4 protein-coding genes (1 of these 4 running past the window's edge) are annotated in these 57,671 nt (G+C 74.1%); all 4 read left to right on the top strand.

From position 1 onward, the window contains the following. Positions 1–6,534, top strand: a 6,534-nt coding sequence (locus tag ABZ479_RS22160) for a type I polyketide synthase (protein ID WP_500463187.1), incomplete at its 5' end; no start/stop codon positions are given. Between the two features lie 190 nt (positions 6,535–6,724). Beyond that, complete coding sequence (locus tag ABZ479_RS22165) at positions 6,725–27,919, top strand: SDR family NAD(P)-dependent oxidoreductase (RefSeq protein WP_500463241.1); 21,195 nt, start codon at positions 6,725–6,727, stop codon at positions 27,917–27,919. A 102-nt stretch (positions 27,920–28,021) separates the two neighbouring features. After that, positions 28,022–37,681: a type I polyketide synthase gene (locus tag ABZ479_RS22170; RefSeq protein ID WP_500463242.1), complete on the top strand. Its 9,660-nt coding sequence runs from the start codon at positions 28,022–28,024 to the stop codon at positions 37,679–37,681. A gap of 75 nt (positions 37,682–37,756) precedes the next feature. Further along, a protein-coding gene (locus ABZ479_RS22175; RefSeq protein ID WP_500463243.1) for an SDR family NAD(P)-dependent oxidoreductase crosses the window boundary here: on the top strand, positions 37,757–57,671 show its 5' portion. Its footprint extends 7,610 nt past the window's final position; the window shows 19,915 of its 27,525 coding nt (coding positions 1–19,915); it begins with the start codon at positions 37,757–37,759; the stop codon falls past the right edge of the window.

Consider the following 57,671-nt stretch of genomic DNA (forward strand, 5'->3'; position numbering starts at 1 on the left):
GGCAGGCGCGGCGCCGAGGCGCCCGGCGCCGCCGCGCTCGTCGCGGACCTCGCCGCCTCCGGCGCCGAGGCGACCTGGGCCGCGTGCGACGTCGCCGACCGGGACGCCCTCGCTGCCGTCCTGGCCGCCATTCCCGCCGAACACCCACTGACCGGCGTCGTGCACACCGCCGGCGTCCTGGACGACGGCGTCGTCTCCTCGCTGACCCCGCAGCGGCTCTCCGCCGTCCTGCACCCCAAGGTCGACGCCGCCCTCCACCTGCACGAGCTCACCCAGGACGCGGACCTCACCGCGTTCGTGCTGTTCTCGTCCACCTCCGGGCTGTTCGGCGGCCCGGGACAGGCCAACTACGCCGCCGCCAACGCCTTCCTCGACGCCCTCGCCGAGCACCGCCGGGCCCGCGGGCTGCCCGCGACCGCGACGGCCTGGGGCCTGTGGGACGTCGCCGACGGCATGGCCGGGGCCCTCGACGCCACCGACGTCAACCGCATGCGCCGCGCCGGGCTGCCGCCGCTGACGGCCGCCGACGGCCTGGAGCTCTTCGACACCGCGCTCACCCTGCCCGAGGCGTCCCTCGCCCTCATGCGCGTCGACGCCGGGGCGCTGCGCTCCCTGGCGACGGCCGGAACCCTCGCCCCGCTGCTGCGCGGCCTCGTGCGCGGCGTGGCCCGGCGTACCGTCGACGCCTCCGCCGCCACCGGGGCGGCCCAGACCGAACTGCGGGCCCGGCTCGCCGCGCTCCCCGCGGCCGAGCGGGACCGCGCCGTGCTCGACCTGGTCCGTACCGAGGTCGCCGCGACGCTCGGGCACACGGGAGCGGCGTCCGTCGAGCCCGGCCGCGCCTTCAAGGAACTCGGCTTCGACTCGCTGACCGCCGTCGAGCTGCGCAACCGGCTGGCCGCCGCGACCGCGCTGCGCCTGCCCGCGACGCTGATCTTCGACTACCCCGACCCCACCGTCCTCGCCCGCCACCTGCGCGCCGAACTGACCGGCGACACCGCCGCGGCGTCCGGCGGAACCACCCCGGCACCCGTGGCCGCCGACGACGAGCCGATCGCCGTCGTGGCGATGAGCTGCCGCTACCCCGGAGGCGTCCGCAGCCCCGAGGACCTGTGGGAGCTGCTGACGGCCGGCGCGGACGGCATCACACCCCTGCCGCGCAACCGCGGCTGGGACACCGAGGCCCTGTACGACCCCGACCCCGAGAGCCGGGGCACCAGCTACGCCCGCGCGGGCGGCTTCCTCCACGACGCCGCCGACTTCGACGCCCACTTCTTCGGCATCTCGCCGCGCGAGGCGCTGGCCATGGACCCGCAGCAGCGCCTGCTCCTGGAGACCACCTGGGAGGCCTTCGAGCGGGCCGGCATCGCGCCGTCCTCCGTACGGGGCAGCAGCACCGGCGTCTTCGCCGGCGTGATGTACCACGACTACGGCGCGCGCCTGCACGCCGTGCCCGACGTGGTCGAGGGCTACCTCGGCACCGGCAGCTCCAGCAGCGTCGTCTCCGGGCGCGTCGCCTACACCTTCGGCCTGGAGGGTCCCGCGGTCACCGTCGACACCGCGTGCTCCTCCTCGCTGGTCGCCCTCCACCTGGCCGCGCAGGCCCTGCGGCGCGGCGAGTGCTCGCTGGCCCTGGCCGGCGGCGTGACGGTGATGTTCACCCCGGGCACCTTCATCGAGTTCAGCCGCCAGCGCGGTCTTGCCGCAGACGGCCGCTGCAAGTCGTTCGCGGCCGCCGCCGACGGCACCGGCTGGAGCGAGGGCGCCGGCATGCTGCTGCTGGAACGCCTCTCCGACGCCCGCCGCAACGGCCACCCGGTCCTCGCGGTCGTGCGCGGCTCCGCCGTCAACCAGGACGGCGCCAGCAACGGCCTCACCGCGCCCAACGGCCCCTCCCAGCAGCGCGTCATCCGCGCCGCCCTCGCCGGCGCCGGAGTCGCCGCGAAGGACGTCGACGTCGTCGAGGCCCACGGGACCGGCACCACGCTCGGCGACCCCATCGAGGCGCAGGCCCTGCTCGCCACCTACGGGCAGGAGCACACCGGCGACCGCCCGCTGCTGCTCGGGTCCGTGAAGTCCAACCTCGGCCACACCCAGGCCGCCGCCGGCGTCGCGGGCGTCATCAAGATGGTCATGGCGATGCGGCACGGCGTCGTGCCGAAGACCCTCCACGTCGACGAGCCCACCCCGCACGTCGACTGGTCGTCGGGCGCGGTGTCCCTGCTCACCGAGCAGGTGGCCTGGCCCGAGACCGGCCGCCCGCGCCGGGCCGGGGTCTCCTCCTTCGGCATCAGCGGCACCAACGCCCACGCCATCATCGAGCAGGCCCCCGAACCCGCCCCCGCCGCCGCATCCGCGCCCGAGACGGAGGCCGCGCCGAGCCTCGTCCCGGTGGTCGTGTCGGCACGCGGCGAGGAGGCGCTGCGCGCCCAGGCCCGCCGCCTGCACACGCAGCTGAGCGACGACACCGCCCCGGGCACCACCGACATCGCCCTCTCCCTGGCCACGACCCGCTCCGCGCTCGAACAGCGCGCCGCGCTCGTCGCCGCTGACCGCGACGGCATCCTGCGCGGCCTGGACGCCCTCGCCCGTGGCGAGGACACCGCCGGACTGCTGCGCGGCACCGCCCGCACCGGCGGCACGGCCTTCCTCTTCACCGGCCAGGGCAGCCAGCGACCCGGCATGGGCCGCGAACTGTACGCCTCGCACCCGGTGTTCGCCGCCGCGCTCGACGAGGTCTGCGCCGAACTCGACCGGCACCTCGACGTACCGCTGAAGGACGTGCTGTTCGGACAGGACGCGCAGCTCCTCGACCGGACGCAGTTCACGCAGCCCGCGCTCTTCGCCGTCGAGGTGGCCCTGTTTCGGCTCGTCGCAGCGCTCGGCCTGACCCCCGACTTCGTCAGCGGACACTCCGTCGGCGAGATCGTCGCCGCCCACGTCGCGGGCGTCCTGTCGCTCCAGGACGCCGCCGAACTGGTCGCCGCACGCGCCCGGTTGATGCAGGCGCTCCCCGCCGGCGGCGTGATGATCGCGGTGCAGGCCCCGGAGGAGGAGGTCCTGCCGCTGCTGGACGACCGGGTGAGCATCGCCGCGGTCAACGGCCCCCGCTCGGTGGTCGTCGCCGGCGACGAGGACGCGGCCACGGCGGTCGTCGAGCGCTTCCCGGACCGCAAGTCCACCCGCCTGACCGTCAGCCACGCCTTCCACTCCCCGCACATGGACGGCATGCTGGCCGAGTTCCGCAAGGTCGCCGAGGGCCTGGTCTACGAGGCCCCGCGCATCCCCGTGGTCTCCCACCTGACCGGGGCCGTCGTCACCGACGAGATGGGCTCCGCGGACTTCTGGGTCCGGCACGTCCGCGAGGCCGTCCGCTTCCTTGACGGAATCCGCGCCCTGGAAGCGGCCGGCGTCACCACGTACCTCGAACTGGGCCCCGACGGCGTGCTGTCCGCGATGGCCCAGGAATGCGTCACCGGCGACGAGGACGACGCGAGCGGCGAGGCGGTCTTCGCCCCCGTCCTGCGCCGCGACCGGTCCGAGGCCGAGACCCTCATCACGGCCCTCGCCAGCGCCCACGTCCACGGAGCCGCCGTCGACTGGGCGGCGTACTTCGCGGGAACCGGCGCCCGGCGCGTCGACCTGCCCACCTACGCCTTCCAGCGCAAGCGCTACTGGCTCGACGTGGGCCTCGGCGTCGAGGACGTCCTGGCCGCGGGACTCGACACCGCCGACCACCCGCTGCTGGGTGCCGCCGTCGCGCTCCCGGCGTCCGACGGGCTCGTCCTGACCGGACGTCTGGCCCTGTCCACGCACCCCTGGCTGGCCGAGCACACGGTCATGGACACCGTGCTGCTGCCCGGCTCGGCCTTCGTGGAACTCGCCCTGCGCGCCGGTACCGAGTGCGGCTGCGACACGCTGGAGGAACTCACCGTCGAGGCCCCGCTGATCCTCCCCGAGCAGGGCGCCGTCCAGCTCCAGGTGGCGGTGGAGGCTCCCGACGAGGCGGGCCGCCGGAGCCTGACGCTGCACGCACGGCGCGCCGACGCCCCCGCCGACACGCCGTGGACCCGGCACGCCGCAGGAATCCTCGCGCCCACCACTGCTGCCACGGCCTCGTCCGACCTGGCCGCGTGGCCGCCGCCCGGCGCGGAACCCGTCCCCACCGAGGAGTTCTACCCGGCCGCCGCGGCCGCCGGACTCGGCTACGGACCGGCGTTCCAGGGCCTGCGCTCCGCGTGGCGGCGCGGCGACGAGACGTTCGCCGAGATCGCCCTCGCCGAGGAGCACACCACCGACGCCCCCGCCTACGGCATCCACCCCGCCCTGCTCGACGCCGCCCTGCACGCCATCGGCCTGCGCGAGCCCGCCGACGGCGCCGCCGAGGGCGCCCGGCTGCCGTTCGCCTGGACCGGCGTCCGGCTGCACGCCGTCGGCGCCGCCACGATCCGCGTCCGGCTGACCCCCGCCGGGTCCGGGGGAGTGGCCCTGGAACTGGCGGACGCCGCGGGCGCACCCGTCGCCTCGGTGGAGTCCCTCGTCCTGCGGCCCGTCACCGCCGGGCAGATCGGCGACGACCGGGCCGCCCACCACGAGTCCCTGTTCGCCGTCGAATGGACCAGGCTGCCCCTGCCGGCCGCCGCGGTCCCCGCGGGCGAGCGCTGGACCGTACTCGGCGAGGACGCCACTGCCCTGCGCGTCGGCGGCGAGTCCCTGGAGACCCACCCCGGACTCCCCGCGCTGCGCGCCGCGCTCGCGGCGGGCGCCCCGGCACCGGACGTCGTCCTCGTACCGCTGCCGTCCGCGGACGACCGCGGGCCCGCGACGGACGCACGGACCGCCGCCCACCACGCCCTCGCCCTGGTCAAGGACTGGCTCGCCGAGGAGCGGCTGGACGACGCACGGCTCGTCCTCGTCACCCGTGGAGCCGTCGCGGCCGCCGAGGGCGAGCACGTCACCGACCTCGCCCACACCCCGGTCTGGGGGCTGGTGCGCTCGGCGCAGTCCGAGAACCCCGGGCGTTTCGTGCTCGTCGACACCGACGGCACCGACGCGTCCCTGGCGGCCCTGCCCGCGGCGCTCGCCACCGACGAACCCCAGTTCGCCCTGCGGGCGGGCGAGGCCCACGCCTTCCGGCTGCGGCGCGTCGCGCGAGACGGCGCCGAGACCGGCGTCCCCGCCTTCGACACCGACGGGACGGTGCTGGTCACCGGCGCCACCGGCACCCTGGGCGGCCTGCTGGCCCGTCACCTGGTGGCGGAGCGCGGCGTACGGCACCTGCTGCTGCTCAGCCGGCGCGGCGCCGACGCGCCCGGTGCCGCCGAACTGACCGCCGACATCGTCGCGTCGGGCGCTTCGGTGACGTGGGCGGCGTGCGACGCCGCCGACCGTGAGGCGCTGGCGGCGGTCCTGGCGGCCGTCCCCGCCGGGCGTCCGCTGACCGCCGTCGTCCACACCGCCGGTGTCCTCGACGACGGCATCATCGACTCCCTCACCCCGCAGCGCCTCGACACCGTCCTGCGCCCCAAGGCCGACGCCGCCTGGAACCTCCACGAACTCACCGAAGGCGGCGCGGTCACCGCCTTCGTCCTGTTCTCCTCCGTCGCCGGCTCCTTCGGCGCGCCCGGCCAGGGCAACTACGCCGCCGCCAACGCCTTCCTCGACGCCCTCGCCCAGCACCGCCGCGCCCGCGGACTGCCCGCCACTTCCCTCGCCTGGGGCCTGTGGGCCACCGAGGGCGGCATGGCCGGTGCCCTCGACGAGACGGACCTCGGCAGGATGGCCCGCTCCGGAGTCCTCGGCCTCGCACCCGACGAGGGACTGGCCCTCTTCGACACCGCCACCACCCTCGACGACGCCGTCCTCGTCCCCATGCGCGTCGACCCGGCCGCGCTGCGCGCCCAGGCCGCCGACGGCACGCTGCCGCCGCTGCTGCGCTCCCTGGTCCGCGTCCCGGCCCGCCGCGCCGCCGACACCGGCGCCCACGGCGTGACGCGCCCCGGCGCCGACGCCACGGGCTCGCTGGAGGCACGCCTGGCCGGACTCCCGGCCGGCGACCGCGACCGCCTGCTCACGGACCTGGTCCGCACCCAGGTCGCCGCGGTCCTCGGCCACGGCGGGGCGGACGACGTGGACGCCTCCCGCGGCTTCCTCGACCTGGGCTTCGACTCCCTCACGGCGGTCGACCTGCGCAACCGGCTCACCGCGCACTCGGGACTGCGGCTCCCGGTCACCCTCATCTTCGACTACCCGTCGCCCACCGCCCTCGCCCGCTACCTCGGAGACCGGCTCGGCCAGGGCGACCAGGCACGCCCGACCGTCCACGCGGAACTCGACCGGCTCGAGGCGGTCCTCGCGGCGGTCGGCCCCGACGACGTCGAACGCGCCGGCATCACGTCCCGGCTGCGGGACCTGCTCGCGCAGTGGAACGGAACGCACGGTGCGCAGGACAGCGCCGCCGAGGAGCGGCAGATCCAGTCCGCGACCGCCGAGGAGATCTTCGACCTCCTCGACGACGAACTGGGGCTGTCCTGAACGGCCCCGGGCCGGCCGGCTCCCCGACCCGACCCGGCCCGGCCCGCGGCTTGGCCCAAGTCCCGGCCAACGGCTCGGCCCGAGGCCCGGCCCTCGACCCGGCCCGCGGTCAGTCCCGCGGCCCGGCCCGCGGCCTCCGATCCACCGGCTCCGCGCGAGCCTTCCGACTTCGATCCCGGGGATGGCGTACATGGTGAACGAGGAGAAGTACCTCGATTACCTCAAGCGGGCGACGACCGACCTCCGCGAGGCCCGACGGCGGCTGCGCGAGATGGAGGAGAAGGACCAGGAGCCCATCGCCATCGTGGCGATGGGCTGCCGCTACCCCGGCGGTGTCGCCACCCCCGAGCAGTTGTGGGAGCTCGTCGCCCGGGGCGGCGACGCGGTCTCCCCGTACCCCACCGACCGCGGCTGGGACACCGACGTCCTCTTCGACCCCGACCCCGACAGCGGGATCGACGCCTACGAGAAGGTCGGCGGCTTCCTCCACGACGCCGCCGACTTCGACCCCGGCTTCTTCGGCATCTCGCCGCGCGAGGCCCTGGCCATGGACCCGCAGCAGCGGCTGCTGCTGGAGATCTCGTGGGAGGCCCTCGAACGGGCCGGGATCGACCCCGCCGCGCTGCGCGGCAGCCGCACCGGCGTCTTCGCCGGGCTCATGTACCACGACTACGCCGCCCGGCTGTTCAGCGTCCCCGAGGAGATCGAGGGCTTCCTCGGCAACGGCAGCTCCGGCAGCATCGCCTCCGGCCGCGTCGCCTACACCCTCGGCCTGGAGGGCCCGGCCGTCACCGTCGACACCGCGTGCTCCTCCTCGCTGGTCGCCCTCCACCTCGCGGCCCAGGCGCTGCGCGGCGGCGAGTGCACGCTCGCGCTGGCGGGAGGCGTCACGGTGATGTCGACGCCCGGCACCTTCACCGAGTTCAGCCGCCAGCGCGGACTGGCCGGCGACGGCCGCTGCAAGTCCTTCGCGGCCGCCGCCGACGGCACCGGCTGGGGCGAGGGCGCCGGCATGCTCCTGCTGGAGCGGCTGTCGGACGCCCGCCGCAACGGCCACCCGGTCCTCGCGGTCGTGCGGGGCTCGGCCGTCAACCAGGACGGCGCCAGCAGCGGCCTGACCGCGCCCAACGGCCCCTCCCAGCAGCGCGTGATCCGCGCCGCCCTCGCCGGCGCCCGCCTGTCCGCCGGCCAGATCGACGTCGTCGAGGCCCACGGCACCGGTACCACCCTCGGCGACCCCATCGAGGCGCAGGCCCTGCTGGCCACCTACGGGCAGGAGCACACGCCCGAACAGCCCCTGCTGCTCGGGTCGGTGAAGTCCAACCTCGGTCACACGCAGGCCGCCGCGGGTGTCGCGGGCATCATCAAGATGGTCATGGCGATGCGGCACGGCGTCGTGCCGAAGACCCTCCACGTCGACGCGCCGACGCCCAACGTCGACTGGACCGAGGGCGCGGTCTCGCTGCTCACGGAGTCCGTCGCCTGGCCTGACACCGGCCACCCGCGCCGGGCCGGCGTCTCCTCGTTCGGCATCAGCGGCACCAACGCCCACACCATCATCGAGCAGGCCCCCGAGGCTGAGGCCGCGGAGACCGTCGAGGCCCCGGCACCCGTGCCCGCCCTGTGGAACCTCTCCGCCAAGACACCGGCGGCCCTGCGCGCCCAGGCGGCCACCCTGCACGGCCACCTGACCGCCCACCCCCACCTGCGCGCCGACGACGTGGCCTTCTCCCTGGCCACCGGACGCACCGACTTCGAGCACCGCGCCGTCCTCACGGCGGCCGACCCGGCCGGACTCCGCGACGCCCTGGCGTCCCTCGCGGACGCGGGCGCCGACGAGGCGACCGCGACCGTGCCGGGCGTCACGCGCGGCCGTCCGGTCGCCGGCAAGACGGCGTTCCTGTTCACGGGGCAGGGCAGCCAGCGCTCCGGCATGGGGCGGGAGTTGTACCGGGCGTATCCGGTCTTCGCGCGGGCCCTGGACGAGGTCTGCTCGCACCTCGGCACACCGCTGCGGGATGTGCTGTTCGGCGAGGACGCCGAGGCGCTGGACCGCACGGAGCACGCGCAGCCGGCGCTGTTCGCCGTCGAGGTGGCGCTGTTCCGGCTGCTGGAGAGCTGGGGCGTGGAGCCCGACTTCGTGTCGGGGCACTCGGTGGGCGAGATCGCCGCGGCGCACGTGGCCGGCGTGCTCTCGCTGGAGGACGCCTGCACGCTGGTCGAGGCGCGCGGACGGCTGATGCAGGCGCTGCCGGGCGACGGCGCGATGATCGCGGTGCAGGCGTCGGAGGACGAGGTCCTGCCGATGCTCACCGACCGGGTGAGCATCGCCGCCGTCAACGGCCCCCAGTCCGTCGTCATCGCCGGTGACGAGGACGCGGCACAGGAGATCGCCGCCTGGTTCGTGGGCCGCAAGTCCAAGCGTCTGACGGTCAGTCACGCATTCCACTCCCCGCACATGGACGGGATGCTCGACGCGTTCCGTGCCGTCGTTGCCGGGCTGTCGTTCGAGGCTCCCCGCATCCCCGTCGTCTCCAACCTGACCGGCGCCGTCGTCACCGACGAGATGGCCTCGGCGGACTTCTGGGTGCGGCACGTCCGCGAGCCCGTCCGCTTCCTCGACGGCGTCCGCACCCTCGCCGAGCGCAACGTCACGCACTTCGTGGAACTCGGCCCCGACGCGGTGCTGTCCGCCATGGCCCAGGAGGGCACGGTCGGCGAGACGGCCGCGTTCGTCCCCTTGCTCCGCACCGGTCGGCCCGAGGCCGAGACCGTCACCGCTGCCCTCGCCCGGCTCCACGTCCGAGGCGTGCCCCTCGCCTGGGACGCCTACTACGCGGGCAGCGGTGCCCGGCGCGTCGACCTGCCCACCTACGCCTTCCAGCGCGAGGCGTACTGGCTCGACGCCGGCCGCCCCGCCGGGGACGTCTCGGCCGCCGGACTCGGTGCCGCCGACCACCCGCTGCTCGGCGCCGCCGTCGCGCTCGCCGGCCTCGACGGCTTCCTCTGCACCGGCCGCCTCTCCCTCGACACCCACCCGTGGCTGGCCGACCACACCGTCCACGGCACCGTCCTGCTGCCCGGCACCGCCTTCGTGGAACTCGCGATCCGCGCCGGCGACCAGGTGGGCTGCGACCTGCTGGAAGAGCTCACCCTGCACGCGCCGCTGGTGCTGCCGCACGACGGCGCCGTCCAGGTCCAGGTGTGGGTCGGGGCACCGGACGCCACGGGCCGCCGCACCCTCGGCGTCCACTCCCGGCCCGAACCGGCCGGGGACGCCCCGCAGGACACGGCGCACGACGCACCGTGGACGCTGAACGCCGACGGCGTCCTCACCACCGGCGCCCCCGCCTCCGGCGTCGCCCCGGAGGTGTGGCCGCCGGCCGGCACCACCACCGTGCCCGTCACCGACCTGTACGCCGGACTCGCCGAAGCGGGCCTGGAGTACGGACCCGCCTTCCAGGGCGTGCGCGCCGCCTGGCGCGCCCCCGACGGGACGACGTACGCCGAACTCGCCCTCGCCGACGAACAGCGCGCCGACGCGGCGCGCTTCGGCCTGCACCCTGCCCTGCTCGACGCCGCCCTGCACACCATCGGCCTCACCGGACTCGTCGAGGACACCGGCCGAGGCCGGCTGCCGTTCTCCTGGAACGGGGTCGCCCTGCACGCCGTGGGCGGCTCGGTGCTGCGCGCACGGCTGACGGCGTCCGGTCCCGAGGCCGTGTCACTGGCGCTCGCCGACGAGGACGGCCGTCCGGTCGCCGACGTCGCCTCGCTCACCCTCCGCCCGATCTCCGCCGGACAGCTCGCCACCGGGCACGGCGGCCACCGCGACGCCCTGTTCGCCGTGGACTGGACGCGCCTCGACACCCCCGCGACGACGGTCGAGGACTGGGCCGTGCTCGCCGACCCGGCCTCCGGCGATCTCCCGGGCCTGCCCGGCGCCCGGTACGCCTCCACGGCCGCGCTGATCGAGGCCTGCGAAGCAGGCGCCCCCGTACCCGCGACCGTCGTCGTCCCCTACGCGGCCCCGGCCGCGCTCACCGCCGAGGCCGTCCACGAGGCCGCGCACCGCACGCTCGCCCTGCTCCACTCCTGGACGGCGGAGGACCGCTTCGCCGACACCCGGCTCGTCCTGCTCACCGAAGGCGCCCTCGCCGCCCGCGACGACGACCGCGTCCCCGACCCGGTCCACGCAGCCGTCTGGGGTCTGGTGCGCTCGGCGCAGTCCGAGAACCCCGGGCGCTTCGTGCTGGTCGACACCGACGGCACCGACGCCTCGATGGCGGCCCTGCCCGGCGCACTCGCCACGGGTGAACCCCAACTCGCCCTGCGCGACGGCATCGTCCACGCCGCCCGCCTCAGCCGAGTCGCCGTGCCTGCCGAGGCCCCGGCTCCCGCGTTCGACGCCGAGGGGACGGTGCTGGTCACCGGAGCGACCGGCACGCTCGGCCGGCTGGTGGCCGGTCACCTGGTGGCGAAGCGCGGCGTACGGCACCTGCTGCTGCTCAGCCGGCGTGGCGCCGAAGCGCCTGGTGCCGCCGAACTGACCGCCGGCCTCGGCGCGTTGGGGGCCTCGGTGTCGTGGGCGGCGTGTGACGCCGCGGATCGTGACGCGCTGGCGGAGGTGCTGGCGGCCGTGCCCGCGGAGCGTCCGCTGACGGCTGTCGTCCACACGGCCGGAGTCCTGGACGACGGCATCGTCGACTCCCTCACGCCGGAGCGGCTCTCCGCCGTCCTGCGCCCCAAGGCCGACGCCGCCCTCAACCTGCACGAGCTCACCCGCGACCTCGACCTCGCCGCGTTCGTCCTCTTTTCGTCGGCCGCCGGCGTCTTCGGCGCGCCCGGCCAGGGCAACTACGCCGCCGCCAACGCCTTCCTGGACGCCCTCGCCCAGCACCGCCGCGCCCACGGCCAGCCCGCCAGCTCGCTCGCCTGGGGCCTGTGGGAGGACACCGACGGCATGGCGGGGCGGCTCGACCAGGCCGACCTGGACCGCATGAAGCGCGGCGGCGTACAGGGCCTCACGGCCGCCGAAGGACTCGCGCTCCTCGACCTCGCCGACGCCCTCGGTACCGCCGGACGCTCCGGGGGAAGCGGCCACGGCGGGTCCCCCCGCGGCCTGCTCGTACCCATGCGGCTGACCCTGCCCCACGGCGCGCGCGGTACCGACGTCGCACCCCTGCTGCGCGGCCTCGTCCGCGGCCCCGGCAGGCGCGTCGTGACGAACACCGGAGACCGTGCCACCGCCGGCTCCGCCCTGGAGCAGCGCCTCCTCGCACTCGACCCGGCCGAGCGGGAGCGGCTGCTCCTCGACCTCGTCCGCGCCCACGTGGCGGACGTCCTCGGCCACGGCTCCCCGGACGCCATCGAGCCCGAACACGCCTTCAGCGAGCTGGGCTTCGACTCCCTCACCGCCGTCGAACTGCGCAACCGGCTCGGCGCCTCGGTCGGCCGACGGCTGCCCGCCACCCTGATCTTCGACTACCCCACCTCCCTCACCCTCGCCCGGCACCTGCTTGTGGAGCTGGCCGGGACGGACGCGGCCACACGCCCGGCCTTCGCCTCCGGAACCGTCGCCGAGGGCGCCCTCGCGGACGACCCGATCGCCATCGTCGCGATGAGCTGCCGCTTCCCCGGCGGCGTCACCACGCCCGAGCAGCTGTGGCGCCTGCTGGAGAACGGCGAGGACGCCGTCTCCGGCTTCCCCGAGGACCGCGGCTGGGACCTCGACGCCCTGTACGACCCCGACCCGGACCACCCCGGCACCTCGTACACCCGGCACGGCGGCTTCCTCCACGACGCCGCCGCGTTCGACCCCACCTTCTTCGGCATCAGCCCGCGCGACGCCGTCGGCACCGACCCGCAGCAGCGGCTCCTCCTGGAGACCACCTGGGAGGCGTTCGAGCGGGCGGGCATCGACCCGGCCACGATGCGCGGCAGCCGGACCGGTGTCTTCGCGGGCGTGATGTACCACGACTACGCCACGCTCCTCGAACGCAGCGCCGACGGCGCCGACGGTTCCCTCGGCTCGGGCAGCACCGGCAGCATCGCCTCGGGCCGCGTCTCGTACACCTTCGGCCTCGAAGGACCCGCCGTCACCATCGACACGGCGTGCTCCTCGTCGCTGGTCGCCCTGCATCTCGCCGTCCAGGCGCTGCGCAGCGGCGAATGCGACATGGCGCTGGCCGGCGGCGTCACCGTCATGGCCACCCCCGGCACCTTCGTCGGCTTCAGCCGTCAGCGCGGCCTGTCCGCCGACGGCCGCTGCCGCGCCTTCTCCGACGACGCCGACGGCACCGGCTGGGCCGAGGGCGCCGGCATGCTGCTGGTGGAGCGCCTGTCCGACGCGCGCGCCAAGGGCCACCCCGTGCTGGCGGTGGTGCGGGGTTCGGCGATCAACCAGGACGGCGCCAGCAACGGCATGACCGCCCCCAACGGGCCGTCCCAGCAGCGCGTCATCCGCGCCGCCCTGGCAAGTGGGGGACTTACCGCGGCGGACGTGGACGCCGTGGAGGCGCACGGCACGGGCACGACGCTGGGCGATCCGATCGAGGCGCAGGCGCTGCTGGCGACGTACGGCCAGGAGCGGGGCGGCGAGCAGCCGCTGTGGCTGGGCTCGATCAAGTCCAACTTCGGTCACACGCAGGCCGCGGCGGGTGTCGCGGGCATCATCAAGATGGTCATGGCTATGCGGCACGGCGTGCTCCCCAGGACGCTTCACGCCGACGAGCCCTCGGCGCACGTGGACTGGTCGGCGGGCGCGGTGTCCCTGCTCACCGAGGCCGTCGCCTGGCCCGAGACCGGCCGTCCGCGCCGGGCCGGCGTCTCGTCGTTCGGGATCAGCGGCACCAACGCCCACACGATCATCGAGCAGGCACCTGCCGCCCCTGCCGCGCCTGTGACCCCTGCCTCGCACGGTCCGCTTCCGCTGCGGCTCTCCGGCCGCAGCGCCGACGCCCTGTCCGCCCAGGCCCGCGCCCTGCGCGCACACCTGGCCGCCCAACCGGGCACCTCCCTGCGCGACCTCGCGTACTCCCTGGCCACCGGCCGGGCCGCCTTCGACCACCGCGCCGTCGTCGTCGCTTCGGACGACGCGTCGCTCGCCGCCGCACTCGACGGCATTGCCGACGGGCACCCCGCTCCCGGGCTCACGGCCGGCACGGTCAGCAAGGGCGGTCGCACGGCGTTCCTGTTCACGGGACAGGGGAGTCAGCGGCTGGGGATGGGGCGTGAGTTGTACGCGGCCTATCCGGTGTTCGCGCAGGCGCTGGACGCGGTGCGTGAGCGGCTGGGTCTGGACGTGCTGTTCGGTGACGACGCCGAAGCGTTGGACCGGACGGAGTTCGCGCAGCCGGCGTTGTTCGCGGTGGAGGTCGCGCTCTTCAGGCTGCTGGAGTCGTGGGGTGTGCGGCCGGACTTCGTGTCCGGGCATTCGGTGGGTGAGATCGCTGCCGCGCATGTGGCCGGGGTGCTGTCGCTGGAGGATGCGTGCACGCTGGTGGAGGCGCGTGGGCGGTTGATGCAGGCGCTGCCCAGTGGTGGCGTGATGATTGCGCTTCAGGCTGCGGAGGACGAGGTCCTGTCCCTGCTGAACGACCGGGTGAGCATCGCCGCCGTCAACGGGCCGCAGGCGGTCGTCATCGCCGGTGACGAGGATGCCGCGTTCGCGATCGTGGAGTCCTTTGGGGACCGGAAGTCCAAGCGGCTCCACGTCAGCCACGCTTTCCACTCGCCGCACATGGACGGCATGCTCGACGCGTTCCGCGAGGTCGTCTCCGGGCTGACGTTCGAGAGCCCGCGCATCCCGGTCGTCTCCAACCTCACCGGCGCCCTGGTTACGGACGAGATGGCGTCGGCCGATTTCTGGGTGCGCCATGTCCGCGAGGCTGTGCGGTTCCTGGACGGTGTTCGCGCCCTGGAGGCCGCCGGCGTCAGCACGTTTTTGGAGCTGGGACCGGACGGCGTGCTGTCTGCCATGGCTCAGGAGTGTGTGACGGGCGACGGAGCGGGTTTCGCCCCGCTGCTGCGTGGTGGCCGGCCGGAGGCCGAGACCGTCCTCACCGCCCTTGCCCACCTGCACGTTCGGGGTGGGTCCGTGGACTGGGAGGCCCTTTTCGCAGGCACCGGTGCGCGGCGTGTGGACCTGCCCACCTACGCCTTCCAGCGCGCCCGCTACTGGCCCGAGGCCGCCCACCCGCTCCCCGGTGACGCCGCAGGGCTCGGCCTTGCCGCCGCTGGGCACCCCTTGCTGGGTGCGTCCGTCACCCTGGCCGATGTCGACGGCCATGTGTTCACGGGTCGGTTGTCGTTGCGTTCGCATCCGTGGCTGGCCGATCACGTGGTGTTCGGGTCGGTGGTGTTGCCGGGCACGGCGTTTGTGGAGCTGGCTCTGCATGCGGGTGAGCGTGTGGGGTGTCCGGATCTCGAGGAGCTGACGCTTGCGGCGCCTTTGGTGCTGCCGGAGTCCGGTGCGGTTCAGGTGCAGGTGGTGGTCGGGGAGGCCGACGGATCGGGCGGTCGTTCCGTTGTCGTCTACTCGCGTCCGGACGGTGACGACGAGGCCTGGGTTCGCCATGCGGTGGGCCTGCTGACGGACGGCATCCCGGCTGAGGTGACCGACCTGTCCGTGTGGCCTCCCGCCGGAGCCACCGCCGTGAGCGCTGCGAGCGTCTACGAGGTGCTGGACGCCGCCGGTCTCACGTACGGCCCCCTGTTCCAGGGGCTCGGTGCGGCATGGCGGCGTGACGGCGAGCTGTTCGCGGAGGTGTCGCTCCCCGCGGAGGTGCACGGTGACGCCGAGGGGTTCGGTGTACATCCGGCGTTGCTGGACGCGGTGTTGCACAGTCTGGCGCTGGGTGGGGTACTCACGGGCTCGGATGAGGGCGCGCGGTTGCCGTTCGCGTGGAGTGGTGTGCGGCTGTACGCGGCCGGCGCGTCGTCGGTGCGTGTGCGGGTGGCGTCGGCCGGGGACGGTGCGGTGTCGCTGGAGCTGGCGGACCCGACGGGTGCCCCGGTGGTGTCGGTCGAGTCGCTCGCGCTGCGCGCGGTCTCGCCCGACCAGATCGACGCCGCGCACGACAATCGCCAGAACTCCCTCTACCGGCTCGAATGGACCGGACGTCTGGCCGAGCGGGAGCGGACTTCGCCGGCGCTGACGGCCAGTTGGGCGGTCGTCGGCGCCGGGATACCGGGTCTGGACGGCCCGATCCACACCGGCCTCGCTGCCCTGGCAGATGCGTCCGACGCCGTGCCGGACCTGGTGTTCGTCACCCTCGCAGCAGCCGAGGACGTTCTGCCGGAAGCGGTGCATGCCGGAGCCTCCGGCGCGCTTGCCCTTGTGCAGGCCTGGCTGGAGGAGGACCGCTTCGCCGACTCCCGCCTCGTGTTCGTCACCCGCGGGGCGATGGCGGCCGACGACCTTGTCGGCGCGGCGGTCTGGGGCCTGGTCCGTTCCGCCGCGACCGAGCACCCCGGCCGGTTCGCCCTCGTCGACCTCGACGACAGGGCCCTGCCCACGGAGGCGGTTGCCGCGGCCCTGGCCGCGGGGGAGTCCGAGATGCTCGCCCGCGAAGGCGCGGTGCGGGTGCCGCGTCTGGTCCGTGCAGTGGTGGCGCCGGAGGCGGAGCCGCTGGTGCTGGACGGCACGGTGTTGGTGACGGGTGCCAGTGGTGCGCTGGGCGGGCTGTTCGCGCGTCATCTGGTGTCCGCGTACGGGGTGCGGGATCTGCTGCTGGTGAGCCGGCGAGGTGCGGATGCGCCGGGCGCGGCCGAGTTGACCGCTGAGCTGGCGGGGCTGGGTGCGTCGGTGGCGTGGGCGGCGTGTGACGTCGCCGACCGGGACGCGCTGGCCGGGGTGCTGGAGGCGATTCCGGTGGAGCGCCCGCTGTCGGCGGTGGTGCATACCGCGGGCGTGCTGGATGACGGTGTGGTCGGGTCGCTGACTGCGGAGCGTCTGTCGGCGGTGCTGCGTCCGAAGGTGGACGCGGCGTGGAACCTGCATGAGCTGACGCGGGGCATGGATCTGTCGGCGTTCGTGCTGTTCTCCTCCGCTGCTGGTGTGTTCGGCAACGCGGGGCAGGCGAACTACGCGGCGGCCAACTCCTTCCTGGACGCGCTGGCTGTTCACCGCAGGTCGCAGGGTCTGGCGGCGACGTCGCTGGCGTGGGGCCTGTGGGACGGCGGCATGGCCGGCGAGCTCGATGCCGATGAGGTGTCGCGGCTGGGCCGAGGCGGCGTCAGCGCGCTCTCGCAGGAAGAGGGCCTGGCCCTGTTCGACGCGGCCGCCGCTTCGCAGGACGCGGAGTTCGTACCGGTGAAGCTGGACCTGGGCGCGCTGCGTACGCAGGCGGCCAGCGGGATGCTGCCGCCGCTGCTGAGCGGTCTGGTCCGCGTCCCGGCCCGTCGCGCCGCGAAGGCTGTCGGCTCGGGGGCGGAGGCGGAACGCCTGGCCGGACTGCCCGTGGCCGAGCAGAAGGCTCATGTCCTGGAGCTCGTCCGCGCCCAGGTCGCGGGGGTGCTCGGTTACGCGGGTCCGGAGGGTGTGGAGCCGGATCGGTCGTTCCGTGAGCTGGGCTTCGACTCGCTGACCGCCGTCGAGCTGCGCAACCGGCTCGGGGCGGCGATCGGGCTGCGCCTGCCGGCCACCCTCGTCTTCGACTACCCGACCTCCGTGGTCCTGGCCGAGCACCTGCGTGGAGAACTCGTCGGAGCTGCCCCGGCAGCAGTGGCGCCGGTCGCCGTCCCGGTCCGTGACGACGAGCCGATCGCGATTGTGGGTCTGGGCTGCCGTTATCCGGGTGGGGTGGAGAGTCCGGAGGATCTGTGGCGGCTCGTTCTTGAGGGCCGGGACGCGATCTCTGGCTTCCCTGAGGATCGTGGCTGGGACGTGGAGGCGTTGTTCGACGCCGATCCCGATCAGCAGGGGACGAGCTACGCCCGGGAGGGTGGCTTCGTCCGGGATGCGGGTCACTTTGACCCGGCCTTCTTCGGGATCTCGCCGCGCGAGGCCGTGGCGATGGATCCGCAGCAGCGGTTGCTGCTGGAGACGTCCTGGGAGGCGTTCGAGCGGGCCGGCATCGACCCGACGACGATGCGGGGCAGCCGGACCGGTGTCTTCGCGGGTGTGATGTACCACGACTACGCCTCCCGCCTGTCGGTGCTGCCGGAAGGCGTCGAAGGCTTCCTTGGCACGGGTAACGCCGCGAGTGTCATCTCGGGCCGCCTCTCCTATGCGTTCGGGCTCGAGGGTCCGGCTGTCACCGTCGACACGGCCTGCTCGTCCTCGCTCGTCGCCCTGCACCTGGCGGTGCAGGCGCTGCGTAGTGGTGAGTGCGATCTGGCGCTGGCCGGTGGTGTGACGGTCATGGCGACGCCGGCGGCGTTCGTGGAGTTCAGTCGACAGCGTGGTCTTGCGTCCGATGGCCGGTGCAAGGCGTTCTCGGCGGACGCGGATGGTACGGGCTGGGCCGAGGGTGCGGGTGTGATGGTCGTGGAGCGGCTGTCGGACGCGCGTGCCAAGGGCCACCAGGTGCTGGCGGTGGTGCGGGGTTCGGCGGTGAACCAGGACGGCGCGAGCAATGGTCTGACGGCGCCGAACGGTCCGTCGCAGCAGCGGGTGATCCGGCAGGCGCTTGCCAATGCGCGGCTGAGCGCGGCCGAGATCGACGTGGTCGAGGCGCACGGTACGGGTACGACGCTGGGTGATCCGATCGAGGCGCAGGCGCTGCTGGCGACGTACGGCCAGGAGCACGGTGACGAGCAGCCGCTGTGGCTGGGTTCGATCAAGTCGAACATGGGTCACACGCAGGCCGCGGCCGGTGTCGCGGGCATCATCAAGATGGTCATGGCGATGCGCCATGGTGTGCTGCCGCGGACGCTGCACGTGGACGAGCCGTCCCCGCACGTGGACTGGTCGGAAGGTGCGGTCTCGCTGCTGGCCGAGCAGAGGGACTGGCCGGAGACCGGCCGCCCGCGCCGCGCCGCGGTGTCCTCGTTCGGCTTCAGCGGCACCAACGCCCACGCCATCATCGAACAGGCCCCCGAGCTGGAACCGGTTGAAGCACGGGAGCAGGCCCCGACGGAGGTCCTGCCGTACGTGCTGTCGGCGAAGACCCCGGATGCACTGCGCGACCAGGCGGCACGGCTCCACTCGCACATCGAGGAAGCCGTCGACGTCAGTGCCGCCGTCGCCCTCTCGCTGGCCACCCAGCGCACCGCCTTCGAGCACCGCGCGGCGGTCGTGGCCTCGGACCGGGATGAACTGCTGCGCGGCCTCGCCGCACTGCAGGCCGGTGGTCCGGTGCCGTCGGTCACGCGGGACACCGTGAGCACCGGCAAGCTCGCCTTCCTCTTCACCGGTCAGGGCAGCCAGCGGCTGGGGATGGGGCGTGAGTTGTACGCGGCCTATCCGGTGTTCGCGCTGGCGTTGGACGCGGTGCGTGAGCGGCTTGGGCTGGATGTGCTGTTCGGGGATGACGCCGAGGCGTTGGATCGTACGGAGTTCGTGCAGCCTGCGTTGTTCGCGGTGGAGGTGGCGCTGTTCCGGCTGCTGGAGAGCTGGGGTGTGAAGCCGGACTTCCTCTCCGGCCACTCGATCGGCGAGATCGCCGCCGCCCACGTTGCCGGGGTGCTGTCCCTGGAGGACGCGTGCACGCTGGTCGAGGCGCGGGGCCGTTTGATGCAGGCGCTGCCCACCGGCGGCGTGATGATCGCGGTGCAGGCGTCGGAGGACGAGGTCCTGCCGCTGCTGAACGAGCGCGTGAGCATCGCTGCCGTCAACGGGCCTTCGTCGGTTGTCATCGCAGGTGACGAGGATGCCGCGACGGCGATCGTGGAGTCCTTCGGTGACCGGAAGTCGAAGCGTCTGACGGTCAGTCACGCGTTCCACTCGCCGCACATGGACGGGATGCTCGACGCGTTCCGTGAGGCGGTGTCTGGGCTGACGTTCGCGGCGCCGCGCATCCCGGTCGTCTCGAACCTGACCGGCGACGTTGTCACCGATGAGATGGGCTCCGCGGACTTCTGGGTACGCCACGTCCGCGATGCAGTGCGCTTCCTCGACGGCGTCCGCGCCCTGGAGGCGGCTGGCGTCACCACGTACCTCGAACTCGGCCCCGACGGCGTGCTGTCGGCGATGGCGCAGGAGTGCGTCACCGGGGAAGGCGCGGCCTTCGTGCCCGTCTTGCGCTCCTCGCGCCCCGAGGCCGAGACCGTCATCGCCGCACTCGCCCAGGCCCACAACCGGGGCGTCGCGGTCGACTGGCAGGCGTACTTCGCCGGGATCGGCGCTGAGCCCGTCGATCTTCCCACCTATGCCTTCCAGCGGCAGCGGTACTGGCTGGAGGCGCCCGAGCACATTGCGACCGGGGACGTGACGTCCGCAGGGCTCGGTGCGACGGACCACCCCATGCTGGGTGCGGCTCTCGCGCTCGCGGACGCCGACGGTCTGGTGTTCACGGGTCGGTTGTCGTTGCGGTCGCATCCGTGGCTGGCCGATCACGTGGTGTTCGGGTCGGTGGTGTTGCCAGGGACGGCGTTTGTGGAGCTGGCTCTGCATGCGGGTGAGTGTGTGGGGTGTCCGGGTCTGGCGGAGTTGACGCTTGCGGCGCCTTTGGTTCTGCCGGAGTCCGGTGCGGTTCAGATGCAGGTGGTGGTCGGTGAGGCCGACGGCTCTGGCGGCCGTCCGGTTGCGGTCTACTCCCGTCCGGACGACGCGGACGTGCCGTGGGTCCGCCACGCCGTGGGTGTGCTGACCGACGACGTTCGGCAGGGCGCTGCCGACCTGTCCGTGTGGCCTCCGGCCGGCGCGAGTGCCGTCGAGGTCGACGCGGCGTACGAGGTGCTGGACGCGGCGGGCCTTGTGTACGGGCCGCTGTTCCGGGGGCTGCGTGCGGCGTGGCGGCGCGGTGACGAGCTGTTCGCCGAGGTGGCCGTGCCGGAGGAGGCGCAGCGGGACGCGGACACGTTCGGTGTGCATCCGGCCTTGCTGGACGCGGTGTTGCACAGTCTGGCGCTGGGTGGTGTTCTCGCGGGCTCGGATGAGGGCGCGCGGTTGCCGTTCGCGTGGAGTGGTGTGCGGTTGCACGCGGCCGGCGCGTCGTCGGTTCGGGTGCGGGTGGCGTCGGCCGGGGACGGTGCGGTGTCGCTGGAGCTGGCGGACCCGACGGGTGCCCCGGTGGTGTCGGTCGAGTCGCTCGCGCTGCGCGCGGTCTCGCCCGACCAGATCGACGCCGCGCACGACAACCGACGACAGGATTCACTGTTCGAGGTCGACTGGACGGCGCTGCCTCCCGCGTCGGACACCCGGCAGCAGACGGTGCTGTGGCTCGGAGGCGCTGGACTCGCCGCCCTCGCGGGCGACGGCCAGGCCGTGCCGGAGGCCGTGGTGGTGCCGCTCGACCGGGCTGTTGCCGACGACCTGCCGGGTGCGGTCCATGCGGAGTCCGGTCGTGTGCTGGGTCTGGTGCAGGAGTGGCTGGGTGACGAGCGGTTCGCCGCGTCGCGTCTGGTGTTCCTGACGCGGGGTGCGGTGGCCGCTGTGCCGGGTGACGAGGTCGCGGATCTCGTACATGCGCCGGTGTGGGGCCTGGTCCGTTCCGCGCAGTCGGAGAACCCGGGCCGGTTCGGCCTGATCGACCTCGACGGTGAGATCGACGCCGACACCGTCACTGCGGCGTTGCGCTCGGGTGAGCCGGAGGTCGCGGTCAGGGCGGGGACGTTCCTGGTGCGGCGTCTGGTCCGTGCGGTGGTGGCGCCGGAGGCCGGGCCGCTGGTGCTGGACGGCACGGTGTTGGTGACGGGTGCCAGTGGTGAGCTGGGCGGGCTGTTCGCGCGTCATCTGGTGTCCGCGTACGGGGTGCGGGATCTGCTGTTGGTGAGCCGGCGGGGTGGGGACGCGCCGGGTGCGGCCGAGTTGACCGCTGAGCTGGCGGGGCTGGGTGCGTCGGTGGTGTGGGCGGCGTGTGACGTCGCCGACCGGGACGCGCTGTCCGGGGTGATCGATGCGATTCCGGTGGAGCGTCGGCTGTCGGCGGTGGTGCATACCGCGGGTGTGCTGGACGACGGTGTGGTCGCGTCGCTGGACCAGGAGCGTCTGTCGGCGGTGCTGCGTCCGAAGGTGGACGCGGCGTGGAACCTGCATGAGCTGACGCGGGACAAGGGTCTGTCGGCGTTCGTGCTGTTCTCCTCCGCCGCCGGCGTGTTCGGGAACGCGGGGCAGGCGAACTACGCGGCCGCCAACTCCTTCCTTGACGCGCTGGCTGCGCACCGCAGGTCGCAGGGTCTGGCGGCGACGTCGCTGGCGTGGGGCCTGTGGGACGGAGGCATGGCCGGCGAGGTGTCGCGTTCGGGACGCGGTGCCGTGAACGCCCTGACGGAGGACGAGGGCCTGGCCCTCTTCGACACCGCTGCCGCTTCGCCGACGGCCGTGCTCGTGCCGCTGAAGCTCGACCTGGCGGCCCTGCGTTCCCAGGCCGTGGGCGGCGGGATGCTGCCGCCGCTGTTGAGCGGCCTGGTCCGCGTCCCGGCCCGTCGTGCCGCGAAGGCCGGCATCGGGTCCGTGGCCGAGCGCCTGGCCGGACTCTCCGTGGCCGAGCAGGAAGCACACGTCCTGGAGCTGGTGCGCTCCGAGGTCGCGGCGGTACTGGGACACGCGGGTCCGGAGGGGGTGGAGCCGGATCGGTCGTTCCGTGAGCTGGGCTTCGACTCGCTGACCGCCGTCGAGCTGCGCAACCGGCTTGCCGCGGCCATCGGGCAGCGCCTGCCGGCCACCCTGGTCTTCGACTACCCGACCGCCGCGCTTCTCGCGGAATACGTGCGAGGCGAACTGGTCGGTACGGAAACCGTGGTGACCGCAGCCGTACCCATTGCTCTGCGCGACGACGAGCCGATCGCGATCGTGGGTCTGGGCTGCCGTTATCCGGGTGGGGTGGAGAGTCCGGAGGATCTGTGGCGGCTGGTCCTTGAAGGCCGGGATGCGATTTCCGGCTTCCCTGAGGATCGTGGCTGGGACGTGGAGGCGTTGTTCGACGCCGATCCCGACCAGCAGGGGACGAGCTACGCCCGGGAGGGTGGCTTCGTCCGGGACGCCGGTCACTTCGACCCCGCCTTCTTCGGGATCTCGCCGCGCGAGGCCGTGGCGATGGATCCGCAGCAGCGTCTGCTGCTGGAGACGTCGTGGGAGGCCTTCGAGCGGGCCGGCATCGACCCGACGACGATGCGGGGAAGCCGGACCGGTGTCTTCGCGGGTGTGATGTACCACGACTACGCGTCCCGGCTGAGCGTGCTGCCGGAGGGTGTTGAGGGCTTCGTCGGTACCGGCAACGCGGCGAGTGTCATCTCGGGGCGGCTGTCGTACGCCTTCGGTCTTGAGGGCCCGGCGGTGACGGTGGACACCGCGTGCTCCTCGTCCTTGGTGGCGCTCCATCTGGCGGTGCAGGCGCTGCGCAGTGGTGAGTGTGATCTGGCGCTGGCCGGTGGTGTGACGGTGATGGCGACGCCGGCGGCGTTCGTGGAGTTCAGTCGGCAGCGTGGTCTGGCGTCCGATGGCCGGTGCAAGGCGTTCTCGGCGGACGCCGATGGCACGGGCTGGGCCGAGGGTGCGGGTGTGATGGTCGTGGAGCGGCTGTCGGACGCCCGTGCCAAGGGCCACCCGGTGCTGGCGGTGGTGCGGGGTTCGGCGGTGAACCAGGACGGCGCGAGCAATGGTCTGACGGCGCCGAACGGTCCGTCGCAGCAGCGGGTGATCCGGCAGGCGCTGGCCAATGCCCGGCTCACCGCCGCGGACGTGGATGTCGTGGAGGCGCACGGCACGGGTACGACGCTGGGCGATCCGATCGAGGCCCAGGCCCTCCTGGCGACCTACGGCCAGGAGCACGGTGACGAGCAGCCGCTGTGGCTGGGTTCGATCAAGTCGAACATGGGTCACACGCAGGCTGCGGCCGGTGTCGCGGGCATCATCAAGATGGTCATGGCGATGCGGCACGGTGTGCTGCCGCGGACGCTGCACGTCGATGAGCCGTCGCCGCACGTGGACTGGTCGGAAGGCGCGGTCTCGCTGCTGGCCGAGCAAAGGGACTGGCCGGAGACCGGGCGTCCGCGCCGCGCAGCCGTGTCGTCGTTCGGCTTCAGCGGCACCAACGCCCACGCCATCATCGAACAGGCCCCCGAACCCGTTCCCGCACCCGCGCCCGTACAGCCGCAGGAACCGGAGCGGCCGACCGGCCCGCTTCCCTGGACGCTGTCCGGGAAGTCCGTCGAAGCCCTCCGTGAACAGGTCGCACGACTGCGGGCGTTTGTCCTCGACAACGCGGACGCGACCCCTGCCGACATCGGCTGGTCCCTGGCCATGACCCGTACCGTGCTGGACCGCCGCGCCGTGGTCGTCGCGGAGGACCGCGAGGGATTCCTTGCCGCGCTCGAAGCGCTGGTAGCCGGCGAGGCGAGCGCGGCAGTGACACAGGGCACGGCGGCGACGGGCAAGGTGGCCTTCCTCTTCACCGGCCAGGGCAGCCAGCGCCCGGGCATGGGCCGGGAGCTGTACGCCACGTACTCCGTGTTCGCGGACGCCCTGGACGCGGTCTGCTCGCACCTCACCATCCCGCTGAGGGATGTGCTGTTCGGCGACGACGCGGACCTCCTCGACCGGACGGAGTGGACCCAGCCGGCGTTGTTCGCGGTCGAGGTGGCGCTGTTCCGGCTCCTGGATTCGTGGGGTGTGAAGGCGGACTTCCTGTCCGGTCACTCCATCGGCGAGATCGCCGCCGCGCATGTCGCCGGGGTGCTGTCGCTGGAGGACGCGTGCACGCTGGTGGAGGCTCGCGGACGGCTGATGCAGGCGTTGCCCACGGGCGGTGTGATGATCGCGCTGGAGGCGGCCGAGGACGAGGTCCTGCCGCTGTTGGACGAGCGCGTGAGCGTCGCCGCGGTCAACGGGCCCCAGTCCGTGGTCATCGCGGGTGACGAGGAGACGGCCGTGGCCGTCGTGGAGCTGTTCCCGGACCGCAGGTCGAAGCGGCTGGCGGTCAGCCACGCCTTCCACTCCCCGCACATGGACGGCATGCTCGACGCCTTCCGCGAGGTCGCCGAGGGCCTGACCTACGCCACCCCCTGCATCCCCGTCGTCTCCAACCTCACCGGCACCGTCGTCACCGACGAGATGGCCACGCCCGACTTCTGGGTCCGCCACGTCCGCGAGGCCGTCCGCTTCCTGGACGGCGTCCGCGCCCTGGAGGCCGCAGGCGTCACCACCTACCTCGAACTCGGCCCCGACGGCGTCCTGTCCGCCATGGCCCAGGACTGCCTGACCAGCGAGGGCGCCGCCTTCACCCCCGTCCTGCGCTCCGCCCGCCGAGAGGGTGAGACCGTCACCACCGCAATCGCCGTCGCCCACACCCGGGGCGTCGCGGTCGACTGGCAGACCTACTTCGCCGGGACTGGTGCCCGCCGCGTCGACCTGCCCACCTACGCCTTCCAGAGGCAGCGCTACTGGCTGGAGGCCCCCGCGCACGCCCTGAGCGGCGACGTGACGTCCGCGGGCCTCGGCAGCGCGGATCACCCGCTGCTTGGCGCGGCGGTCGAGCTGCCCGACTCCGACGGGTTCCTCTTCACGGGCCGGATCTCCCTGCGCACCCATCCCTGGCTGGCGGACCACCGCGTCGCGGGCACCGCGCTGCTGCCCGGCGCCGCGCTCGTCGAACTGGCCGTGCGGGTCGGGGACCACGCGGGCTGCGACCTGCTGGAGGACCTGACGCTGGAGGCGCCGCTGGTGCTGCCCGAGACGGGCGGCGTGCAGCTCCGGCTCACCGTCGCGGAGCCCGAGGCGGCAGGGCGGCGCGCCTTCCACGTGTACTCGCGGCCCGAGGAGTCCGCGGCGGACGAGCCGTGGACCCGGCACGCCGGCGGTTTCCTGGCCGTGGCGACCGAGGGGACGCCCGCGGCGGAGGAAGCGGCCGCGTGGCCGCCCGCCGGGGCCGAGCCCTGCGATGTGGACGAGCTCTACGCGTCCTTCGACGCGATGGGCCTCGCGTACGGTCCGGCGTTCCGCAACCTGCGGCGCGCCTGGCGGCTCGGCGACGGCGAGGTCTGCGCCGAGGTCGCCCTCGCCGACGACGACAGGCCGGAGGGCGCGCGGTTCGGGCTCCACCCGGCGCTGCTGGACTCGGCCCTGCACGCGGCCGGTCTCGGGGACTTCTTCCCCGGCGCCGAGCCGGGTGCCCGCCTGCCCTTCGCGTGGGACTCGGTGCGGCTGCACGCCGTGGGCGCCTCCGCGCTGCGGGTGCGCATGGCACTGGCCGGACAGGACGCCGTCTCCCTGCGGATCGCGGACGAGACGGGGCAGCCGGTGCTCACCGTCGCCTCCCTCGTCCTGCGTCCGCTGAACGTCGACGGGATCACGGGCGGTGCCGGCGGGCCCGGTGGGGCCTTCCGGGACAGCTTGTTCCGGGTCGACTGGCCGGTGCTGCCGTTGCCCGGGGACGTGCAGCCGGAGGCCGCGGGCCGCTGGGCCCTGCTGGGCGGGGACCCGTTCAAGCTGGGTGCCGTCCTCGGCGTGCAGAGCGTCCACCCGGACCTGGCGTCGCTCGGCGGGGAGATCGGTGCCCTCCAGGCCGACGACGTGCCGGAGACCGTCCTCGTCGCCCTCGCACCGGACGTCTCCACCGCCGGCGGCCTCGCGCCTGCGGCGCACAGCGCCGTCACCGCCGCACTGGAACTGGTCAGGACCTGGCTCGCGGACGAGCGGTTCGCCGCCTCCCGGCTGGCCCTCGTCACCCGGGGCGCGGTCGCCGTGGACGCCGACGAGGACGTCGAAGACCTGGCGCACGCCGCGGTGTGGGGCCTGGTCCGTTCCGCGCAGGCCGAGCACCCGGGCCGGTTCGTGCTGGTCGACGTCGACTCCGAGGACGCGTCCCTCCGGGCGCTGCCCGCCGCGCTCGACACCGACGAGACGCAAATCGCCGTCCGGGACGGCGTCGTACGGGCCCCGCGCCTTGCGCGCGCCGCCACCGCCCCCACACAGTCCGCGGACGCCGCCTTTGACCCGGACGGCACCGTCCTGGTCACGGGCGCCGGCGGCACCCTCGGCGGACTCCTCGCCCGGCACCTGGTGGACGTCCACGGGGTGCGGCGCCTGCTGCTGGTGAGCCGGCGCGGCGCGGGGGCGGAGAACGCGGCGGAGCTGACGGAGCGCCTGGGCGCGTCCGGTGCGCAGGTGACCTGGGCGGCGTGCGATGTGGCCGACCGCGACGCGCTCGCCGCCGTACTGGCGGGCATCCCCGCGGAGCACCCGCTCACCGCGGTCGTGCACGCGGCCGGTGTCCTGGACGACGGAACCGTCGAGTCGCTGACCCCGGACCGGCTGCGGCGCGTCCTGCGGCCCAAGGTCGACGCGGCCTGGCACCTGCACGATCTGACCCGCGACCTGGACCTGTCCGCGTTCGTCCTCTTCTCCTCGGCCGCCGGTGTCCTCGGCAACGCCGGACAGGCCAACTACGCCGCGGGCAACACCTTCCTCGACGCCCTCGCCCAGCACCGCAGGGCGCAGGGACTCACGGCGGTGTCGCTGGCCTGGGGCCTGTGGGACGACGAGGCCGGCATGGCCGGGACCCTCGACGCGGCCGAGCGGCGGCGCCTGGGCCGGGGTGGCATGCTGCCGCTCTCCCCGGCGGAGGGCCTGGCCCTGTTCGACGCCGCCCTGCCCGGTGCCGGGGAGGAAGCGACCACGTCCCTCCTGGTGCCGGCGCGGTTGGACCTGGCCGAACTCCGCAGGGCCGTCGGCGACTGGACACCGCCGCTGCTGCGCGGCCTGCTCCGCGGCACCGCACGGCGCCGGGCGAGCGACGCGTCGGCGCAGACCCCGGACTCGCTCGCGCAGCGGCTCGCCCAACTGCCCTCCGCCGAACGGGACCGGGTCCTGCTCGACCTGGTCTGCACCCAGGTGGCCCAGGTCCTCGGCCACAGCGGATCCGCCGCCATCGAACCCGGCAGCGCCTTCAAGGAACTGGGCTTCGACTCACTGACCGCGGTGGAACTGCGCAACCGCCTCGGAGCCGCGTCCGGGCTGAGGCTGCCCGCCACGCTGATCTTCGACTACCCGACTCCGGAAGCGCTGAGCGGCTACCTGCGCTCCGCGCTGCCCCTCGACGACGACGGGCCGTCGGTCCTCGGCGAACTCGACCGGCTCGAGGAGGCCTTGGGTGCGTCCGACGCGGACAGCGTCACCGCTTCGCGGATCACGATGCGCCTGCAGGCCCTCCTGGCCAAGTGGAAGGACGCGCAGGAAGCCGGTGGCACGGCCCCTGACACGGCCGACGACGACGGCGACCTCGAAACCGCCACGGACGACGAGCTCTTCGACCTGCTGGACGAGGAACTCGGCTCCTCCTGACCCTTCCCTCCGCCCCACCTGCCCCACGAACCATCCGCGCCACCGGAGACCCGGCCGGGCGCGCCGCCCCGCCCGGACGACGACCGACCGGAACGACCGCCTCTGAGGCATGGAGCCCACGCAATGGAGAACGAGCACAAGCTTCGCGACTACCTCAAGCGGGCGACCGCCGACCTGCGCCAGGCCCGCAGGCGGCTGCGCGAGGTGGAGGAGAAGAACGAGGAGCCCATCGCCATCGTCGCGATGAGCTGCCGCTACCCCGGAGGCGTGCAGACCCCCGAGGACCTGTGGCGGCTCGTCGCGAACGGTGAGGACGCCATCTCCGCCTTCCCGGTCGACCGCGGCTGGGACGTCGAGTCGCTGTACGACGCCGACCCCGACAGCGCGGGATCCAGCTACGTCAGCGAGGGCGGCTTCCTCTACGACGCCGGCCGTTTCGACCCCGCCCCCTTCGGGATCTCGCCACGTGAGGCGCTGGCGATGGACCCGCAGCAGCGGCTGCTGCTGGAGACGGCGTGGGAGGCGTTCGAGCGGGCCGGCATCGACCCGTCCTCGCTGCGCGGCAGCAGGACGGCCGTCTTCGCGGGCGTCATGTACCACGACTACACCGCTCGCCTCGACTCCGTCCCCGACGGCGTCGAGGGCTTCCTCGGCACCGGCAGCAGCGGCAGCATCGCCTCCGGGCGCGTCGCCTACACCTTCGGTCTCGAGGGCCCGGCCGTCACCATTGACACGGCCTGCTCGTCGTCGCTGGTGGCGCTGCACCTGGCGGTGCAGGCGCTGCGGGCGGGGGAGTGCTCGATGGCCCTGGCCGGCGGCGTCACCGTCATGGCCACCCCGTCGACGTTCACCGAGTTCAGCCGTCAGCGCGGCCTCGCGGCGGACGGCCGCTGCAAGCCCTTCGCGGCCGCCGCCGACGGCACGGGCTGGGGCGAGGGCGCGGGCATGCTCCTGGTCGAGCGGCTGTCGGACGCGCGGCGCAACGGTCACCCGGTGCTGGCGGTGGTGCGGGGTTCGGCGATCAACCAGGACGGCGCGAGCAACGGCCTGACGGCGCCCAACGGCCCGTCCCAGCAGCGCGTCATCCACCAGGCGCTCACCAACGCGCGCCTGTCCGCGGCCGACGTGGATGTGGTGGAGGCGCACGGCACCGGCACGACGCTCGGCGACCCCATCGAGGCGCAGGCCCTCCTCGCCACGTACGGGCAGGAACACACGCCCCAACAGCCGCTGCTGCTCGGCTCGATCAAGTCGAACATCGGGCACACGCAGGCCGCGGCCGGCGTCGCCAGCATCATCAAGATGGTGCTGGCGATGCGGCATGGTGTGGTGCCGAAGTCGCTGCATGTCGATGAGCCGTCGCCGCATGTGGACTGGGCGTCGGGTGCGGTGTCGTTGGCGTCGGATGCGGTGGTGTGGCCGGAGTCGGGGCGTGCGCGGCGGGCGGGTGTGTCGTCGTTCGGGTTCAGTGGGACGAACGCGCACGTGATCGTGGAGCAGGCGCCGGAGCCCGAGGCTGAGTCTGAGGCGCCGTCGTCGGCCGATGGTCCTGCGGTGGTGCCGTGGGTGCTGTCGGGCAAGAGTGCGGTGGCGTTGCGGGGTCAGGCGGAGCGGTTGTCGGGCTGGCTTGCGGGTGAGGCTGGTTCGGCGGCGTCGGTTGCTGAGGTGGGGTGGTCGTTGGCGTCGTCGCGGGCGGCGTTGGAGCACCGTGCGGTGGTGCTGGGTGACAATGCGGCGGGGTTGTCGGCGGTGGCGCAGGGTGTGCCGGCGGCGGGTGTGGTGTCCGGGCGGGTCGTCGGTGGCAAGACGGTGTTTGTGTTCCCGGGTCAGGGCTCGCAGTGGGTGGGCATGGCCGAGGAACTGCTGGATTCCTCGCCGGTGTTCGCGGAGCGGATAGGGGAGTGCGCTCGGGCGTTGGAGCCGTTGACCGGTTGGTCGCTGGTGGATGTGCTGCGTGGTGTGGAGGGCGCTCCGTCGCTGGAGCGTGTGGACGTCGTCCAGCCTGCGCTGTTCGCGGTGATGGTGTCGCTGGCGGAGGTCTGGAAGGCCGCGGGGGTGCGTCCGGCTGCGGTGATCGGGCATTCACAGGGCGAGATCGCGGCGGCCTGCGTTGCCGGAATCCTGTCGCTGGAGGACGCGGCCCGGGTGGTGGCTCTGCGGAGTCAGGCGATCGGTCGGGTGCTGGCGGGTCTGGGTGGCATGGTGTCGGTGGCGTTGTCCGCGGACCAGACGCGCGAGCGGATCGCGGCCTGGGGCGAGGACCGGATCTCCGTTGCCGCGGTGAACGGCCCCTCCTCGGTCGTGGTCTCGGGTGAGGTCGAGGCGCTGGACGAGCTGCTGGCCTCGTGCGAGGCGGACGGGGTGCGGGCGCGGCGGATCGCGGTGGACTACGCGTCGCACTCCGCGCAGGTCGACCTGCTCGAAGAAGAACTCGGGAAGCTGCTGGCGCCGATCACCCCGGGTGAGGCTCAGGTGCCGTTCCTGTCGACGGTGACCGGCGAGTGGATGTCCGGCCCGGAGCTGGACGGCGGTTACTGGTTCCGCAACCTGCGGCAGACGGTGGAGCTGGAGCAGGCGGTCCGGACGTTGCTGGAGCAGGGCTTCGGAGTGTTCGTCGAGTCCAGCCCCCACCCGGTCCTGACGGTCGGGCTGCAGGAGACCGTCGAGGACGCGGGCCGTGAGGCTGCCGTCCTGGGTTCGCTGCGCCGCAATGAAGGCGGTCTGGAGCGGTTCTGGCTGTCCCTGGGTGAGGCTTACGTCCACGGCGCGTCCGTGGACTGGCAGGCGGTGTTCGCCGGGACCGGCGCGCAGCGCGTCGACCTGCCCACCTACGCCTTCCAGCGCGAGCACTACTGGCTGGAGAGCGGAACCCCCGAGGCTGTTGGGGCCGCCGCCCCCGCCGACAGCGTGGAGGCCCGCTTCTGGGAGGCCGTCGAGCGCAACGATGTGGCTGCCCTGACAGCCGAGTTGGACGTGGACGGCGACCAGGCGCTGACCGCGCTGCTTCCGGCGCTGTCGTCGTGGCGCCGGCAGAGCCGTGAGCAGTCCACCGTCGACGGCTGGCGCTACCGCGTCACGTGGAAGCCGGTGCCCGAGCCGGCCGCCGCTCGCCTGACCGGCACCTGGCTGCTCGCCGTCCCCGACACGCTCACCGGCGCGGACGAGGAGTGGGCGGCCGCCGTCGAGCGCACGCTCATCGACCGCGGCGCTGACGTGCGGCGGATCGCCATCGTCCGGAACGGCGACGACACGCGCGCCGAACTCACCGTACGCATACGTGAAGCGCTCGCCGACGAGCCTGCTGTGTCCGGTGTCGTCTGCCTGTCGACGCCCTCGGGCACCGCGGCCGGCACTGTCGTCACCACGCTCTCCGTCGTCCAGGCGCTCGGTGACGCCGAGGTGACCGCGCCGCTGTGGTGCGTGACCCGCGGCGCCGTCGCCGCCGGTCGCTCCGAGCGGCTGGAGTACCCGGCGCAGGCGCTGATCTGGGGTCTTGGCCGCGTGACCGCGCTCGAGCACGGCGAGCGCTGGGGCGGCCTGGTGGACCTCCCCGGCACGGACGACGTGGACGACCGGGCGCTCGCCCGGCTTGCCGGCGTCCTGGCGGGTGACGCGGCCGAGGACCAGGTCGCGGTACGCCCGGGTGGCCTGTTCGCACGCCGTCTGGTGCGCGCGCGGCTCGCGGAGACCAGCACGGTCCGTGAGTGGCGGCCGCGGGGCACGGTGCTGGTGACCGGCGGTACGGGTGCGCTCGGTGCGCATGTCGCCCGCTGGCTCGCGTCCAACGGTGCCGAGCACCTGGTGCTGACCAGCCGCCGCGGCATCGACGCTCCCGGCGCGGCCGAGCTGCGCGACGAACTGACCGCACTCGGCGCCGAGGTGACCGTCGCCGCCTGCGACGTCGCCGACCGGGACGCCCTCGCCGCGCTTCTCGACGCCGTCCCCGCCGACCGCCCCCTGACCGCCGTCGTCCACACCGCCGCCGTCCTCGACGACGGCGTGATCGAGGCCCTGACCCCCGACCAGGTGGAGGCGGTGCTCCGCGTCAAGGTCGACGCGACGCTGCACCTGCACGAGCTGACCCGCGACCTCGACCTTTCCGCGTTCGTGCTGTTCTCGTCCTTCGCCGCGACCTTCGGCGCGCCCGGCCAGGGCAACTACGCACCGGGCAACGCCTTCCTCGACGCGTTCGCCGAGCACCGCCGGGCGACAGGCCTGCCCGCGACCGCGATCGCCTGGGGCCCCTGGGGCGACGGCGGAATGGCGGAGGGCGCGGTCGGCGACCGCATGCGCCGCCACGGCGTCATCGAGATGGACCCGGAGCGGGCCGTCGCCGCGCTCCAGCACGCCCTGGACCGGGACGAGACGACGCTGACCGTCGCCGACATGGAGTGGAAGCGCTTCGTCCTCGCCTTCACCTCCGGCCGGTCCCGGCCGCTGCTGCACGACCTCCCCGAGGCGCGCGCCGCCGTCGAGAGCATCCGTACCGACGCCACCGAGGGCGCGGGCGACGCGGGTGAGTTCTCCCGGCGGCTCGCCGGTCAGCCCGCGGCCGAGCAGGAGCGTCTGCTCCTCGACCTCGTCCGCACCGCCGTCGCCGCCGTGCTGGGCTACGCGGGCCCCGAAGCGGTCGAGGCCGGGCGGGCGTTCAAGGAGCTCGGCTTCGACTCGCTGACCTCCGTCGAACTCCGCAACCGCCTGGTCGCCGCCAGCGGCCTCAAGCTCCCGCCCACCCTCGTGTTCGACTACCCGACGGCCACCGTCCTCGCCCGGTACCTGCGCGAGGAGATGTTCGGCCGGGAGGGCGGGGCGGCGTCCGCCGTCCCGACGCCCAGTGCCGCTGTCCTCGACGCCGAGCCCGTGGCGATCGTCGCGATGGCGTGCCGCTTCCCCGGGGGGGTGCGCACCCCCGAGGAGCTGTGGCAGCTGCTGTCCTCGGACGGCGACGCCCTGTCGCAGTTCCCCGCCGACCGCGGCTGGGACATCGAGGCGCTGTACGACCCCGACCCCGACGCGCAGGGCACCTCGTACACCCGCGAAGGCGGGTTCCTTTCCGGCGCGGCCGAGTTCGACCCCGGGTTCTTCGGGATCTCGCCGCGTGAGGCGCTGGCCATGGACCCGCAGCAGCGCCTGCTGCTGGAGACGTCCTGGGAGGCGTTCGAGCGGGCCGGCATCGACCCGCAGACCCTGCGCGGCAGCCAGGCCGGCGTCTTCGTCGGCACCAACGGCTCGGACTACGCCGAACTCGCCCGTACCGCGACCGAAGGCCTTGAAGGTCACCTCGCCACCGGCAGCGCCGGCAGTGTCGTCTCCGGCCGCATCTCGTACACCTTCGGTCTCGAAGGCCCGGCGGTCACCGTCGACACCGCCTGCTCCGCCTCGCTCGTCGCCCTGCACCTCGCCGTCCAGGCGCTGCGGGCGGGGGAGTGCTCGGTGGCCCTGGCCGGCGGCGTGACGGTCATGTCGACGCCCGGCACCTTCATCGAGTTCAGCCGCCAGCGGGGACTGTCCACGGACGGCCGCTGCAAGGCGTTCTCCTCCGACGCCGACGGCTTCAGCCCCGCCGAGGGCGTCGGCATGCTGCTCGTCGAGCGGCTGTCGGACGCGCGGCGCAACGGCCACCCCGTGCTCGCGGTCGTACGCGGCTCCGCCATCAACCAGGACGGCGCCAGCAACGGCCTCACCGCCCCCAACGGACCGTCCCAGCAGCGCGTCATCCGCCAGGCCCTCGCCAACGCGCGCCTCACGCCCTCGGACGTCGACGTCGTCGAGGCGCACGGCACCGGCACCACCCTCGGCGACCCCATCGAGGCGCAGGCGCTGCTCGCGACCTACGGCCAGGACCGCCCCGAGGGCCGGCCCCTGCTGCTCGGCTCGATCAAGTCGAACATCGGCCACGCGCAGGCCGCCGCCGGTGTCGCGGGCGTCATGAAGATCGTGCTCGCCATGGAGCACGGCGAGCTGCCGCGCAGCCTCCACATCGCCGAGCCCACCCCGCACGTCGACTGGACCGCGGGCGAGGTCGACCTGCTGACCGAGGCACGGCCGTGGCCGGAGACCGGACGCCCCTGGCGCGCGGGAGTCTCGTCGTTCGGCTTCAGCGGGACCAACGCGCATGCCATCATCGAGCAGGCCCCCGACGCCGCCCAGGGGTCCGCGCAGGACACGACCCCGGAACCGGAGCGGACACCCCTACTGACCGGGGTGACCCCTGACGGTTCCGTTCCGGGCCCGTCCACCGCCCTGCCCTGGACCCTCAGCGCGCGGACGCCGAAGGCCCTGCGGGGTCAGGCCGAACGCCTGCTGAACCACCTCGCCACCCACCCTGACCTGCGACTTGTCGACGTGGCCGGTTCCCTGGCCACGACCCGCGGCGCCCTGGACCAGCGCGCGGTCCTCGTCGCCCGCGAGCGCGCCGACGTCGTCACAGCCCTGACCGCCCTGGCCGCCGGGGAGACCTCACCGGTCCTGGCGCAGGGGTCTGCGATCGGGGGAAGGACGGTGTTCGTCTTCCCCGGACAGGGGTCGCAATGGGTAGGCATGGCCGAAGGGCTGTTGGACGCTTCAGCGGTGTTCGCTGCCCGGATGGAGGAGTGCGCTCAGGCGCTGGAGCCGTTGACCGGCTGGTCGCTGGTCGATGTGCTGCGTGGTGTGGAGGGTGCTCCGTCGCTGGAGCGCGTGGACGTGGTCCAGCCTGCGCTGTTCGCGGTGATGGTGTCGCTGGCGGAGGTGTGGAAGGCCGCGGGGGTGCGTCCGGCGGCGGTGATCGGGCACTCACAAGGCGAGATCGCGGCGGCCTGTGTCGCCGGGATCCTCTCGCTGGAGGACGCGGCCCGCGTCGTGGCTCTGCGCAGTCAGGCGATCGGCCGGGTGCTGGCCGGTCTCGGTGGCATGGTGTCGGTGGCGCTGCCGGCCGCGCAGGTCCGGGAGCGGATCGCGGCCTGGGGCGAGGAGCGGATCTCCGTTGCCGCGGTGAACGGCCCGTCCTCGGTTGTGGTCTCCGGCGAAGTGCAGGCCCTGGACGAGCTGCTTGCCTCGTGCGAGGCGGATGGCGTTCGGGCGCGGCGGATCGCGGTGGACTACGCGTCGCACTCCGCGCAGGTCGACCTCCTGCGCGACGAGCTGGCCGAGTTGCTGGCGCCGATCACCCCGGGTGAGGCTCAGGTGCCGTTCCTGTCGACGGTGACCGGTGAGTGGGTGTCCGGGTCCGAGCTGAACGCCGGGTACTGGTTCCGCAACCTGCGCCAGACCGTGGAGCTGGAGCAGGCGGTACGCACCCTGCTGGAGCAGGGCTTCGGGGTGTTCGTCGAGTCCAGCCCCCACCCTGTCCTCACGGTCGGGCTGCAGGAGACCGTCGAGGACGCCGGTCGCGAGGCCGCCGTCCTGGGCTCGCTGCGCCGGAACGAAGGCGGTCTGGAGCGGTTCTGGCTCTCCCTTGGCGAGGCTTACGTCCACGGTGCCTCCGTGGACTGGCAGGCGGTGTTCGCCGGGACCGGCGCGCAGCGCGTGGACCTGCCCACCTACGCCTTCCAGGCGCAGCGGTTCTGGCCCGAGATCGCCCCTGCGCCCGCGTTCGAGGCGCCGGTGGAGAGCGAGATCGACGCCCGTTTCTGGGCGGCCGTCGAACGCGAGGACCTCGACACGATCACCTCTGAACTCGCCGTCGACGCCGACCAGCCGCTGACCGCGCTGCTTCCGGCGCTGTCGTCGTGGCGCCGGCAGAGCCGTGAGCAGTCCACCGTCGACGGCTGGCGCTACCGCGTCACGTGGAAGCCGGTGCCCGAGCCCGCCTCCGCCCGCCTGACCGGCACGTGGCTGCTCGCCGTCCCCGGCACGCTCACCGGCGCGGACGAGGAGTGGGCGGCCGCCGTCGAGCGCACGCTGACCGACCGCGGGGCGCAGGTGCGCGTCGTACGGGTCGAGCACGGCACGGCCGACCGCAAGCAGCTGACGGCAGCGCTTAAGGCCGCACTCGACGACACCGCGCCCGTTGGCGTCCTCTCCCTCCTCGCCCTCGGCGGCGACAGCGCCCCGCTGCGCGAGCACGCCGGACTGCTGGCGACTGCCGCCCTGGTCCAGGCACTCGGCGACGCCGAGGTCACCGCGCCCCTGTGGTGCGTGACCCGCGGCGCGATCGCCACCGGCAGCTCCGAGGGGGTGACCGATCCCGCCCAGGCACTCGTCTGGGGCTTCGGCCGGACGGCCGCCCTGGAGTACCCCGACCGCTGGGGCGGTCTCGTCGACCTGCCCGGCACGGACACCGCGGACGACCGTACGCTCACCCGCCTCGCCGGCCTGCTGGCCGGCGACGGCGCGGAGGACGAGGTCGCGGTCCGGGCCTCCGGCGTCTTCGCGCGCCGGCTCGCACACGCGCCCGCCGCCGACGCGCCCGCCGGAAAGGCCTGGAGCCCCCAGGGCACGGTGCTGGTCACCGGTGGCACGGGTGCGCTGGGCGCTCACGTGTCCCGCTGGCTCGCGGCGAACGGCGCCGAGCATCTGGTGCTGGCCGGCCGCCGGGGCATCGACGCCCCCGGCGCCGCAGAGCTGCGCGACGAACTGACCGCGCTGGGCGCCGAGGTGACCGTCGCGGCCTGCGACGTCGCCGACCGGGACGCCCTCACCGCGCTCCTCGGGGCCGTCCCCGCCGACCGCCCCCTGACCGCCGTCGTCCACACCGCCGGTGTGCTCGACGACGGTGTCATCGACGCGCTCACGCCGGAACGCTTCGCGACCGTCCTCGCCCCCAAGGCGGAGGCGGCGCTCGCCCTGCACGAGCTCACCCGCGACCTGGACCTCTCCGCGTTCGTGCTCTTCTCCGGAGTCGCCGGCACGCTCGGCGACGGCGGGCAGGGCAACTACGCGGCGGCCAACGCCTATCTGGACGCCCTCGCGGAGCAGCGGCACGCCGAGGGGCTGGCCGCGACCTCCGTGGCGTGGGGCCGCTGGGGCGACAGCGGACTGGCGGCGGGCGGCGCGATCGGCGAACGCCTCGACCGCGGCGGCGTGCCCGCGATGGCGCCCGGTTCCGCGATCCGCGCGCTCCAGCAGGCCCTCGACCTGGGCGACGTGACCGTCGCGGTGGCCGACGTCCAGTGGGAGCGGTTCGCGCCCGGACACACCGCCGTGCGGCCGAGCCCGTTCCTGGCCGACCTGCCCGCGGTGCGGCGGCTGGCGGAGGCGGCGCGTTCCGGCGGTGCGGACGGCGATCCGGCCGGTGCCGGGCTCTCCCCGGCGGAGGCCCTGCGCCGCCGCCTGGAGGTCATGCCGCGGGCCGAACAGGGCCTGGCCGTGGCCGAGCTGGTCCGTACCCACGCGGCCGCGGCCCTCGGCCACCCGACCACCGACGAGGTCGGCGCGCAGCGCGCGTTCAAGGAGCTCGGCTTCGACTCCCTCATCGCGCTGGAGCTGCGCAACCGGCTGAACGCCGCGACCGGGCTGCGGCTCCCGGCCACCCTCGTCTTCGACCATCCGAACCCGGCGGTCCTGGCCGACTTCCTGCTCGGTGAGATCGTCCCGGACGGCGGCCCCGGCGCCGCCCCCGGCTTGGCGGAACTCGACAAGCTCGAGTCCGCGCTGTCCGTGCTCGACCCGGACGCCGCGGACACCCCGACCCGTACCGGCATCGCGCTGCGTCTGCAGGCCCTCCTGGCGAAGTGGGGTGAACCGCACACCGATTCCCGTGGCGAGGCCGTCACAGAAAAGCTCCAAGAGGCCACGCCCGACGAGCTCTTCGCCTTCATCGACAAGGAGCTCGGGATTTAAGCAGGCGGACAGCAGGCAGCACGCAGCAGGCAGCAGCAGCGCGAAGGTGTGACGAGAAGCATGGGTGAGGTTCCAATGGCAGATCAGGACAAGATCCTCGGCTACCTGAAGCGGGTGACGGCCGATCTGCACCAGACCCGGCAGCGGCTCCGCGAGGTCGAGTCGGCGGAGCCGGAGCCGATCGCGATCGTCGGCATGAGCTGCAGGTTCCCCGGCGGCATCACGTCGCCGGAGGGCCTGTGGGACCTGGTCGCCCAGGGCCGCGACGCCATCACCGACTTCCCGTCCGACCGCGGCTGGGACATCGACTCGCTGTACGACGCCGACCCCGACCAGGAAGGCACCAGCTACACCCGCGAGGGCGGATTCCTCAACGGCGTCGGGGAGTTCGACGCCGCGTTCTTCGGGATCAGCCCTCGCGAGACCCTCGGCATGGACCCCCAGCAGCGCCTGCTGCTGGAGACCGCCTGGGAGACCTTCGAGCGGGCCGGGGTCGACCCGGGCACCCTGCGCGGCAGCAAGGCCGGTGTCTTCATCGGCACCAACGGCCAGGACTATCCCGAGATGCTGCACGACGTCCCCAAGGGCGTCGAGGGATACCTGATGACCGGCAACGCGGCCAGCGTCATCTCCGGCCGCCTGTCGTACACCTTCGGCCTTGAGGGCCCGGCGGTCACCGTCGACACCGCCTGCTCGGCCTCGCTCGTCGCGCTGCACCTGGCCGTGCAGGCGCTGCGCAACGACGAGTGCACGATCGCCCTCGCGGGCGGCGTCACCGTCATGTCGAGCCCGCGTGCCTTCATCCAGTTCAGCCGGCAGCGCGGGCTCGCCCCCGACGGCCGCTGCAAGCCGTTCGCCGAGGGCGCCGACGGCACGGGCTGGGGCGAGGGCGTCGGCATGCTGCTCGTCGAGCGGCTCTCCGACGCCCGCCGCAACGGCCACCCCGTGCTGGCGATCGTCCGCGGCTCCGCCATCAACCAGGACGGCGCCAGCAACGGCCTCACCGCCCCCAACGGCCCGTCCCAGCAGCGCGTCATCCGCCAGGCGCTGACCAACGCCGGGCTCAGCCCCGCGCAGGTCGACGTCGTCGAGGCGCACGGCACCGGCACCACCCTCGGCGACCCCATCGAGGCGCAGGCGATCCTCGCCACCTACGGCCAGAACCGTCCCGACGGGCGCCCGCTGTGGCTGGGCTCGGTCAAGTCCAACATCGGCCACACGCAGGCCGCCGCCGGTGTCGCGGGCATCATCAAGATGGTGCAGGCGATCCGGCACGGCGTCCTGCCCAAGTCGCTCCACATCGACGCGCCTTCCGCCAACGTCGACTGGACCTCCGGCGACGTCGCCCTGCTCACCGAGTCGGTGCCGTGGCCCGCGACCGGGCAGCCGCGTCGCGCCGGCATCTCCTCCTTCGGCGTCAGCGGCACCAACGCCCACACCGTCATCGAAGAGGCCCCGAGCGCCGACGAGCCGCAGGAGCCCTCCGCCGAGGAGGCCGCCCCCGCGGCCGAGGCCGTGCAGGGCGCCGACGGCCCGGTGCCGCTGATGCTGTCCGGCCACGGCGACACCGCCCTGCGCGCGCAGGCGGAGCGCCTCGCCGCCCACCTGCGCACCCACCCCGAACTGGCCGCCGACGCCGCAGGCCTGACCGACCTCGGGTTCTCGCTCGCCACCAGCCGCGCCGCCCTGGACCGCCGGGCGGTGCTGTTCTCCGCCGACCGCGACGCGCTGCTCGCCGGCCTCGACCTGCTGGCGGACGCCGACCGCACCGAACAGCCCGCGGAGGCCGTCCTCGGCACGGCGGGCGAGGGCAAGACCGCGTTCCTCTTCACCGGACAGGGCAGCCAGCGCCCCGGCATGGGCCGCGACCTGTACGCGACCCACCCGGGCTTCGCCCGCGCCCTGGACGAGGTCCGCGACGCACTCGACCCGCACCTCGACATCCCCCTGTACGACGTGCTGTTCGCGCCGCAGGACAGCCCGCGCGCCGCCCTGCTCGACCAGACCGCCTACGCGCAGACCGCGCTGTTCGCGGTCGAGGTCGCCCTCTTCCGTCAGCTCGAACAGTGGGGCGTGGCGCCCGACTTCCTCATCGGCCACTCCATCGGCGAACTGACCGCCGCCCACGTCTCCGGCGTCCTCACCCTGCCCGACGCGGCCCGCCTGGTCGCCGCCCGCGGCCGGCTGATGCAGGCGCTGCCCACCGGCGGCGCCATGATCGCCGTCGAGGCCGCAGAGGAGGAAGTGACGCCGCTGCTCACCGGCCGGGTCGGCATCGCCGCCGTCAACGGCCCGCGCTCCGTCGTCGTCTCCGGCGAGGAGGACGCCGCCGAGGCGATCGCCGAGGAACTGCGCGCCCAGGGCCGCAGGACCAAGCGCCTGACGGTCAGCCACGCCTTCCACTCCCCGCTGATGGACGGCATGCTGGAGGCGTTCCGCGACATCGCCGGGACCATTGACTACCGGCCGCCGGTCATCCCGATCGTCTCCAACCTCACCGGCGCCTCCGTCACCGCCGACGAGATCGGCACCGCCGACTACTGGGTCCGCCACGTCCGCGAGGCCGTCCGCTTCCACGACGGCGTGCGCCGGCTGGCCGCGCAGGGCGTCACCGCCTTCGTCGAGGTGGGCCCCGGCGGCGTGCTGACCGCCCTCGCCCAGGAGTGCGTCGACGACCCGGGCGCCCTGTTCGTGCCCGTGCTGCGCGCCGACCGCGCCGAACCGGCCGCCCTGGCCGGCGCGGTCGCGCAGGCCCACGTCCACGGTGTCCCCGTCGACTGGCGGGCCGTGTTCGCCGGCCGCGGCGGCGGCCGCGTGGACCTGCCCACGTACGCCTTCCAGCGCGAGCTGTTCTGGCCCGAGCAGCCCACCGCCTGGGCGGGCGACGTCACGGCTGTCGGCATCGGCTCCGCCGACCACCCGCTGCTGGGCGCGGCCATCGCCCTGGCCGGCGGCGACGGCCACCTCTTCACCGGCCGGCTCTCGCTCGCCACCCACCCCTGGCTCGCCGACCACACGGTGATGGACACCGTGCTGCTGCCCGGCACGGCCATGGTGGAACTCGCCCTCCAGGCCGGCGACCACACCGGCTGCCCCCTGCTGGACGAACTCACCCTGGAAGCGCCGCTCGTGCTGCCCCCGCACGGCGGCGTGCAGATCCAGCTCGCCGTCGGCGCGCCCGACGCCGAGGGACGCCGCGCGCTGACCCTGCACTCGCGTCCCGAGGACGCGGCGGACGACACCTGGGGCGAGGGCGCCTGGACCCGCCACGCCACCGGTGTCCTCGCCCCCGCCGCGCCGGGCGCCACCCCGTCCGCCGACGACCTCGCCGAGTGGCCGCCCGCGGGCGCCGACGAGGTCGTCGTCGACGGCCTGTACGACTGGCTGACGGAGTCCGGTTTCGCCTACGGACCCGTCTTCCAGGGCCTGACCGCGGCCTGGCAGCGCGGCGACGAGGTGTTCGCCGAGGTCCGCCTGCCGCAGCAGGCGCACGCCGAGGCCGGCCTGTTCGGCGTCCACCCCGCGCTCCTCGACGCCGCCCTGCACGCCGTCGGCATCGGCTCGCTCCTGGAGGACACCGAGCACGGCAGGCTCCCGTTCTCCTGGAGCGGTGTCGCCCTCCACGCCGTCGGCGCCCGCGCCCTGCGGGTCCGCCTCGCGCCCGCGGGCAACGACACCGTCTCCGTCACCCTCGCCGACGAGACCGGCGCCCCCGTCGCCTCCGTGGACGGGCTGCTGCTGCGGCCGGTCTCGCCCGAGCAGGTGCACGCCGCGCGCACCGCCTTCCACGAGTCGCTGTTCCGCGTCGAGTGGACGGGCGTCCCGGCGCCCGCCGCCACCACCGTCGCCGCCGGCCAGTGGGCCGTGCTGGGCGAGGCGGGCGGCGCGTTCACCGGCGCCCTGCCCACCGCGGCGGTCCACGCCGGCCTCGACGCGCTCGGCGCCGCCCTGACGGCCGGCGGACCCGTCCCGCAGGCCGTCGTCGTGCCCTTCGGCGACGGCGGCGAGACCTCCCTCGACGCCGACCTGCCGGGCGCCGTCCGCACCGCCCTGCACGACGCCCTCGCGCTCGCCCAGGCCTGGCTCGCCGACGACCGCTTCGCCGCCTCCCGCCTGGTGTTCGTCACCCGCGGCGCGGTCGCCACCACGGCCGCCGCCGACGTCGCCGACCTCGCCCACGCCCCGCTGTGGGGCATGCTGCGCTCCGCCCAGTCCGAGCACCCCGACCGCTTCGTCCTGGCCGACCTGGACGGACGCGAGGAGTCCCTGCGCGCCCTGCCCGGCGCGCTCGCCCTCGCCGGCGCGGAACCCCAACTCGCCGTCCGTGACGGCAAGGTCCTCGTGCCCCGCCTGACGCGGGTCGCCGCCGCGCCCGAGCAGCAGGCGCCCGCCCTCGACCCCGACGGCACCGCCCTCGTGACCGGCGCCACCGGCACCCTCGGCGGGCTCGTCGCCCGCGACCTGGTCACCCGGCACGGCATACGCCGGCTGCTGCTGACCAGCCGCCGCGGCGAGGCCGCCCCCGGCGCCGCCGAACTCCTCGCCGACCTGCGCGAGCTGGGCGCGGAGGTCGCCCTCGCCGCCTGCGACACCGCCGACCGCGACGCGCTGGCCGCGCTGCTGGCGACCGTCCCCGCCGACCGTCCGCTGACCGCCGTCGTGCACACAGCGGGCGTCCTCGACGACGGCATCCTCGAAGCGCTCACCCCCGAGCGCGTCGACCGCGTCCTGCCCGCCAAGGTCGACGCCGCCGTGCACCTCCACGAACTGACCCGCGACGGCGACCTCGCCGCGTTCGTCCTGTTCTCCGCCGCCGCCGGCACCCTCGGCGGCCCCGGCCAGGCCAACTACGCCGCCGCCAATGCCTTCCTCGACGCCCTCGCCCACCGCCGCCACGCCGAGGGGCTGCCCGCCACCGCGCTCGCCTGGGGCCTGTGGGCCGAACGCAGCGGCATGACCGCCGACCTCGCCGACACCGACCTGGAGCGGATCTCCCGCGCCGGCGTGGCCGCGCTCTCCTCCGAGCAGGGCCTGGCGCTGCTCGACACCGCCCGCGCCGTCGGCGAGCCCACCGCCGTCCCCATGCACCTGGACCTGGCATCGCTGCGGCAGGCCGACGCGAGCATGGTGCCCGCCCTGCTGCGCGCCCTGGTCCGCCCCGCGGCCCGCCGCGCCGCCGACACCGCCGAGGCCGCCCCGGCCGGCGGGCTCGCCGGCCGGCTCCTGCCGCTGACCCCCGCCGAACGCGACCGCCTCCTGCTGGACACCGTCCGCGTCCAGGTCGCCGCCGTCCTCGGCTTCCCCGGCCCCGAGGCCGTCGACCCGGCCCGCGCCTTCAAGGAACTCGGCTTCGACTCGCTGACCGCCGTCGAGCTGCGCAACCGCCTCGGCTCGGCGACCGGCGTGCGCCTGCCCGCCACCCTCGTCTTCGACTACCCGACGCCGAACGCGCTCGTCGCGTTCCTGCGCACCGAACTCCTCGGCGACGACGCCGACTCCGCCCCCGTCAAGGCCGTCACCACCGTCACCGCGACCGACGACGACCCTATCGCCATCGTCGGCATGAGCTGCCGCTACCCGGGCGGCGTCACCACCCCCGACGAGCTGTGGCAGCTCGTCGCCGGCTCGGTCGACGCCATCACCCCGTTCCCCACCGACCGCGGCTGGAACCTCGCCGCGCTCTACGACGCCGACCCCGGACGGGCCGGCACCAGCTACACCCGCGAGGGCGGCTTCCTCCACGACGCCGCCGACTTCGACCCGGACTTCTTCGGCATCAACCCGCGCGAAGCCCTCGCCATGGACCCCCACCAGCGGCTGCTGCTGGAGACGTCCTGGGAGGCCTTCGAGCGCGCCGGCATCGACCCCACCTCGATGCGCGGCAGCCGCACCGGCGTCTACGCCGGCGTGATGTACCACGACTACCTGACCCGGCTGGCCGCGCTTCCCGAGGGCCTGGAGGGCTACCTCGGCACCGGCACCGCGGGCAGCGTCGCCTCCGGCCGCGTCTCCTACACCCTCGGCCTGGAGGGCCCGGCCGTCACCGTCGACACCGCGTGCTCCTCCTCGCTGGTCGCCCTGCACCTGGCCGTCCAGGCGCTGCGCAGCGGCGAGTGCGACATGGCCCTCGCGGGCGGTGTCACGGTCATGTCGACCCCCGACACCTTCATCGACTTCAGCCGCCAGCGCGGCCTGTCCACCAACGGCCGCTGCAAGTCCTTCTCCGCCGACGCCGACGGCACCGGCTGGGCCGAGGGCGCCGGCATGCTCCTCGTCGAACGGCTCTCCGACGCCCGCCGCAACGGCCACCGCGTCCTCGCCGTCGTCCGCGGCACCGCCGTCAACCAGGACGGCGCCAGCAACGGCCTGACCGCGCCCAACGGCCCCTCCCAGCAGCGCGTCATCCGCGCCGCCCTGGCCGGCGCGGGCCTGACGACCGCCGACGTCGACGCCGTCGAGGCGCACGGCACCGGCACCACGCTGGGCGACCCCATCGAGGCGCAGGCGCTGCTCGCCACCTACGGCCAGGGCCGCGCCGCGGACCAGCCGCTGCGCCTGGGCTCCATCAAGTCCAACATCGGCCACACCCAGGCCGCCGCCGGCGCCGCCGGCATCATCAAGATGATCCTCGCGATGCGGCACGGCGTCCTGCCGCAGTCCCTGCACATCGGCGAGCCGTCCCCGCACATCGACTGGTCCGCGGGCGCCGTCTCCCTGCTGACGGAGGCCGAGTCCTGGCCGGCGACGGACCGCCCCCGCCGCGCGGGCATCTCCTCCTTCGGCGTCAGCGGCACCAACGCGCACGTCATCATCGAGGAGCCCCCCGCCGAGGCAGGGGACGTCATCACCGGCCCGGCCCCGGCGGCCGTCCCGCTGCCCTTCGTGCTGTCCGGCCGCACCCCCGCCGCGCTGCGCGCCCAGGCCGCCCGCCTGGCCGCCCACCTCGCCGAGCGGCCCGAGGCCGCCCCCGCCGATGTGGCGCTGTCGCTGGCCACCACCCGCACCGCCCTGGACCGCCGGGCCGCCGTGGTCGCCCACGACCGCGCCGGGCTGCTCGCCGGCCTCGCCGCGCTCGCCGGGGACCAGGACGGCGCCCATGTCGTCCGGCACACCGCCGCCGACGGCAGGACCGCGATCCTGTTCACCGGACAGGGCAGCCAGCGCCCCGGCATGGGCCGCGAACTGTACGACACCCACGCCGTGTTCGCCGCCGCACTGCACGCGGTGTGCGAGGAGTTCGCCCCGCACCTCGAACACCCCCTGAAGGACGTGCTGTTCGCGTCCGACGGCGACGAGCTCGACCGCACCGCGTACACCCAGCCCGCCCTGTTCGCCCTGGAGACCGCGCTCTACCGGCTCGTCGAGTCCTGGGGCGTCCGCGCCGACTACGTCTCCGGCCACTCCATCGGCGAGATCACCGCCGCCCACGTCGCCGGTGTCCTCACGCTCCCCGACGCGGCCCGGCTCGTCGCCGCCCGCGGGCGGCTCATGCAGGCCCTGCCCGAGGGCGGCGCCATGATCGCCCTGGCAGCCGCCGAGGACGAGGTGCTGCCGCTGCTGGCCGGCCACGAGGACCGGATCGGCATCGCCGCCGTCAACGCCGCCGACGCCGTCGTCATCTCCGGCGAGGAAACCCTCGCCCTGGAGATCGCCGCCGAGTTCGAACGCCGCGGCCGCCGCACCCGGCGCCTGACCGTCAGCCACGCCTTCCACTCCCCGCTGATGGACGGCATGCTCGACGACTTCCGCGAGGTCGCCGAGTCGATCACCTACCACCGGGCGACCGTCCCCGTCGTCACCAACCTCACCGGGCGGCTCGCCGGCGACGAACTGCGCACCGCCGGCCACTGGGTCGCGCACGTCCGCGAGGCCGTCCGCTTCCTCGACGGCATCCGCACCCTGGACGCCGAACACGTCACCACCTACCTCGAACTCGGGCCCCAGGGCGTGCTGTCCGGCCTCGGCCGCGACTGCCTCCCCGAGACCGCCGACCCCGCCGACGCCCCCGTCTTCCTGCCCGCCCTGCGCCGCGACCGCGGCGAGGCCGAGGCCCTGACCGAGGCGCTGGCCGCCGCGCACACCCGGGGCATCGCGGTCGACTGGCAGGCGTACTTCGCCGGGACCGGCGCGCAGCGCGTCGACCTGCCCACCTACGCCTTCCAGCGGGAACGGTTCTGGCTGGAGACGCCGGCCGGATTCGTCGGCGACGTCGAATCCGCCGGTCTGGGCGCCGCCCACCACCCGCTGCTCGGTGCCGCCGTCGCCCTCGCCGACGGCGAAGGTTTCCTGCTCACCGGACGCCTCTCCCTCGACACCCACCCCTGGCTCGCCGACCACGCCGTCATGGGCTCCGTCCTCCTGCCCGGCACCGCCTTCGTCGAACTCGCCGTCCGCGCGGGCGACCAGGCCGGCTGCGACCTGCTGGAAGAACTCACCCTCGAAGCTCCACTCGTCCTCGCGCCCGGCGCCGTCGTCCGCCTCCAGATCGCCGTCGGCGCCCCCGACGCGACCGGCCGCCGCGCCCTGGACGTCTGGTCCACCGACCACGACGCCCCCGCCGACGAGCCGTGGACCCGGCACGCCACCGGCCTGCTCTCCGGCGGAGCACCCGCCCCCGCCTTCGACCTCACCGCCTGGCCGCCACCGGGCGCCGAAGCCGTCGGCGTGGACGGGCTGTACGAGCACCTCGGCCAGGGCGGCTTCGCCTACGGCCCGCTCTTCCAGGGCCTGCGCGCCGCCTGGGTGTCCGGTGACGACGTCTACGCCGAAGTCGCCCTGCCCGACGACCAGCAGGGCGAGGCCGCCCGCTTCGGCCTGCACCCGGCACTGCTCGACGCCGCCCTGCACGGCACCTTCGTCCAGCCCGCCCCCGAGGGCGAGCGTCCCGGCCGGCTGCCCTTCTCCTGGCGGCAGGTGTCCCTGTACGCCGCCGGCGCCTCCGCACTGCGCGTCCACCTCACCAGCGGCGGCGAGGACACCCTCTCCCTGCGCATCGCCGACACCACCGGCGCACCCGTCGCCACCGTCGGCAGCCTCATGGTGCGGCCGGTCGCCGCAGGCCAGATCGGCGGCGGCCCGCGTTCCGCCCACCACGAGTCCTTGTACCGCGTCGACTGGGCCACCCTGCCCCTGCCCGCCGACGCCCCCGCCGCCGGCGCGCCGTGGGCCTGCGTCGGGCCCGACGCGCTGGACGTCCCCGGCGTCGACACCACCGCCCACAGCGGCCTGGACGCCCTCACCGCCGCCATCGAGGCGGCCGGTGCCCCCGCGCCCGCGTACGTCCTCGCCCACCTCGCCCGCGATACGGCCCCCGACGCCCTTGCGGACTCCGTGCACACCGCTGCACACCGGGCACTGGTCCTCGTCAAGGACTGGCTCGCCGACGACCGGCTCGCCGCCTCCCGCCTGGTGCTCGTCACCCGGGGCGCCGTCGCCACCCAGAGCGACTGGGACGTCGCCGACCTGGCCCACACGGCCGTGTGGGGCCTGGTCCGCACCGCACAGTCCGAGAACCCCGACCGGTTCGTCCTCGTCGACCTCGACGGCGACCCCGCTTCCGCGCAGGCGCTCGCGGCCGCCCTGGCCAGCGGCGAGCCCCAACTCGCCGTCCGCCGCGGCACCGTTCACGCGCCCCGGCTGGCCCGGGTCCCCGCCACGACGGCGCTGACCCCGCCCGCGGACACCACCGCCTGGCGCATGGACATCCAGGACAAGGGCACCCTGGACAACCTCACCCTGCTGCCCAGCCCCGAGTCCGAGGCACCGCTGGAGCCCGGCCAGGTCCGCGTCGCCGTCCGCGCCGCCGGCCTCAACTTCCGTGACGTCCTCAACGCCCTCGGCATGTACCCGGGCGACCCGGGCCTCATGGGCAGCGAGGGCGCCGGCCTCGTCGTGGAGACCGGCCCCGGCGTCACCGACCTCGCCCCGGGCGACCGCGTGATGGGCATGCTGCCCGGCGCGTTCGGCCCGTTGGCCGTCGTCGACCGGCGCATGGTCGCCCCGATGCCGGACGGCTGGACCTTCGCCGAGGCGGCGTCGGTGCCGATCGTCTTCATGACGGCGTACTACGCGCTCCACGACCTCGCCGGTTTGCGCGGCGGCGAGTCCGTCCTCATCCAGGCGGCCGCGGGCGGCGTCGGCATGGCCGCCGTCCAGCTCGCCCGTCACTGGGGCGCCGACGTCTACGCCACCGCCAGCCCCGGCAAGTGGGACACCCTGCGCGGACTCGGCCTCACCGACGACCGCATCGCCTCCTCCCGCACCCTCGACTTCGAGGACGCCTTCCGCGCCGCGACCGGTGGGCGGGGTGTCGACGTCGTTCTGGACTCCCTGGCGCGGGAGTTCGTGGATGCTTCGTTGCGGCTGCTGCCGCGCGGCGGACGTTTCGTGGAGATGGGCAAGACCGACGTCCGTGAGCCGCAGGACGTCGCCGCCGCCCACCCCGGCGTCGCCTACCAGGCCTTCGACCTGACCGAGGCCGGCCTCGACCGCATCCAGGAGATGCTCACCGAGTTGCTGGCCCTCTTTGACGCGGGCGCCCTGCGGCCGGTCCCGGTCTCCGCCTGGGACCTGCGCCAGGCTCCCGAGGCCTTCCGCTACCTCAGCCAGGCGCGCCACGTCGGCAAGATCGTGCTGACCCTGCCCACCGGCTGGGACCCCGAGGGCACCGTCCTCATCACCGGCGGCACCGGTACGCTGGGCGCGCTCGTCGCCCGGCACGCCGTCACCGCGCGCGGCGCCCGCCACCTGCTGCTCACCAGCCGCCGCGGCGAATCCGCCGCCGGCGCCCGCGAACTCGCGGACGAACTGCGCGCCCTGGGCGCCGAGGTCACCGTCGCCGCCTGCGACACCGCCGACCGCGAGGCGCTGGCCGCGCTGCTGGCGACCGTCCCCGCAGACCGTCCGCTGACCGCCGTCGTGCACACCGCGGGCGTCCTCGACGACGGCGTCCTGGACTCCCTCACCCCGCAGCGCCTCGACACCGTCCTGCGGCCCAAGGCCGACGCGGCGCTCCACCTGCACGAGCTCACCCGGCACCTCGACCTCGCCGACTTCGTCCTCTTCTCGTCCGCCGCCGGCACCTTCGGCGGCGCCGGCCAGGCCAACTACGCCGCCGCCAACGCCTTCCTCGACGCCCTCGCCCGCCACCGGCAGGCCCACGGCCTCGCCGGAACCTCCCTCGCGTGGGGCCTGTGGGCCGAGGCCAGCGGCATGACCGGCGAACTCGACACCGCCGACAAGGACCGCATGACCCGCTCCGGGGTCCTCGGCCTGTCCTCCGACGAGGGCCTGGCCCTCCTCGACACCGCCCGCGGCACCGGCGACGCCCTCCTCGTCCCCATGCACCTCGACCTCGCGCCGCTGCGCCGGGCCGACGCCAGCATGGTGCCCCACCTCCTGCGTGGCCTGGTCCGCACCACGACCCGCCGCGCCGCCGCCGGGGCACCCGCGGCAGGCGGCGGGACGCCGCTCGTCGACCGGCTCGTCCGCCTGCCCGAGGACGAACGCGACGCCCTCCTGCTCGACCTCGTCCGCGGCCAGGTCGCCGCCGTCCTGGGCCACGCCACCCCGGACGCCGTCGAACCCACCCGCGCCTTCAAGGACCTCGGCTTCGACTCGCTGACGGCCGTCGAGTTCCGCAACCGGCTCGGCGCCACCGCCGGCATCCGCCTGCCCGCCACCCTCGTCTTCGACTACCCGACGCCGACGGTCCTCGCCGGCTACCTCAAGGACGAACTCCTCGGCTCGCAGGCGGCGGTTGCCGCAGCGGCCGCCGCCGTCCCCGGCCGGGCCGCGCACGCCGCCGAGGCCGACGAGCCCATCGCGATCGTCGCCATGAGCTGCCGCTTCCCCGGCGACGTCCGCACCCCCGAGGACCTCTGGAGCCTGCTCGCCGACGGTCGCGACGGCATCGGCCACCTCCCCACCGACCGCGGCTGGGACCTCGACGGCCTCTACAACCCCGACCCCGACAGCCCCGGCACCTCCTACGCCCGCGAAGGCGGCTTCTTCTACGACGCCCACCACTTCGACCCCGCGTTCTTCGGGATCAACCCGCGCGAGGCCCTGGCCATGGACCCGCAGCAGCGGCTGCTCCTGGAGACGTCCTGGGAGGCGTTCGAGCGGGCCGGCATCGACCCGGGCGACCTGCGCGGCCGCCAGGTCGGCGTGTTCGTCGGTCAGATGCACAACGACTACGTCTCGCGGCTGAACACGGTCCCCGAAGGCGTCGAAGGCTACCTCGGCACGGGCGGCTCCAGCAGCATCGCCTCCGGCCGCGTCTCGTACACCTTCGGCTTCGAGGGCCCGGCCGTCACCGTCGACACCGCGTGCTCCTCGTCGCTGGTCGCCCTGCACCTCGCTGCGCAGGCCCTGCGCAACGGCGAGTGCACGCTCGCCCTCGCGGGCGGCGTCACCATCATCACCACCCCCGACGTCTTCACCGAGTTCAGCCGCCAGCGCGGCCTCGCCGCCGACGGCCGCTGCAAGCCCTTCGCGGCCGCCGCCGACGGCACCGCGTGGGGCGAAGGCGCGGGCATGCTGCTCGTGGAGCGGCTGTCCGACGCCCGCCGCAACGGCCACCCGGTGCTCGCGGTGGTGCGGGGCTCGGCGGTCAACCAGGACGGCGCCAGCAACGGCCTCACCGCCCCGAACGGCCCGTCCCAGCAGCGGGTGATCCGCGCCGCCCTCGCCAACGCCGGCCTGACGGCCGCGGACGTCGACGCGGTGGAGGCGCACGGCACCGGCACGACGCTGGGCGACCCGATCGAGGCCCAGGCGCTCCTGGCCACCTACGGCCGCGACAAGACCGATGACCAGCCGCTGTGGCTGGGCTCCATCAAGTCCAACTTCGGCCACACGCAGGCCGCGGCCGGTGTCGCGGGCATCATCAAGATGGTCCTCGCGATGCAGCACGGCGTCCTGCCGGAAACCCTGCACGTGGACGCGCCGAGCCCGCACGTCGACTGGTCCGAGGGCGCGGTCTCCCTGCTGACCGAGCAGATGAACTGGCCCGACACCGGCCGCCCGCGCCGCGCCGGCATCTCCTCCTTCGGCATGAGCGGCACCAACGCGCACGCCATCATCGAGCAGGCGCCTGACACGGTTCGGGTCCCGGTCGTGGCCCCGGCTGGGGACGCGCCCGCCGCGCGGACCCTCCCGTGGCTCCTCTCCGCCCGGACGCCGGAAGCGCTGCGCGCCCAGGCAGGCGCACTGCACGCCCACGTCGAGGCCCACCCCGACGCCCGCTCCGCCGACATCGGCCACTCCCTCGTCACCAGCCGCGCCCTGTTCGACCAGCGCGCGGCGGTCGTGGCGGCGGACCGGGACGAGCTGCTGCGCGGCCTGGCCGCACTGACGGCGGACGGCCCGTCGGCGTCGGTGACGCGGGGCGCCGCCGGTGCCGGGAAGCTGGCGTTCCTGTTCACGGGGCAGGGGAGTCAGCGGCTGGGGATGGGGCGTGAGCTGTACGACGCCTATCCGGTGTTCGCGCGGGCGTTGGACGCGGTGCGTGAGCGGCTGGGTCTGGACGTGCTGTTCGGTGACGACGCCGAAGCGTTGGACCGGACGGAGTTCGCGCAGCCGGCGTTGTTCGCGGTGGAGGTCGCGCTCTTCAGGCTGTTGGAGTCGTGGGGTGTGAAGCCGGACTTCGTGTCCGGTCACTCCGTGGGTGAGATCGCTGCCGCCCATGTGGCCGGGGTGCTGACGCTCGAGGACGCGTGCACGTTGGTCGCGGCTCGTGGTCGGCTGATGCAGGCGCTGCCTTCCGGTGGCGTGATGATCGCGGTGCAGGCGTCGGAGGACGCGGTCCTGCCGCTGCTGACCGACCGGGTGAGCATCGCAGCGGTCAACGGGCCTTCGTCGGTGGTGATCGCGGGTGACGAGGATGCCGCGGTCGCGATCGTGGAGTCCTTCGGTGACCGGAAGTCGAAGCGGCTGACGGTCAGCCATGCGTTCCACTCCCCGCACATGGACGGGATGCTGGACGCGTTCCGCGAGGTCGTGGCGGGGCTTTCCTTCGAGGCTCCGCGCATCCCTGTGGTCTCGAACCTGACCGGTGCCATCGTCACGGACGAGATGGCGTCGGCGGAGTTCTGGGTGCGGCACGTGCGGGAGGCCGTGCGCTTCCTGGACGGCGTCCGCGCCCTGGAGGCGGCCGGCGTCACCACATACCTCGAACTCGGGCCCGACGGCGTCCTGTCAGCGATGGCGCAGGAGTGCCTGACCGGCGAGAGCGCCGCCTTCGCCCCGGCCCTGAGGAACGGCCGACCGGAGGCCGAGACGCTGCTCACGGCGGTCGCGACCGCCCACGTGCGCGGTGTACCCGTCGACTGGCAGGCGTACTTCGTCCCCGACCGCCCCCAGCGCGTCGACCTGCCGACCTACGCCTTCCAGCGTTCCGTCTACTGGCTGGACGCGGGTCGTTCGCAGGGCGACGTCGCGTCGGCCGGTCTTGGGGCGGCGGATCATCCGCTGCTGGGTGCGGCGGTCGAGCTGCCGGACTCGGACGGGGTGGTGTTCACCGGGCGCCTGTCGCTGACGACGCACCCGTGGCTCGCGGACCACGCGGTCATGGGCTCGGTGCTCCTGCCGGGCACCGCCTTCGTCGAGTTGGCGGTGCGTGCGGGTGAGCTGGTCGGGTGTGAGGTCCTGGAGGATCTGACGCTTGAGGCGCCGCTGGTGCTGCCGGAGCACGGTGGCGTGCAGCTGCGTCTGTCGGTGGGTGCCGCCGATGGTCAGGATCGTCGTGCGCTCGTCCTGCATTCGCGAGTGGAGGACGGACCGTGGGTCCGGCATGCGACCGGGTCGCTGGCCGGGCGGGGTGCGGTGCCGGCGTTCGATCTGGCGGTGTGGCCGCCGGTCGGCGCGGAGCCGGTTGCCGTTGACGGTCTGTACGAGGGTCTGGCGGGTGCCGGGTTCGGGTACGGGCCGGTGTTCCAGGGTCTGCGGTCGGTGTGGCGTCTGGGTGAGGACGTGTTCGCCGAGGTGCGGCTGCCGGAGTCGGCGGAGGCCGAGGCGGGGGCGTTCGGGTTGCATCCGGCGCTGCTGGACGCGGCGCTGCACGCGCTGGGCGTGAGCGGTACCGACCGCGCGGACGGTGAGGCCAAGCTGCCGTTCTCCTGGCAGGGCGTGACCGTGCACGCCGTCGGCGCGTCCGCGCTGCGCGTGAGGTTCACCCCCGTCCACGGCGACGAGGTCGCCCTGCAGATCGCCGACGCCACCGGTGCACCGGTGGCGACCGTGGCCGGCCTCGCTCTGCGCGGCGTGAGCCGCGACCAGCTGAGCACGGCCCAGGACGCCACTCGCGACGCGCTGTTCCGCGTGGACTGGCCCGAGCTCCGGACCGCCGAGACCACCGGCCCCGAGGCCGACGACTGGATGCTGCTGGGCGCCGGATCCCAGGCGTTCGCGGATCTGGCGGCGCTGCGCGGCGTGGCCGCCGAGGGCGGGACCGTCCCGGCGGTGCTGGTCGTACCGTGCGTGACGGACGAGCCGACGGGGGACGTCGCGGATTCCGTGCACACCGCCTCGCAGCGGGCTCTGGACCTCGTGAAGGAATGGCTGGGCGACGAGCGGTTCGCCGACTCGCGTCTGGTGTTCCTGACGCGCGGCGCGGTCGCGGCCCTGCCGGGCGAGGACGTGGCGGACCTCGCGCACGCCTCACTGTGGGGCCTGGTGCGATCGGCGCAGTCGGAGAACCCGGGCCGGTTCGGCCTGATCGACGTCGACGAGGACAACGACTCGCTCTCCGGGGACGTGCTGTCCAAGGCGCTGGCGACCGCCGAGGCCCAGCTCGCCGTACGCGGGGACACGCTCCGCGTGCCGCGGCTGGCCGCCGCCGTGGCGGGCGACGACACCGTGCGTGGGCTGGACGCGCAGGGCACGGTGTTGGTGACGGGTGCCAGTGGTGCGCTGGGCGGTCTGTTCGCGCGTCATCTGGTATCCGCGTACGGGGTGCGGGATCTGCTGCTGGTCGGCCGCCGTGGCGAGGACGCCCCGGGTGCTGCGGACCTGACCGCTGAACTGGCTGAGCTGGGCGCGTCGGTGGCGTGGGCGGCGTGCGATGTGGCCGACCGGGACGCCCTGGCGGCCGTGCTGGAGGGCATTCCGGCGGAGCGTCCGCTGTCGGCGGTGGTGCATACCGCTGGTGTCCTGGACGACGGCGTGGTCGCATCGCTGACGGCGGAGCGTCTGTCGGCGGTGCTGCGTCCGAAGGTGGACGCGGCGTGGAACCTGCACGAGCTGACGCGGGACATGGATCTGTCGGCGTTCGTGCTGTTCTCCTCCGCCGCCGGTGTCTTCGGTGGCGCGGGTCAGGCGAACTACGCGGCGGCGAACGTCTTCCTGGACGCGCTGGCCGCGCACCGCAGGGCACAGGGCCTGGCCGCCACGTCACTGGCCTGGGGCCTGTGGGACGGCGGCATGGGCGGGTACCTGGGGGAGACCGATCGCGAACGGATCAACCGCGGCGGCATCACCGTCCTGGCCCCTGAGGCCGGCCTTGCTCTCTTCGACGCCTCACAGCGCACGACCGAGCCGCTGCTCGTCCCGCTGCCGCTGGACATGCCCGCCCTCCGTCTCCAGGCGCGCAGCGGGATGCTTCCCGACCTGCTGCGCGGGCTCGTTCGCGTCCCGGCCCGCCGGGCGGCCGCGCACGGTGCCGCGGCCGGCGCGTCCGCCCTGCGCGAGCGGGTGGCCGGACTCGCCGAGAACGAGCGCTCTGCTGCGGTGCTGGACGTGGTGCGGGGTGAGGTGGCGGGTGTTCTGGGCCACGGTTCCGTTGACGAGGTGCCGGCGGATCGTGCGTTCAAGGAGCTCGGCTTCGACTCGCTGACCGCGGTCGAGCTGCGGAACCGGTTGGGTTCGGTGGCCGGTGTGCGGCTGCCGGCGACGCTGGTCTTCGACTACCCCACGGCCGGGGCGCTCGCGGAGTTCTTGCTGAGCGAGGTTCTGGGTCTAGTCGAGCCGACCGGTACGGCGTCGGTGCCAGTGCGAGCCGGGGTGCTGGACGACGAACCGATCGCGATCGTGGGCATGAGCTGTCGCTATCCGGGTGGGGTGGAGACCCCCGAGGATCTCTGGCGGCTGGTGGTCGGTGGCGGTGACGCGATCTCGGTGTTCCCGCAGGGCCGTGGTTGGGATCTGGACGCGCTGTTCGACCCGGACCCGGACGGCCGCGGGACGAGCTACACCCAGTCGGGCGGGTTCCTGCACGACGCGGGTCGCTTCGACCCCGCGTTCTTCGGGATCTCGCCGCGTGAGGCGGTGGCGATGGACCCGCAGCAGCGTCTGCTGCTGGAGACGTCCTGGGAGGCGTTCGAGCGCGCCGGCATCGACCCGGCCGCCATGCGCGGCAGCCGTACCGGCGTCTTCGCGGGCATCATGTACCACGACTACGCCACCCGGATCACCTCCGTGCCTGACGGCGTCGAGGGATACCTCGGTACGGGCAACTCCGGGAGCATCGCGTCGGGTCGTGTGTCGTACGCGTTCGGTCTCGAGGGTCCGGCGGTCACGGTCGACACGGCGTGTTCGTCGTCGCTGGTGGCGCTCCACTGGGCGATTCAGGCGCTGCGCAACGGTGAGTGCACGATGGCGCTCGCCGGTGGTGTGACCGTCATGGCGACGCCGGGAACGTTCACCGAGTTCAGCCGTCAGCGCGGCCTCGCCCCCGACGGCCGCATCAAGTCCTTCGCGGCCGCGGCCGACGGCACCAGTTGGGCCGAGGGCGCGGGCATGCTGCTCGTGGAGCGGCTGTCGGACGCCCGCCGCAACGGGCACCCGGTGCTGGCGATCGTGCGGGGTTCGGCGATCAACCAGGACGGCGCGAGCAACGGTCTGACGGCGCCGAACGGACCCTCGCAGCAGCGGGTGATCCGCGCCGCGCTCGCGAGCGCGGGCCTGTCGGGCGACGAGATCGACGCGGTCGAGGCGCACGGCACCGGCACGACGCTGGGCGACCCGATCGAGGCCCAGGCCCTCCTGGCCACCTACGGCCAGGAGCACAGCGACGAGCAGCCGCTGTGGATCGGCTCCATCAAGTCCAACATGGGCCACACGCAGGCCGCGGCGGGTGTCGCGGGCATCATCAAGATGATCATGGCGATGCGCCACGGCGTGCTGCCGCGGACCCTGCACGTGGACGAGCCGACCCCGCACGTCGACTGGTCCGAGGGCGCTGTCTCCCTCCTGACCGACTCGGTTCCGTGGCCTGAGACCGGCCGCCCGCGCCGCGCCGGCATCTCGTCCTTCGGCATCAGCGGCACCAACGCCCACACGATCATCGAGCAGGCGCCCGACGACCTCGCCCCGATCACGAAGGCAAGGCCGACCCCGGCCGCTCCGGCAACCACCGCACTGCCCCACGTGCTGTCGGCGAAGACCGAGGACGCCGTACGCGACCAGGCGGCCCGCCTGCACACGCACCTCCTCGAAGAGGCCCCGGAGATCGGCACCGCCGATGTGGCCTACTCCCTGGCCACCAGGCGCGCCGCATTCCAGCATCGTGCGGCGGTCGTGGCGGCGGACCGCGACGAGCTGCTGCGCGGCCTGGCCGCCCTCGCCGAGGGGCACGCTGCAGCGGGCCTGGTGCGGGGTTCGTCCTCGGTCACGGGCAAGCTGGCGTTCCTGTTCACGGGGCAGGGGAGTCAGCGGCTGGGGATGGGGCGTGAGCTGTACGACGCCTACCCGGTGTTCGCCAAGGCCTTGGACGCGGTCCGTGAGCGGCTGGGTCTGGATGTGCTGTTCGGGGATGACGCGGAAGCGTTGGACCGGACGGAGTTCGCGCAGCCGGCGTTGTTCGCGGTGGAGGTGGCGCTGTTCCGGCTGCTGGAGTCCTGGGGTGTGAAGCCGGACTTTGTGTCGGGCCACTCCATCGGTGAGATCGCCGCCGCCCACGTTGCCGGGGTGTTGTCGCTTGAGGACGCGTGCAAGCTGGTCGAGGCGCGTGGGCGGTTGATGCAGGCGCTGCCGGGTGGCGGTGTGATGATCGCGCTGCAGGCGTCGGAGGACGAGGTTCTGCCGCTGCTGAACGAAAGCGTGAGCATCGCTGCCGTCAACGGCCCGCAGGCAGTCGTCATCGCGGGCGACGAGGATGCCGCGGTCGCGATCGTGGAGTCCTTCAGTGACCGGAAGTCCAAGCGTCTGACGGTCAGCCACGCGTTCCACTCGCCGCACATGGACGGCATGCTCGACGCGTTCCGCGAGGTCGTTGCCGGGCTGTCGTTCGAGACACCGCGTATTGCGGTCGTCTCGAACCTGACCGGTGCGGTCGTCACGGACGAGATGTCCTCGCCCGAGTTCTGGGTGCGCCACGTCCGTGAAGCCGTCCGTTTCCTGGACGGTGTCCGCACCCTGGAGGCCGCAGGCGTCACCACCTACCTCGAACTCGGCCCCGACGGCGTCCTGTCCGCCATGGCCCAGGACTGCCTGACCGAGGACGGGGCCTCCTTCGCCCCGGCACTGCGCGGCGGCCGGCCCGAGGTCGGCACCCTGACCGCTGCCCTGGCCCAGGCCTACACCGCCGGAGTCACCGTGGACTGGGAGGCGTACTTCGCGCCGACCGGCAGTCGGCAGGTCGAACTGCCCACCTACGCCTTCCAGCGCGAGTGGTTCTGGCTCGAGTCGGGCGGCGCACAGGCCGGCCCCGGCGATGCCACAGGATTCGGTCTCGGTGCGGCGGATCATCCGTTGCTGGGTGCGGCGGTCGAGCTGCCGGATTCGGATGGGGTGGTGTTCACCGGGCGTCTGTCGCTGACGACGCATCCGTGGCTGGCGGATCACGCGGTGATGGGTTCGGTGTTGCTGCCGGGTACGGCCTTCGTCGAGTTGGCGGTGCGTGCGGGTGAGCTGGTCGGGTGTGAGGTCCTGGAGGATCTGACACTTGAGGCGCCGCTGTTGCTGCCGGAGCACGGTGGCGTGCAGCTACGGCTGTCGGTGGGCGCCGGTGACGGTGAGGGCCGTCGGGCGCTGGCACTGCATTCGCGAGTGG

It is taken from the genome of Streptomyces sp. NPDC005722 (assembly GCF_040630935.1).
Classification (GTDB): domain Bacteria; phylum Actinomycetota; class Actinomycetes; order Streptomycetales; family Streptomycetaceae; genus Actinacidiphila.

What these genes read in the sequence shown, in the direction of transcription:
- ABZ479_RS22165 (WP_500463241.1), top strand. Translation starts at nt 6,725, where the DNA reads ATGGTGAACGAGGAGAAGTACCTCGATTACCTCAAGCGGGCGACGACC.